The sequence below is a fragment of the Candidatus Schekmanbacteria bacterium genome (assembly GCA_016219965.1).
In the GTDB taxonomy this organism is placed as follows: Bacteria; Schekmanbacteria; GWA2-38-11; order GWA2-38-11; family J061; genus JACRJM01.
The window spans coordinates 57,672-115,342 of the sequence record JACRJM010000007.1; the positions used below are offsets into that span (position 1 = coordinate 57,672).

Here is a 57,671-nt window from a genome sequence, read left to right on the forward strand (position 1 = left end):
CTGCTCTCTCCATTATAAACATCAGAAGGGATGCAATCAAAGTTTGATATAGTTATCGTCCCGGTTATTGGCACATCACCGTAAGATAAAGAAACCGGCATGAAAAAGCTTAAGATGCCCCCAAACACAAAAAAAACAGCCAGGAATAATTTACTAAATAATCTCTTCATATTGTCTCCGAAAAGTAAGCTAATATATTGTTTTTTCAATGCTCTTATTTACCAAAACGTCTGCTTTTGCTTTACTATATTATATTTTATTAACACATATCAACATCAAATCCTTTCTTTCTCTGCACTCTCTGCAAAGGATAGTTAAGGATAGTTTCAGAATGTAAAAAAGCAATAATCTATTTGACATTTATCTCTTTTTTATTTAGTTTCAGAGTTCTGCGGAAAACAGAAAGATGCTGAAATATAAGACCACAATCTGAAAACCGGTTTTTCCCAGGAAAAATTATATAACATTAACCTTTGGCGCTTTGAGGGAGTATGGAAAAGTCTGATAAAATATGGATGGATGGGAAATTAGTTGACTGGGATGATGCTAAAATCCATATCCTCACCAATACATTCAACTATGGACTCGGCGTTTTTGAAGGAATAAGGTGCTATAACACAGCAAAAGGTCCTGCTATATTCCGACTCGAAGAGCATCTCGACAGACTTTACAACTCTGCAAAGATAGCGTCCATAAAGCCCAACTTCTCAAAAGATGAACTAAGAAAAGCGCTTATCAAAACCATAAAAGTCAATAAACTCAAAGAATGCTATATAAAACCAATCATCTATTATGGCTACGGCGAGATCGGTCTATATCCAAAGAACAACCCTGTAAACAGCGCTATATCGGTTTATCCATGGGGCGCATATCTTGGGGCAGAGGGATTGTCAAACGGTATAAGTGTTAAAATCTCATCATTCTCAAGACATTATATCAACGCTGCCATGACAAAGGCAAAGATATGTGGTTTCTATGCCAATTCTCAGCTTGCCAAGATGGAAGCCATTGAAAACGGATATGACGAGGCATTGCTTCTTGACACCGAGGGACGGGTTGCTGAAGGCTCAGGGGAAAACCTTTTTATAATAAAAAACGGAAAGTTAATGACGCCTCCGGTGCTTACCGTACTTGACGGAATCACTCGGGACAGCGCCATCCAGATAGCCCGCTATAAGAAATATGTGGTTGAAGAAGCATCTCTTACAAGGGATATGGTCTATATAGCAGACGAAGCATTCTTTACAGGAACTGCCGCCGAGTTGACACCTATCAGGGAAATAGATAAAAGACCTATAGGGATCGGTAAGACCGGTCCGGTGACAAAACAGCTTCAGGAGGAATTCTTTAAAGCTGCAAAAGGAAAGAATAAGGATTTTCTCCACTGGCTTACATTTATATGAAATAAGAAGGAGGCTTAAGGGTATGCCGATTTACGAATACGAATGCAATGATTGCCAGAATAAATTTGAAGTATTTAAAAACATTACAGACAATAATGGGAGCAAATGCCCAAAATGCTCATCTGAAAAAGTTCAGCGCTTAATATCCCATTCAGGATTCATACTTAAAGGTTCAGGCTGGTATGTAACAGATTATCCCTCAGAATCGCGCAAAAAAGGCATGGCATCAGAAGGAACAACATCAAAAAGCTCTACTATAAAACCCTCGGTCACTTCGACCACGTCAACTTCAACAACATCAACTGCCGATTCAAAACCAAAAACTGCAGCATAGAAGACAAGACTTTAAATTCTGCAATGATATTCTCTTAGGACATCAAAAAATAGATTTGCATTTTTCCGGTTGATGATATTAATTCCTACACATGGAAACTCATTGCGATCTTAAAGTCGGAATGTTCGTAACCCATGACAAATTCGGCAGAGGACGGATATTGAAAATCCACTGCAAGGAAAATGATACTGTCATAGAAGTAAGCTTTGTAAACTATGGGACAAGAAAGTTATCTCTCAATAACACCAAGTTTCTGAAGGTTGAAGAAGAATAAAAATGATTGATGTTGAAGCTCAAAAGCAATTTAGAGACATAGTCGGGAAAGAACGCTTTTCAACTGCAAGAGAAGACCTTGTCTGCTACTCCTATGATGCTGCAAACCTTCCCTATCTGCCCGATGCAGTTATTTTTCCTCTAAGTGAAGCGGAAGTTGTGGAAATTATAAAAACAGCTTTCAGATATAATATCCCTGTTTTTCCGCGCGGAGCAGGCTCAGGATTTACGGGGGGAAGTTTACCTGTCAAAGGCGGCCTCGTTGTCTGTATGGCTAAGATGGACAGGATAATAAACATAGACGAAGATAACCTCACTGTTGAGGTTGAGCCCGGAGTGATAACTGAAAAACTCCAGCAGGCTGTAGAGAAAAAAGGGCTTTTCTATCCTCCTGATCCGGCAAGTTTGAAGTTTTCAACTATTGGCGGAAATATCGCAGAATGTTCCGGAGGCCCGAGAGCGGCGAAATATGGAGTCACAAGGGACTATTTGCTAAGCGTTAATATTGTCACTCCTCCGGGAATAGTAATAAAAAGCGGCGCAAAAACAGCAAAGAGCGTTGTTGGCTTTGATTTGACCCGTCTTATAGCGGGCTCTGAAGGAACATTGGGTATAATCACAAAGGCAACACTTAAACTCATCCCTATGCCTGAGCAAAGGCAGTGCATACTCGCGCTTTTCAAATCGATAAGGGATGCAGCTACGACAGTCTCCGAGCTTACTGCAGCCCGCATAATCCCATCAACGCTTGAGTTCATGGACTACACCTGTATTAAGACTGTTAGCAATTATCTTAACCTTGGCATTCCTGATGAATGCAAGGCACTCCTTCTTATTGAAGTGGATGGCTCTAAAGAAGATGTAGCTTCAAAAAGCAGAAAAGCTGAAGAAATATGCAGGAGAAAAAATCCTGTTGACATAAGGACAGCTTCAACAAATGAAGAAATGGAAAAGCTCTGGACTGTAAGACGTGGAGTTTCCTCTGCCATCGGAAGATTATCAAAAACAAAGATAAACGAGGACATCACGGTGCCCCGCAATAAAATTCCCGATATCCTTGATGAGGTCTATAAAATCGCAGATAAATACAGGCTTTCAATAATCTGCTTTGGACACGCAGGTGACGGGAATATCCATACCAACATCATGACTGACAGGGAAAATAAAGAAGAAATGGGAAGGGTAGAAAAAGCTGTTGAAGAGATATTTGCAGCAACACTGAAGGCAGGGGGAACCATCTCAGGAGAGCATGGGATAGGGATAACAAAATCCCCCTACATTTCAATGGAGCTAAATCAGGAATATCTAAATCTCATGTGGCGTGTAAAGAAATCCTTTGACCCTACTGAGATAATGAACCCGGGAAAGGTATTCCCTCCGGACTTTGTCTATACGCCATTTCTTGTGTGAATTTACCTCAGATGAACATATCTCTTTATGTCGCCATTTTGGCACCTTGAAAAGAGAACATGCTGAAATCAAGGTTGTTTTTGGCGCTATACAACAGCAGTAACGCAAATCCAATTGATTTAATTCCTTGCTTCAGATAATAAAAAGGAATAATCCTGCTATATTATAAAACGCTTAAATAACGAGAAATAACAGGAAAGATGTTGAATACTTTTACAGCTTTCTTTACCGTTGCTTATGATTTTTGGATTCTTTTTTTTCTCACATACTTCCCTATGATTTGGAACTTAATAAATACAAATATAGTAGGAACGTTTTTTGGAGCTTTCTTGGGATTTTTATTTGCTCTTTATCTTGAAAGATTGAGAGAGCATAAGGAATCAAACTCTGAAAAAGTAGAATCACTTCAAAATACTATAAATATGCTCAAGGTAATTGAAAATGAAATAAAGTTTAATTTTGAAAGGAAAAAACAAATTAACGAAGAAGCTTATAAGCCGCTACCCGACGGGAAAGCAATAATCACAATGCCATATTATAATTTAGATGATTCTTCAAAAAAAGCATTATGGAGTGAGGTAGCTAACTCTTTAAAAGATGACCCTGATTTCACAATATTTATCAACGCATTATACAGGCATTTTAACTTAATAAACAGAATGCTTGATATATTGGCAAAAGATTACCAAACAGAAAAATTCGAAGTTCTTAAGGAACCATTTATTAAACTAATTGAACTAAATAAAAGATATGTTGAAAATATTACAGACCTATCAGAAATAAAGGAACTTTATCAAATCCAAGAAAAAATATCCAAATTAGAAGACGAATTAATAAAGTTAAAATTTGAGTAACTAATGGCAGGCAATCATAACGATATTGAAAAAAAGCTCTGGGAGGCAGCAGACCAACTAAGGGCAAATTCAAAACTTAAATCCTCTGAGTATTCGGTTCCTGTTCTTGGTCTTATCTTCCTTCGTTATGCTGACTACAAGTTCACTGCTGTTGAGGAGGAGATAAAGAAGCATCAACCTGCAGGAAGCCGCAGGGCAATTTCAAAGACAGACTTTCAAGAAAAGGGAGTGATGTTTCTTCCTGAAATTTCCCGCTTTTCAACTTTGCTGAAACTCCCGGAAGGCGAAAACATAGGCAAGGCAATAAATGACGCCATGAAAGCGATTGAAGAGCAGAATGAAGAATTAAAGGATGTGCTTCCTAAAACCTACAACCGCCTTGAAAATGATGTCCTCGTTGCTCTGCTTAAACAATTTTCAAGTATAGCGATGGACATGGAAGGCGATGTCTTCGGGAAAATCTATGAATACTTCCTTGGCAAGTTTGCAATGAGCGAAGGGCAGCGTGGTGGAGAGTTCTTTACTCCTATATCTCTTGTTAAACTCATTGTAGATGTCATTGAGCCCTACCACGGAAGAATTTATGACCCTGCCTGCGGTTCAGGTGGCATGTTTGTCCAAAGCGCAAAGTTCGTAGAACGGCACAAAAAGAGACCAAGTTCAGAAATCATGGTCTATGGTCAAGAAAAGACCGCAGAAACTGTTCGGCTATGCAGGATGAACCTTGCCGTGCACGGTCTGTCAGGAGACATCAGACAGGGAAACACATACTACGAAGACCTGCATAACTCCTTCGGGAAGTTCGATTTCGTTATGGCAAATCCTCCTTTCAATGTGAATGGAATTGACAAGGAGAAGATAAGCAAGGACAAAAGATTCTCTTACGGAATACCAAAACCAGACAACGGCAACTATCTCTGGATTGAGATATTCCTGAGCGCCCTGAATGATAACGGCAGGGCAGGTTTCGTAATGGCTAACTCGGCAAGCGATGCAAGGCAGTCTGAGCTTGAGATACGGCAGAATATGATTGAAGGAAATACTGTTGATGTGATGATTTCCATAGGTTCAAACTTCTTTTACACAGTTACGCTGCCCTGCACTCTCTGGTTCTTTGACAAAGGCAAAGTAAAGACAGACCGCAAATATAAAGTTCTTTTTATAGATGCCCGCCACATCTTTAACCAGATAGACCGTGCCCACAGGGATTTCCTGCCAGAGCAGATTGAGTTTATATCTAACATTGTTAGGCTCTATCGGGGAGAAGGTGTTGAAACGGACAACGGAAGCCAAAAGCTTATGAAAGAGAACTTTCCCAAGGGGAAGTATCAGGACATTGCAGGGCTTTGCAAGGTTGTTCCCATTAAAGAAATAAAAGAACATGGCTACTCGCTTAATCCCGGACGGCATGTAGGGTTTACTGAGAAAGAAGCGGATGATTTTGATTTCTATGAGAGGCTTGAGGAGCTAAACGAAGAATTGGAGTTGTTGAATGTTGAGGCGAGAGAGTTAGAGGAAAGGATAGCAAATAACCTACTTGAATTGTTGGAAAAATAACATTGAATAAAATGGAAAAAATACGTTCAACTTTAAGTGATGCATGTTTTCTGGTTACTGATGGCACGCATGATACTCCCAAAACTTTGGAGAGCGGTATTCCATTTATAAAAGCAAAGGAAATAGTTGGTGAAATTATCGACTTTGAAAATTGTGAATATATTAGTTATGAAGACCATTTAAAAGTAATTGCTCGCTCGAAACCAGAGAAAGGAGATACTCTATTTGCTCATATAGGTGCTTCATTAGGTGAAGCTGCCTTTATAAAAACAAACATAGAATTTAGTATAAAAAACATCGCATTATTTAAACCAAACTCTTCTAAAATTGATAACAGATATTTATTCTATTATATTATTAGCCCAAAATTTCAAGGCGAAATAAAAAGCCGCCGAACTGGTTCGGCACAGCCTTTCGTTAGCCTTGAATTCTTAAGGAATCATCCAATTGAGTATCATCATAATGTTAATACCCAACGCAAAATTGCTACTATCCTTTCTGTCTATGATGACCTAATTGAGAACAACCACCGTCGCATCAAGATTCTGGAAAAAATGGCGCAGATGATTTATCGGGAGTGGTTTGTCAACTTCTGCTTCCCAGGGCATGAGAAGGTGAAGATGGTCAAGTCAGAAATGGGAATGATACCCGAGGGGTGGGAGGTTGTTAATTTCAGTGAACTCTATATGACGAGTTCGGGAGGGACACCAAGTAGAAAAGTTGCAGGGTATTACGGAGGAGCTCATCCGTGGATTAAAACTCGCGAGTTAAATGATGGATTCATACTGGAAACAGAAGAAACAATTACAGATTTTGGAATGCAAAAATCATCGGCAAAGCTATTCCCTGAAAACACGGTAATTTTGGCAATCTACGGAGCAACAATTGGCAAGCTCGGAATTCTATCCATGCCGGCTGCCACTAATCAAGCATGCGTTGCCATCTTGCCAAAAGAAGTAGAATTTGGTCGAGCTTTTGCTTTTTTATTTCTGCGAGAAAACCGAGATAAACTGATTGGACTTGGGCAGGGCGCTGCACAACAGAATATCAGCCAAGTGGTATTAAAAAATTTTCCTACACTACGTCCACCGGTAATTTTAATGCAAGAGTTGTCAGTAATGGTAGAACCACTACTTGATAATGTTAGAAACCTGCAACAAAGAAATGCCAACCTCCGTCGCACTCGTGACCTTCTTTTACCTAAACTCATCAGTGGTGAGATTGATGTTGAGGACTTAGATATTAACTCAGGTATCAACAATGGACATACCTAATACTGTAAGAAATAATATCTTCCATGGAGGGAAATTCCCCTTTGTGCCTGAAAGAGATGAACAACTTATTTACAGTTCACTTATTATCATTGACGACTGTATTGAATCCGTATCAAAACTCAAAAAACATTTCTTAGAGACTGCTGAATGACCTATTATAGCGAAGATGAACTTATAGAACAGCCCACCATAGAGTTATTTCAATCACTCGGATATGATTACAAATACTGCTACAATGAGACCTTCGGAGACAACGGAACTCTGGGAAGAGACACGCCATCCGAAGTTGTTATAGTTGAAAGACTCAAAGAAGCACTTGTCAAATTAAATCATTCTGCCACTCCTGAGACTATAGCCCTTGCCATCGAAGAGTTAACCCGTGACAGAAGAGCTATGAATCCAGCCCATGTCAACAGGGAAATTTACAGGATGCTGCGGGACGGGGTTAAGGTCTCAATGCGAAATGCGGATGGAAGCGAAGAAGTGGAAATAATCAAAGTTATAGATTTCAAAAATCATGGCAACAATGATTTCTTACTTACTTCTCAGCTCTGGGTGACAGGAGAAATGTATAAGAGGCGGGCTGACCTTGTGGGGTTCGTAAATGGTCTTCCTCTCATATTCATAGAGTTAAAAGCTGTTCACAAGAAGCTTGAAAATGCTTTCAAAGACAACCTTACGGACTATAAAGACACCATACCACAGCTTTTCTGGTACAACGCTTTTATCATTATTTCAAATGGAGCAGAAAGCAGGATAGGTTCGATTTCGGCTGATTATGAGCACTTCAGTGAATGGAAGAAGATTAACAGCGAAGGAGAGGAAGGTATAGTCTCTCTTGAAACTATAATCAAAGGAACCTGCAATAAAATAAAGTTCATAGACTTATTGGAAAACTTTGTCCTCTATCAGGACACAGGTGGTGCACTCATCAAAGTAATTGCTAAGAACCATCAATACCTCGGCGTAAACAACGCTATCGAGTCCTTCGGGAAAATAAAAGAACAAGAGGGAAGGCTGGGAGTATTTTGGCACACACAGGGAAGTGGGAAGAGCTTTTCCATGATATTCTTCTCCCAGAAGATATTGAGGAAGTTTGAAGGAAATTATACCTTCCTGATTGTCACCGACAGAAAAGAGCTTGACAATCAGATTTACAAGAACTTTGCAAACTGCGGAGCTGTTACTGAGCAGGAAGTTCATGCCGAAAGCGGAAAACACCTTGAACAACTCCTGAAGGAGAACCACCGGAACATCTTCACTCTCATTCATAAGTTCGGCGATATAAATGAGAAAGTATCAGACCGCTCAGACATCATTGTCATCACCGATGAAGCACACAGAAGCCAGTATGACCTTCTCGCCATGAACATGAGGAAAGCCCTGCCCAATGCTGCCTTTATAGCATTTACAGGAACGCCTCTCATGGTAGGCGAGGAGCTTACAAAGAAAACCTTTGGCGACTATATCAGCATTTATAATTTCAAGCAGTCAGTTGATGATAACGCAACAGTCCCACTCTACTACGAAAATCGGATTCCCGAAGTTCAGTTAAAAAATGAAGACCTGAACGATGACCTCCAGAAGATTATCGAGGAGGCAATGCTCGATGACGAGCAAGAAGAAAAGCTTCAGAGGGAATTTGCACGACAATACCACATTATCACAAGAGATGACCGCCTTAATAAGATTGCTGAGGACATAGTCGGGCACTTTGCAAACAGGGGATATCAGGGGAAGGCAATGGTTGTATCCATTGATAAGCCTACGGCAGTCAAAATGTATGACAAGGTGCAGAAATACTGGGGAAAGTATATTGAGGAGCTTAAAACAAAAGCCAATGGGATGAAAAGTGGCAGGGAACTGATTGAAAAGAAAATAAGGTACATGGAAGAGACCGACATGGCTGTCGTGGTAAGCAGCGAGCAGAACGAGATAGAGAAATTTCGAAAGCTCAAGCTGGACATAAAGAAACACCGTGAACGGATGGTTAAAGAAGACCTTGCTGAGAAGTTTAAAGACCCTGATAACCCTTTCAGAATTGTATTTGTTTGCGCCATGTGGATGACAGGTTTTGATGTGCAATCATTGTCCACCATCTACCTTGATAAGCCCATGAAAAATCACACGCTCATGCAAACTATTGCCCGGGCAAACAGAGTGTTTAGAAATAAGACAAATGGTCTAATAGTGGATTACATTGGCATATTCAGGGAACTCCAGAAAGCCCTTGCCATCTATGGTTCAGGAGCTGGTGGAGGAATCAGGACTGGTGATACCCCAATAAAACCTAAAGATGAGCTTATCAAAGAACTTGAGCAGGCGCTTGCTGATACGGAGCAGTTCCTTAAAGAGCGTGGGATAGATAGTGAAAAGATAATCAAGGCAAATAAACTTGAAAAGATAAAACTCTTAGTTGATGCGGTGGATGCAATACTGATAAATGATGAATCAAAAAACAGATATCTCTTTCTTGCTGGTGTAGTGAAAAAGTTTTTCAAGGCAATTCTTCCGGACACGAAAGCCAATAAGTTTTATGAGAGATGTGCTTTGCTTAATGCAATTGCTGAAAAGATACGCTCAATGACAGAAGAAACAGATATCTCAGTCGTTACAGGCAAGATCGAAAAAATTCTGGATGACTCCATAGAAGCTGAAGGGTATGTGATAGAACAACTTTATGAAGATGATGGCGAACCTTACAGAATTGACCTTTCAAAGATTGATTTGGAAGCTCTCAGGAAAAAATTTGCCAAAGAGCATAAGCATATCCAAGTTGAAATATTGAAGTGGAAAATTAATTCCAAACTAACAAAGATGGTGCGGTTAAATAAAACAAGAATTGATTTTCTTGAGAAATTCCAGAGTCTTTTAGATGAATACAATTCAGGTGCTGTAAATATAGAAAGTTTCTTTGATGAACTGCTTGAATTCGCACAGAATCTTAATGAAGAGGATAAGCGTGGTATTGCTGAAAGCCTATCTGAAGAGGAGCTTGCAGTCTTCGACCTCCTTAAAAAGCCTGACATCAATAAAAAGGAAAGCCAACAGGTAAAATCAGCCTGCAAAGAACTCCTTGAAAAACTTAAAGAAGAAAAACTTGTCCTCGACTGGAGAAAGAAACAACAGACTCGCGCCCAGGTGCTTTTTACAATAGAAACTGTTCTTGATAATATGCTTCCTGAAAGCTACTCGAAGGATATATTCGGAAAAATATGCACATCAACATACCAGCATATTTACGATTCCTATTATGGAGCCGGTAAAAGCATCTATGACCTGCACATATAATATTGAATTCCTCCGCTGAAAATTGAGCCACCCTTGTGAAAGATATCTCTTATTTCATCTGTGTATCAATGACTGCTCCTAAATTGTGCGCATCTCAGTTTGACGCCCCCTGATTTGAGCCGCCTTCAGTCGCTTGATGATTTCTTATAAATCAACCCTGCAAATCAAGGATTGACAATGAAATTATAAACCTATTAGAATCATTGCAAATGAATTAAATGTAACTTTCTTCAAGAATATTAAACTCTAAGAACTATCTATATGGAAGACGCTAGGAGATTTTTAAGATATGTACTACCAGGTCTGGTTTTCTTAATAGAGGTCTTTTCCTATCTACTAATATCTGCAAGTACTGAATTTGTTAAATTTCTAAAAGATATCGCAGTAAATATTAGCTTCCCGATATCAATATTTTTAGCTTCTGGTGGTATCGGGTTTATATTAGGAATTTTCTATCGTACTTTATATAAAAGTAGAATGTTTGATTCATTAGTAGTTAATCATCATAGTCAATTAAGTGATTCTATAAGTAGAGGTTGGCTAAAATTACAAAATCGAGAAAATAAGCAAGAATTTAAAATAAATGAACTTTCTCGAAATGGTGCATGGCGTATCCAAGCGGTAATTTGGCACGAAAGAAGAAACTCTAATGAAATAATTAAATCTGCAGATTCACTTACTGATAGATTGGGTGACATATCTCATGGACTAGGGACCGCTTTAATCGGTGCAATTATAGCAGTTCCTGTTTGGATAGTTGCTCATTATGCACTTACTCAAAATTATAATTTTGTTTTTTATATAACACTTGCAATATCTTTCTTAGTTGTTATTTGTAACTTGATAAATTATATAGGGACTGTAAGAGATTTTGAAAGTGTGGTGGATATTATTTCAACTGATTTACTGAAAAATGAGTATATTAAAAATGGGAATCAACCTCTTATTATAGATTGTATTTTACGTGAGTTAAGATAGTTTTTTTAATAATGTTATTTTAAATCAAATTGAAAGTTTCATGGCTGCAATCCCTTCTTTACGGAAATACAGCTATTCAAAAATCTCCCTTATAAAACCACTTGATGATTGAAGCGAAATGTACACACTCCCATGCTGTTATTTTTCTTCCTCTGTACGAAATGTCCTGAACACAAACCTGTCCATCATATAGTTTTTTAATGAGGTTAAAAAACCATTTTAAGATTGCAATAATATAATACGCTTTTTATTGCTATATTTATATTATTTTATATTATAATATTACAATTACAAACTGATATCTTGGATTGGAGAGATTTATGAAAGCACTTATTCCAATAGAAGTAATAGAAAAAAAGATATTATTGATTCGTGGCCAAAAGGTTATACTTGATTGGGATTTAGCAGAGTTATATGACGTAGAAATACGAGTGTTAAACCAAGCTGTTCAGAGAAACATTGTCCGTTTTCCATATGATTTTATGTTTCAGCTCACTAAAGAAGAAAACAGCTTTCTAAGATCACAATTTGTGACCTTAAAAAGAGGACGCGGACAACACAGAAAATATTTGCCCTACGCTTTTACCGAACAGGGCGTCGCGATGCTCTCAAGTGTGTTGAACAGCGAACGGGCGGTACAGGTCAATATCACTATCATGAGGGCTTTTGTAAAACTGCGAGAAATAATCGGTACCCATAAAGAGCTTGCAAAAAAGCTGGATGAAATGGAAAAGAAATATGACGCACAATTCAGGATTGTCTTTGACGCCATACGACAGCTTATAGCGGCACCGGAAATAAGGAAAAGAAAAATCGGGTTCAGAAAAGAATAAAGTCAAATCCGTCTCAACTATTATCGCTGCCTGAATTATTCCTGAACACAAACCTGTCCATTGCCGGCCAATACTGTGTCCAGCGCGGATCATTGGAATCAGGCTTTGAATCAATCCAGTCTTTGAATGACCACAGTTTGGCATCGAGGTTGTCGGCATAATGAAGTGCAAGCGCCTCAATCGTCATAGGTCTCACAGGTGAGCCGAATTCAAGCTCCCCGTGGTGGCTAAGGATTATGTGTTTTAACTGAACAGCAATCTCATAAGGAAAATCAGAAAACTGCTTCAGTTTATCTTCGAGCATGCCTATCCCAATGGTAATATGGCCAAGAAGCCTTCCCTCATCAGTGTAATTAACTGCAAGAGCACTCTTGAGTTCTCTTAGTTTACCTACATCATGGAGCAGTGCACTCGTTAAAAGAATGTCCCTGTCAAGCGGGTATTGTCCGCTGAGATAACTGCATGTCCTGCAGACGGCAAGCGTGTGTTCAGCGAGACCGCCGCTGTATGAATGATGAATGGACCTTGCTGCCGGATGCTTCAGAAATTTTTCTCTGAAATTTGGCTCAGAAAAGAATGAGAAAGCAAGAAGTTTTAGATGCTCATTAGTGACAGATTCGATAATAGTGTCAATCTCAGCAGACAACAGATCACTTCCCACGGAACCAACCTTGATGAAAAGGCTTGGATCTATGTCCTCGTCTTTTACAATCTCAACATTGCTAAGTGTAATCTGAAGTTTATCATTATATTTTCCTACTGTTCCCTTTATCCTGCAAACACCGTCAACCTTTATATGGTCATAGGAAGGCTTGTATTCCCAGGCTATTGCGGGCATCTCTCCTGTTTTGTCGCAGAGCACAACTCTGAGATATGGTTCTCCATTTTTTTTATGAAAAACCTGTTTCCATTTCACTGCAAAGGAACTCTCAACAGAAGTCCCATCTTTAAGCTCTTCGATTGTCATTATTTCAAATCCCCTATTTCCCTATCCATTTGTACAGAAAAATCCCCAGGAAAAAACCTCCAGCAGTTCCGATATTTACTAGAAATTTGAATCCCACCTCAAACTCGAAAAACTTAAGATTAAGCTTTGTTGTCCCTAATGTAACGTTAAACCCGGTTGAAAATATCTTAGACACAACATCACTTGGAATGAGAAGAAAAAGATCAGAAACTATATTCCCCACAAGCATACCAAGAATAATCAGAACCAGAAACAATATAAGATTTGATCCTTGCATTTATATCTCCTGTTATTTTCTTAATAGCCGTTTTCTTGACATTGAATGACTAATAAAATAATAGAGCAACAACAAAAAAACTTTTTATAACTATAGAACGATAATGGATCCTCTTTCAATCAAAATAGAGCTTTATTGCAATGGCGTTAAGCTTGATGAAGGCATAAGCCTGGAAACCAAGAAATGCATCATCCCGACGCGCGTTTACACCAACAAACGTGCTTCCCTTTCTAATGGGAAATGCTTCAAACTTAATATTAACGGCTATAACACCATCGCTAACCTAGCTGTGCGTGAATCATTTGCAAGCAACTCTCCCTATACCTTTTTTGAACGCGATGGGAAAGGATATATTGCAGGGAAAGGATTTGAAATCCAGGCAGAACCGATAAAATCCCCGGAATGGACAGAAATAGAGATATCGGCAGGGAAGAAAGTTGTCCATATCATGCAGCAGCACAGCACGCATATTCTTGGAACAGCACTTTCAAATTTTTGCACTTACAAAATTGAAGGCAAAGGATGTAAGTTTTGTGCCCTTGATGCAGGACATAACTATGTTTTCAAAAAACCTGAAGAAATAAGGGAGGTGCTCACAGCCCTCAAAGAAAAAGGAATACTTGGAAAAGACATTCTGGAGATAAATATTAATTCAGGAGTTATGGAGAATGAAGAAGTATCTGCTGAGAGCTATTTAGAAGCCATAAAAACAATGAAAGAAGTCTCTAACCTTCCTGTATATGCCCAGCTCTGTCCGGTTGACGGGAAGATGATAGAAAGACTTCATGATGCAGGTCTTGATTCTATAAGCTTTAATATAGAGATTTATGATGAAACAATAAGAAAAGAAATATGTCCCGGCAAAGGAGAAATCCCGGTTAGCCGCTATCTTGAATCACTTTCAATGGCATCATCAATATTCGGAAAGAACCAGACCAGCTCATGGCTTATAGTCGGGCTGGAATCTCCTGAAAGCAGTATAAAGGGAATGGAAGAAATAGCAAAGGCAGGCGCAATCCCTCACCTCACAGTATTCAGACCGCTTGAAGGAACAGAGCTTGCCAAAATTGCACCACCGGATCCGCAAAAAATAATCAGAATATATAAAGAGCTTCCCCGCGTGCTTAACCAATACGGGTTAAACCCGCTTGAGACCAGATCAGGATGCACCAAATGTAACGGATGTTCGGCAACTCTTGAAGCTATCATGCAGGACGTTCCGGCGGCGCTTATTAATGAGTGCGCAAACTAATATAAAAAAAGTCCTTATAATATTCCCCGGCTCATTAGGCGACTTCATCGCATTTCTTTTGCCTCTAAAAGCCATCAGGGATAAATTCCAGTCATCACACATTGAGCTTATATGCAATTCAGATTTTTCTGAAATAGCAAAAAAAGGCTCCAGACCTGACCGTGTTTCATCAATCTCGCAAGCGGGAATATCAGGACTTTTTATAAATCTCCCGCAATGTAATCAAAAATTCAAAGATTACCTTAGTGGGTTTGATCTTATAATTTCATATCTCGATGATGAAGAAGGAACCTTTTCAGGCAATCTCAGAAATCTCTCCTCCGGAACTGTAATATCAACAAAGGGCAATATCAGAAAATTAATGAAAAACAATTTATACTCTCACTATTTCTCTCCGCTTCGACCATTAGGAATCAAGCCGTCTTTATCAAATGACCATCTTATATTCGCTGAAAATGAAATTCTAAAGGGAAAATCTTTTCTAAATGATTTAGGCTATTGTGATACGGATAAAATATTTCTTATCCATCCCGGCAGCGGTTCTTCAGTAAAAAACTGGAAGATAGAAAACTATTTACAGCTTGCTGACAAGATAAGAAAGTCCTGTGGATTTAAACCACTCTTCATAATTGGTCCTGCAGAGGAATATTTGATAGAACCGATTGGCTATAAGCACCCGGTTATAGAGAATGTTAATCTTCTCACTCTTTCTTCTGTAATGGCAACGGTTTCAGCTAATGAAGGAGCTTTCATTGGGAATGATTCAGGGATCAGCCACCTTGCGGCAGCAGTTGGATTAAAATGCTACATGATATTTGGACCTACTGATCCGGAGCTATGGGCACCGCCATTTAACAACGTGACAATAATAAGGAACAACACTTCAAGGTGTAATGGCTGTCTTCCAGGAAATATTGTTGACTGTAGAGCTAGAGAATGTTTAGACAGTATTCAACCTGAATATGTTTTAAAAATTATAAAAACATCAGCAATAATATTGAAGGAGCAAGGAAATGAATATCTTACCTAAATTTGATGACTACATGACAAGGACAAAGAAGAAAGCACTTAAGAACTTTACTTCCATGGAGCTGAACCCTCTTGTTCAAACTCAGACATGGAATGTCGCAGATGGGTTCATGGAAGTGAACACTATACGGGGTAAGATTTTCGAGAAAATGGGAATAAGCGACTCACGCTTTGAAACTATTATCCCGCGTTACAATGAAAAAACAACTGTTAGGGTATTTGAAATATGTTCGCATACTTTTAACCCTGAAGTCCCGGTAGGGACATTGAGTCTGAGATTCCTTAAAAGAAAAACCGGAAGACTTATGGGACATACAGACCTTTCGCCATTTCTTGAATCAAAAAAAGAAAGGGAACTTTTCGTTAATGCAATGAAGTCTCTTTGCAGGAAATACAGAAAGGACTATGAAGAGCTTAACAGCAATCTCAAAAATCTTTTTCATTCTGTTTACCGGAACAAGCAGCGGGGAGGCGGGCTTGGGATTGCTTTCGACCTTAATGAAAAAGATTTTCCCCTGTTATGTGAAACAGGCGAAACTTTCATAAAGATATATTCAAAGATCATTGACAGAACAAAGGGATTAAAAATCAACAAGAAAGACCGTGAAGCAGTGCTTGCTGCCCGCGCTCAGTGGGTGGAGTTTAACCTCGTAGAGGATAAAGGTTTTATTGCAGGAATCAAGATCGGAATTCCACCGGAGGCAATGATGGTCCAAACTCTTCCACCTCTTGTGAAGTTTTAAAATCAACCATGGGCCATTAATGCCTGAAAAAACTCTTTGTCCCCTTTGCCTCAATTGCTCCTGCAATCCTGGAAAGTGCGTGGATATATGTTGCTGTCCTGAGGTCTATCTTCTTTAACCCTGAAATTTCCGAGATTTTTCTATATTCTTTTGTGATCATATCCTCAAGGGTTGTATTGACACGCTTTTCAGTCCAGTAAAAACCCGCCCTGTTCTGAACCCATTCAAAGTAGCTTACAGTAGCTCCGCCGGAGTTTGCCAGAATATCGGGAATGACATGGATTCCCATAGTGGATAGGATATCATCTGCCTCAGCTGTCACCGGTCCGTTTGCAACTTCAACTATGGTCCTCGCCCTTACCTTGGAAACATTGGCGCCAACAATCTGGTTTTCCATGGCAGCAGGTATCAGTATGTCAACGTCTAGGGATAAAAGCTCTTCATTGCTTATCTTTTCATGTCTTACTATGTGACATACAGAGCCTTCGCAATATACAAACTCAAGCTTCCGTGTTTCTTCCTTGAATTTCTTTACATCATCAGGCACGAGACCGTCACCTGAGAATATTCCTCCCTTTGAATCGCTAATGGCTACAATTTTATATCCTTCATCATAAAGGAGCTTCGCTACATAGTAGCCCGCATTTCCAAACCCCTGCACTGCAACGGTAGTATCCTCCGGTCTTTTCCCCTCCCTCTTCATCATCTCATTAATTACATAATAAGCTCCCCTCCCCGTCGCTTCTTCCCTTCCTGCACTGCCGCCAAGTTCGAGAGGTTTTCCTGTAATTACACAGGGTGACTGAATACGTCTTATTATATTATACTGGTCAGCCATCCACCCCATTATCATGGCATTAGTGTACATGTCAGGAGCAAGTATATCTTTGTCAGGACCTATGGAATCTGCAATCGCGTCAATATATCCTCTGCTCAGTCTTTCAAGCTCAAATTTGGAAAGTGTTTTAGGGTCAACGATTATCGCTCCCTTTGCACCTCCAAAAGGAAGTCCAAGGGCAGCACATTTAAAGGTCATCCAGAATGCAAGGGCTCTTACCTCATCGAGGCTGGCCCTTGGATGATATCTTACTCCTCCTTTTCCGGGACCTCTTGTGTCATCATAAATCACCCTGAATCCATTAAAGACCTTTAATGACCCGTCATCCATCCGCACAGGGATGGAAACATCAAGAGTTGATTTGGGATATGTAAGTTTCTCTATAACATCATCGCTGACTTCTATGTACTGTAAAGCCTTGGACAATCTCTTACGAGCTTCTTCGAAGATATTCATAGTATGCCCTCTTCATGATAAGATTAATGATTAATAGGCATTAAATATTTCAATTTCTTTAGGAACATTCTTTATTTTAATAAAGCCGACAGGATCATCATCTACAGGAGCCATTTCAACAGACCTTGGAGGAAATGTTTTGAGCGTTTCAAGCCAGTGGTATTTGATTATTACATCATTCCCTTCCGGCAAATCTGAAAGTTTGATATGGTTATATGTAGCTTTTACATTCCCTTTTCCGGAAATAAAAAAGTCAGGCTTTCGGTCAACTTCATAAATATAAAATTTTTCAACCCTGTCCAAAAGGAAAATGTTGTCATTAAACTTGCTGAAATAATCCCGAGAATAAGGTGTAAAACATATTATCCACTTGATGTTGTATTGGTCAATTTTCTTCATTAATTCTTCTTCATTATATTTTTCAAGATACTTCCCACAGAAAAACCCTTCCTGGAAACTCGCATAATGATGTATCATAAAATACTGCGGGATAGGGCCACCGATGAACTCCCGTCCTGTTAACTGCGGAAACATTCCGGGAATATGGCTCCCCCAGTAGGCATGCCGCGATTGCCAGCAGGAATCTTCAAGCATTATCCTTCCTTCATTGGTTGTATTATTTTTGATCCAGTCAATAAGTTCAAAAGCCGCCGGAGGAATGTCATTATGCGGAAGTTCTTCAAATGAATATTCAACACCATTGTTTCCTGCCAGGCTTAATCTGTCATATTTTATTATTCTTTCATTTCTGTGAGATGGCAGAAGAATTTTCATGGCATGTAATGCATTAACAGGGAATAAACATATCAGAAGGAATATGCATGTGATTGAAGATATGATCTTTTGTTTCATCATAATCCCATTGCCAAATATTGAAGTTATATAGACAGAGGCTGGAATCAGAAGAAAAAGATTCATTTCAAACTCGTAACGCCAGGGATTCTGCAAAAAAGTCAAAGAAGAATAGGAACCAAAAAAAACATAGATGAAAAGTATAATAGAATTAATAGCGAGCGGATAAAAAAGCGGAGATTTCTCTTTTTTCCAGACAACAAAACCTCCAACTGCCGCAAAAAGTATAGCAAGCCTTAAATACCTGTGAATCCCGCCTCCTAAAAGATAAGCATCAATAAAAAGGAACGGGTTCTTTTCTCCAAAAAACCATCCAATAGATGAGAGGTTGTTCATTTTGTAAAACCTTATAAAGGGAATAATCCATGGACTGTTGACAAGAAGTATGAATACAAGGCAAGAGAAAAGTCCAAGATGCTGTTTTAAACTCATTTTTTTAAATGACAATCCATAAATGACAACTGCTCCAACTGCGATATTTATAGGCGCAAGGATATGTACACAAAGGGCAATACCGCCGATGAGACCGCAAAGCATTATATATCTGTATGCTCCTGTCCGGACATACCTGTAAAAGAGCGACAGTATGAGCAGGGTAAGATAGGAAACAAATATAAATGCGAACTGTCCTGCGAGGTTGAATCTGAAAGACGGATAAGACCACCAATAGCAAGTCCCAAAAAGAAATCCGGCAACAGCACCCCAGCCTTTCAGGCCGAAATTATAGAGTGACCAGAGGAATATAAGAGGTGCAAGTAAATAGATCGATAGAACATAAATATTATAAACGAGCGCAGAAGATGCAAATGAAAAAATAAGGCACACGATCTCGGCCGCTTTAGCATCTGCATCAAAGACTGTGTTCCTTGGTTCTCCTGAATTAAAATAAGGATCATATCCCCATAAACTGAAGCTGTCCCTGAAAAAAGCTTTTGTTGGCTCCACATGAGCATAATGAATAGTGTAATCATCATTCAGGATTGGGAATCCGGACTTAAGATTAACATGGGAATAAAAACCTGCAACAGACAGGATATGAAAAATATAAATCAGAATTATAGAAAATAGTATTCTTTTTGTACCTGTATTCAACTAAGCCTTTTCCTCAGCTTATACAATTCATGGAAAGCTTTAAAAATCACCCTCGGGTTTGCACCTGTCTGAGTTCCCCATTGCCTTGGATAATGGTTAACTCCGACCTCTTTCATGGTATAACCCTTCTTCTTCGCGCCGATATGGATCTCTGCATTTATAAAGGCTCCGTTCGACTCCATTTTCACGTTATCTATGACTTCTTTTCTGAATATTTTGAAAGCACAGTTTAAATCCCTTATTTTCAATCCAAAAAGTATCCTCACCAGAGTCTTAAAGCTCCACGCATTGAGTCGCCGCATGAAATTGTCCCGCCTTTTGATCCTGTACCCTGCAACTATGTCAAAATCCTTAGTATAAGGGACCAGCTTAGTTAGCTCTGTTATGTCAAACTGGTTGTCACCATCGGTAAAAAAAAGATATTGCTTCCGGCTATTTTCAAAGCCCGTCCTTAAAGCCGCACCATAGCCCTTATTGGTTCCGTGCCGTATAACTCTTACATTAGGAATTTCTTTTGCAAGTTTTTCAGCTATCTCGGCAGTTCTGTCTGCTGAGCCGTCGTCAACAACAATTATCTCATAGTCGGACGATATTGAAGGAAGAAACTGACTTGCATCGCGAACCAGTTTTTCAACATTGCTTTCTTCATTGTAACAGGGGAAAGAAACTGAAATTGATATTTTTTCCATAATAATGTTTATATATCTCTACTTTACAAGTAAACGGTAGAGAAATCCTTTTTTTAAAGAAATAGCACCGTCAGGACAAACTTCGTGACAGCAGTAGCATTTTATACATATATCGTAATTAATATCAGGATACCCATCAGGCATGCTGATAGCTTTTGGAACGCAGGACTCATAACAGGTACCGCATTTAGTACATTTCTTATAATCAACAACAGGTTTTGCAGTAGTTTTTTCCCTGAAAGTATTAATTATAAAATGCATCACAGGTTTACGGGAAACATCCTCCACCAGAACCTCAAAATCTTTAACTTTGAATTTTTCGACTTGTTCGCCAACTATATTTATTTTCTTCGGATCTGCAATCCCCACCCCTTGCTCCTCGCCGTACTTGCATGTGAGCAGTAGATAAGGGTCTTTATCACATATCTGACATGCAACTGAATCAAGAGCTACGGCGTCGGTGCTTGCAATTATTGCACCTATCTGACGAGGATTGCCGCTTCCGGGTCCATTCCCATCCATCCCCACAACAGCATCCATAATGCTCAATGCCGGTCTTACAGCCTGGTATAAATCTACAACCATCTGGGAAAACTCGGGACGATGAGGAACACGCATATGATACTGCCCTTTTAATAATCCCGGCACAGTGCCAAACATATTTTTCACAGCACCAGTTATCAGAGCAAGCCCGTGAGTTTTAAGTTTGCACAGGTTGATTATTGAATCACATTTTTGAAGCTCGCCGGTAACAGTAAACTTTTTAAACACCTTTCCTGCCGGGTTCTCTATTTCAACCCTCGATGCATTGAAATGTACAAGTTCTACATTCAGCTTATTCACTACGTCTAAAATCCCCGTCGCCTCACATACCTTTTTGAACTTTTCAAAATTATTATTACCCTCTACTGCGGGGCTGTCTCCAACAACTGGAACTCCGCCTGCTTCACGGACAAGCTTAACAACAGCAGAAAGCACTGTTGGATGAGTGGTTACCGCATTCTCCGGAAGCTTGCCAGAAAGGAGGTTTGGTTTTATCAATACCCTTGAACATGGTGATACAAAAGATTTAATTCCACCGACAAGATCTACAGCCGTTTTAACCGCATTAAATACTTTTTCTTCATTATATTCATCACAGCTTATTAACGATACCGTGGAAGTCATAAGTTATTTTTTCTTACTCCTTTAATTGATTTTAACTTATTATAATAACAATATTTTTTTAAATTGTATAATAAAACAATATTAATTTATCAATAGAGCACCATATGGATAAAATCTACGAGCTAAAAGACAAAGTATTTCTTCTTGACCCGTCATCCCATATGAATGGCCTTATAGCAGAAAGGCTCAAAGTCATAGTCAGAGAAATTTCCAAGTTATATCCTGACTGTTCCATTCTGCTTGGAGGCAGCATGGCCTACGGAGAAGGGAAAATAAAAATATCAGAAGATGGGACCCATACGGTTGCAAGCGATGCAGATATATTCCTTGTTTTCCCGTCACTGTTTAAGTGCCTTGCGGCAAGAAAAGATGCAAGACTCTTATCAATATCAGGCCTGGAAGGAGCCCTCAAATCAGTCGAATTCGTAGTAGCCTGGGAAGGAGCCTTAAAACTAAATCTTACCACAATTGCTGGAGAGCCTCTCAAGGAAAGCAGCTCAATTGTTAATACACTCAATTCTCTTCATGCACCCGAACCAATAAATAATTTGAAGCGCGCATACAAGTTTCTGATCAAGGCAGTAAGTATGGAAAGCGGAAGTGAAGAATTTTACAGAAAATCTGTAATACAGGCTTTTCAGGCACTCCTGCTAGCAAATGAAAGAAAATTCGGTTACAATGAATGGAAAAACTTTTACAGCCTCAAATACTGCATACAAAAAGCGGAAAATTATTCACATATCCTGGACAAACAGCTTGCAGTTTTTGTTCAAAATGCCATCAGCTGCCAGCTTTCCGGCAGAGAGGTAAATTTCAGCAGTCCTGTTGAACAATACCGGCTCATCAGTGAACTTCTCAGGATAGTGAGGGATAAAGTATCTATCAGTTTCAAACTTAATGACTATCTAAGGTTTATGGCATATCATTTTCAAAGGAAACAGTTCATAAATCCGTTTACCAATTCAACGATACTTTTTTTTGAAACTGCAGATAAAATTTTAGAGCTCTTTGATAAGCAAAATATATCAGAAAATGAAGCTTTAGATTATTTTCTAAAACTTACAGGTGAAAAACTCGACCCTGCAGTTGGTGTTAATAAAATTATAAAAAAAATGGCTGATGTGCTGATGGTTTATGATAAGGCATATTTACATAAAGTATCATAACAACCTTAAAGTTGAGATAAATTTGACACCCCTATTGTTTTAATATAATTTAAAAAATGTTAGTAACTTAAGTTTAATACCGAATATTTGCGCGGTTTTTAATTTTAAATCCTATTATTTATGAGAAAAATAACAGTTGGTAGTGCAATAATCTCTGACAGAGCTAAAGCATTGGTTAATCAGGCCTTAGACTCAAATAGAATATCTAGCGGCAAATTTGTTTCTGAGTTTGAAAAGTTATTTGCAAAGTATCATGGAGTAAGAAATGCGATATCTGTCAGTACAGGCTCTGATGCAGATACATTGGCGTTGGTTGCATGCGGCGGTTATCCCACGAAAAGAGAAAGTGAGATAATAATACCGGCATTGACATTTGTTTCTTGTGCCAATTCTGTCTTGCATGCAGGATTTATTCCAAGATTCGTAGATATAGATCCTCTAACTTATCAGATCGATCCTTCTGAAATTGAAAAAGCCTTATCTTCCGATTCGAGCAAGGTGAAGGGGATAATGCCTGTCCACCTTTTTGGACGTCCGGCTAATATGGATCCAATAAAGGAAATAGCAAAGAAATATAATCTTTTTATTGTAGAAGATGCTGCTGAAGCTCATGGAGCAGAATATAAAGGAGCTAAAGTAGGAACAATAGGGGATGCAGGAGCCTTTAGTTTTTATGTTGCCCATATAATTACTACAGGTGAAGGAGGGGCAGTAATAACTAACAATAATGAATATGCAGGAATCCTTAGGTCTCTCAGAGCTCATGGAAGGGCGTGTAAATGTGAAAAATGCGTTCTGAATATTGATTCATCTTATTGTCCATTAAGATTTGAATATGGAGAGGGAATAGATACGAGATTTTTCTTTGAACGGATAGGTTATTCAAGTAAAATGAATGAGCTTGAAGCTGCGTTAGGAATAGCTGATATTGAGAAACTAGACGAAATAATAAACAAGCGAAGGAGTAATTTGTTCTATTTGAATAAAGAACTTTCAAAATATAAAGACTTTTTCCAATTCTTTGAAGAAATGCCAAACGAAAGAATTAGTCCTCTTGTCTATCCATTAGTAATTCGTCCAGAAGCATCCTTCACCAGAAAAGACATAACTGATTTTCTTGAAAGAAAAGGGATTGAGACCAGGCCAATGTTTGGCTCTATCCCAACGCAACAGCCCGCTTACAAGTTTATTGGACACCGAGAGGGAGACTTTAAGAATTCAGAATTTATAGGTAAGAATGGGTTTTACATAGGTACACATCAGGGGCTAAACCAGGAAGATCTGGATTATATTTTAACGGTGTTTGAAGATTTTATTAAAAAACATTGAGCATATCTAAGGAATACGATTTGCAGGAAAGCGAAGTAAAGAAAACTCTCGTCGTTATTCCCACTTATAACGAAAGAGAAAACATTGCAAAACTTACCGAGCAATTATTAGAAATTTCATCTGATATTTCTATTCTGATCGTTGACGATGACTCTCCTGATGGTACCGGGAAAATTGCAGATGAACTAACTTCAGCTTCCACAAGAATAAAAGCAATTCACAGAAAAGGGAAAGGTGGAAGAGGTTCTGCATGTGTTGAAGGATTTAAATACGCTCTCGCTAATGATTTTGATTATGTATTTGAAATGGATGCTGACTTTTCCCATAACCCGCAGGAAATTCCCCTGTTCTTTGACAAGATAAAGTCCTATGACATGGTAATCGGGTCAAGATATCTTAAAGGGAGCAAGATAGTTGACTGGACTCTTGCCAGAAGAGTCTTTAGCAAAATAGCAAATTTTTACGCCCGAACCATATTAGGAATACCGATTTCTGATTATACAAATGGATATAGGATTTATAAGAAAAAGGTCATAAGTAACCTAGACTTTGAAAAGATAACATCAAAGGGATATATCGTTCTCAGCGAAATGGCATACCAGGTATATAGAAAAGGCTTCAGGATAGGAGAGGTCCCTACTCTATTTGTTAACAGAAAAAGAGGACAATCAAATCTGTCTTTTCAAGAGATTTATACTGCTTTTACAGGTGTTCTGAAAGTCAAGTTTAGATATCTTTCGTCTTAATCCAGATATGTTTCTTTAATGAAAAAAGAAAATCTTAAAACTTTTTTCCAGAATATTACCCTCCTTTTTGCAAGTATAATTTTAATTCTATTAGTAATTGAGATCTTCATAAGAGCAACAGGCTATAGAGATAGATATGAAGCAGATGAAAAAAAAGCTCTCCAGTGGCAGTATGACACCAAGAAGACTCACAATTCTTTAGGATTCCGGGATTATGAATACTCCGTTGAAAAACCCAAAGGTGTTTTTAGAATATTTGTGCTGGGTGATTCGTACTCCTATGGACAGGGTCTCGATATGACGGAAACATATTCAAAGGTTTTGGAAAAAACATTAAATGATAAATATCCTTCAAAACATTTCGAGGTGATAAACTCAAGTTTCCTGGGTTTAGATACGGAAAGAGAATTCCAAAGGTTAAAAAATGAAGGGATAAGGCTTTCGCCTGACATGGTAATACTTGGTTACTGCCTGAATGATCCTTCTCACGATTCAGGAATGACCCAATGGCATGAAGAGGAGAAAAAAGAAAAGCTTAAATTGCTGTTTAACAATAAAAGATTGCTCGATATCTCAGATCTTTATTGGTTTTTGAAAATGAAGGTAGACGAGTTATTAAGCAAGGATATATTCACACGCTCCTTTTTAAAAGTATATGATAAAGATTCCATGGTTTGGAAAGATTTTGAAAACTCATTTAATAATATCTGTAATTTGACCAGAGAAAAAGATATTCCATTGTTAGTAGTTATTTTCCCTTATTTCTATCAGTTAAACGAGAATTATCCTTTTTCCAAGGCACATTCACAGGTAATAAAATTATGTGAGGAAAATGGAGTGAAGGAATTAGATCTGTTTAATTCCTACAAAGGTATTCCTGATAAATCTCTTTGGGTAAAGACTACTGCACCCACAAACACTCATCCCAATGCAAAAGCCCATCAGATAGCCGCATCTGAGATATTTAATGAAATCAGCAAAGATCCTTATTTTAGAATCAATAACTATTTAAAACTTAATTAATGTGAAAAAAAAGTTTATTGTCTTTTTTGGTTTTACATTCCTGCTATCGCGAATACCATTTCTGAATATGGGTTTTGGAAGCGACATTGATTCATGGGTCTATGCTGATACTGGTTTTGCAATATTTAAAACAGGAAAATATTTCGCATCAAGAGGAATTGGATTCCCTATATATGAATTCCTGCTTGCCCTGCTTCAGAAAATAAATGAAACAATAGGAATATCTGATTGGCTTTTTACCAATGGCCTTTCTATGATTACATCTATTGCTTGTCTTATTTTATTCTACAAAATACTTACAAAATGGGAAGTAGAACACAGAGAGCTTCTGCTTATTGCCTTTACTTTCATGCCTGTCGTCTGGAAAAACAGCATCAATACAATGGACTATATGTTGTCCCTCATGTTTATACTTTTCTCGCAATACCTGATACTCCAGGGGAAGTTTCCATTAAGCGCAATAGCACTGGGATTAGCCGTTGGATCACGTCCAACGAATGGAGTTATGCTTTTGCCATTGCTTTATCTTATATGGAAAGAGAATAAAAAAGAGATACCCAGATTTATAATAGTTTTTTTTATTACTTCATTTTTATTTTTTATCCCATTCCTTTATAGCTATAAACTATTCTCTCCCGAGGAGTACAAGAATTACATGTATCCTCCTTCAACATTTACAATGAACCTGTCAAAAATAGGATACAGAATATTTTATGAGTTTATAGGCATTGATGCAGCAATATTTCTTTTAATTCTCATCCCTTTTTCAAAGGAAAAGTTGAAAGTTTATTTTGAAGCTGCGAAAGAAAAAAACAAGGTAGTAGTTTTTTCCACTATTACAATTTTGGTCTTTCTTGCATTATTCATAAAATATCCCTTTCAGCCAGAATATCTGATTCCTTTGCTCCCATCAGCTTTTATCCTTTCAGGAATATTTTTTAAAAAAAGGAATTTAATAATTCTAAGTTTGCTCGTTATTTTGAATGGTTTTCTAATTATTCCTGGAGTTGATTTTATTTTTAATAGCAACGGAGAGGTAAGCATAAAGCCGGTACCTGTTAGCAAGGGAACATTGATAACAGACATTGAAAAGAGAAATAATATTCTAGAGTTCAGAAAGCTTCTTCCTAACCTCGATTTCAAAGAACATTCAATAGTAATCTGGCATGAATATCAACCTGTATATGTCTACTTTAACAGAAATGAAATATTTGAAACTGGGACTTATTTTAATTCAAAGCGGCATTTAATCTGTTTGGATTATGTTTTCGATCCAAAAAAAGATATCTATATGACTCATCTTGTTCCGGACGAGCTGCGTGGTTTATTAACTGACCATAATATATATTATATTCCATGTGCTGTAAGAGTAATCAGAGGCAAGTCAAATATTGAACTATTGAAATATAATCCAATTTTATTAAGCAAACTAAAATCCATGGATTATTAGATTAAAGAAAAGAATTCATTTGTGGCTAAGAATTGTTTTAGCAATTTCATTAGCTATCAGTTTTTCTCCCAAGAGATTGGGGTGAATCAAGTCTTTCCGGGGGTAAGGGTTGTCAAAAAGCTTTTCCCCTTTTTTTCCATTAAAGAGTTTTACAATATCAATTAATGGAACTTGTGACTCGACAGATACGGTTTTCACAATTTCATTGTAAAGGACATGATCCTTTAAAAAATTCTCCAAATAACTATGAATCTGATCTTCAGTTTCTCCTGAGGGTTCATTGAGTATATAAACTTTTATACTGTGGCTTCTTGCAATCTTTATCATAGATTCAAGATTATTTTTGAAATCTGAAGGAGAAACTCTTCGAACTGACTTTACTTCTGAATTATCATTTCTTACCAACATCTTTTTTACGGAAGTAATGGCCTTATTTAAGGCCTGATAAACTCTAAACTTATTAAGCAGGGTATCTATATAATAAAAATAGATGTTTACTTTCTGGTATTTGTCCGGAATCTGATGAGTGGTTCTTATGTCATTCCACCCATAAGATATTATAATAATGTCAGGATTTAACCCTAACACTCTTTTCTCGAGAAGTTGTAATCCCTGGTAAGAACTATAATCAGGAATTCCCGCATTAATAACTTCATATTTTTCTTTAGGGGAAGAACTATTTAAAATCTTCTCGAGTTCATCAGGATAAGATGTCCATTTTATTTCAAAACCAAACGTGCAAGAATTACCCATACAGACAATGCGGGTTTTCATGGGATCTTTTTGTAATGTGAATTCCTTACCCCTGAAACCAAAGGAATTGACTCTGACAGAACCATCTTCGCTAATAAAGTTTGGTTTTAATTTATATAATAAATAAGGATCTCTTTCCCATCTTGGGTTATCATAAGTCCAGCTTGGATAGTAATGAAACCCTGAATACCTTAAAGCAAATTCTGTTACAGAAAAAAGCAAAAAAAAAGGTATTAAAGAAAATACTATTGTTTTTTTTATTCCTAGGGATGGCTTCATTTTCAATATTTAAATGCTATTAGATTACTTTACTTTTTTTCTTTTTGTCCTACCGCAATTATTGTCTGAGTATAAATACCATCAGCACTTCCTGTTTCAATGAGCATATATAATTTTATTATTATCAGAATTATCTTCCAGAGCAAAAATCTAATGAATGATTTGATCCCATGGGGTACCGGCCCCATCGCATAGAAGCTGACATTTTCATACCCAGTTGCCCTTAATACCTGGCTTAAACTACTTTTTGTAAATGCAACGCTGTGGGTAAAATCATAATATCTGAATCTACTTCCAAATGGTGATTCTGCATTAGGGGTTTGAATTATAACTTTTCCTCCAGGCTTTAAAGCGTCAAATACCAAATCTAACAGTTCCATAATACTTTCTTTAGGATAATGTTCTATCAGGTCTTTTATAATTACAACGTCATAGGCATTTTGTTTGCCCTTCAAATAAATTATATTATCACTACATTCTACATCCGTTAGCCCAAGATTTTTTGCAACCTGGATCTGTTCCGGGCTTATGTCTATCCCTGAAGTATTTTCATAACCAAGCTTCTTAAGAAAATAGACAAAACTACCACTGCCGCAACCAATATCAATGATGCTTGCATGTTTATTATCCGGAAGAAGTTTAGAATAATGCTTCCCCCATGAAGGGAACTGTTGTTTCTCTATTTTCTTAATATTTGCTTCACCAAAAATATGGGCAATATTGCTTGAAACATAAGTCGAATACAGCTTATCTCTGTAGCTCATATTGTTCCTTTAATGGTATGGCGTTTTTAGTTTAGTTTTCATGATATGCGATTTGAGTTTGCTTTACAAGACTCCAGCATATAATATAATTTTGTTTAGCTTTAAAAACTTTGATTAAATGAACAACCCCCAAGCAAAGCTTCGAGGAATTTTATTGATTAACAAAACAAATCTTACAATACTGATTTTAGTAATTTGTGTCAGCCTGATCTTTGGGCTCCCCCATTTGTTAATTCCGGCTTTTCTTGGCCAGGAAAGCTCTTCTTATACCCCTTTAGTTGCCGGGTTAGAAAGTGTGTGCGGCATTACTCATGATGAATCTCTTTTTTATGCGGCACAGTTAAAAGAGATTTTTGATGGGAAACCTTTTTTTTCTGATGTTGATTTGTATGAATACAGGAATACGCCAAATCCTTTTTCTACATTTCCTTATTTTCTCCTGGGGAATTTTGCAAAGCTTCTTGGCTCTGTTCAAAGACTTTTTATTTTTGCTGATTTTATCTTTCCACCTTTAATATTCTTATTCAGTTATATTTTCCTCCTGTCTCTGACAGAAGAAGCTTTAGTGTCTATTTTCGGCAGTATGCTCTTAGTCTTCGGGTTGGATATGTTAAGATCTGTTTCAGCGATTGTAAAAGCCTGGTCAGGTTATCAATATGCGTTTTGGAACTTTCCGCCAAACAATCCTCTTTCTCTCTCAAGATTCATAAATCCTGAATTCTCTTTGCCATTTTTCCTTTTAGCCCTGTTTTCCTTTCACCGCTGTATAAAAGAGAAATCTTTGTTTTACTCAATATTATCCGGAATTCTGCTGGGAATGCTCTTCCATTCATATATATATTTCTGGACATTCTTTCTTGCCGGTATTTCTATTCTGTTTTTGTTTTATTTGTTTAAAAAAGATTTTTTGAGAATTAAGCTTATTCTTCTTGTAATTGGCATAGGGGTTTTGATTTCTATTCCTTATTTCATGAGGCAGATTGAATTCAGCAAATTTGTCAACCATGATGATATACTATCAAGGTATGGACTTGTAAAAGGAAGGTTTGTTGAATGGCATTCAACTATAGAATGCCTTATTGCTATCTTTTTGTTGTTTATCTATAAAAAAGTAAAAGATGATGATTTCCTTTTTCTTTTTTCTTTTATGGTTGGGGGAATAATATGCATTAACAGTCAGATTATAACCGGAAGCACAATTCAAAACCATCATTGGTTATTCTTAACAATCCAGCCATTCTTTATTTTTATTTTATCATTTTTGATAAGCCGGTTTGCCAAAAAACAAAAAGAATCACATTTCCGCAGAAAAATGAATTTTAGTTTAATTTTAAAATTTCTGATTGTTTTTTTGCTAGTTTCAGGGTTAGTGAAACAGACTGTTTATGCTTCAAGAACTTACAGCACATACACCTTGACTAATGAAGAAAGTGAACTTTTTACATGGCTTAAGGAGAACAGTAAAAGAGACGATGTTGTGCTGTCTTTAAACAGAAGGATAAACGATTTAATACCTGTATATACTTACAATAAAATATTCTTACCCAATGGAATATTAACCTTTGCTTCAGATGAGGAAATCATTAGAAGACTTATAATCTCTTTTAAATTATATGGGACTGATGAGGCTTATTTAAAAGAAAATCTATCAAAGGATGAATGGGGCTTTCACTTGTTTCATGTAAAATATGCAAAGGTTTTTTATGGGGAAAGAGAAGTCTTTCCTGATAAAGTATTAAACGATATTCTTGTGAAATACAGATCATTATCGTCAAGCAGTATGTATGGCGATTTTAGAAAAAATAGACTTGATTACATATATCTGGGAACTTTTGAAAAAGGGATAAGCGGCAATATTTTTGGAGACAACCTGGCATTGAAGGAAGTTTTCAATAAAAACGGGAATCGCCTCTATAAAGTAATGTTCCCGCAGAAACAATAATAACAATTTTTCAGAGAATATTACATGACAGAAGATAAAATTTATCTATCAGTTGTAGCTCCAGCCTTTAATGAAGAAGAAAGTATAGAAAAAGTCGTAAGGTATTGGAGTAGAATTTTAAATGAAAACAGCATAAAAGGTGAAATTGTTATAACTGATGATGGAAGCAGTGACAGGACTAAGGAAATTCTTCTTAAGCTTAAAGAGGAACTTAAGAACCTTGTGATAGTTCCTCATAAGAATAATCTTGGCTACGGGAAAGCCCTTGCTGATGCTATTGAACATTCAAAAGGAGAGTATGTGGTATCTCTGGATTCTGACGGTCAATTTGACTTAAAAGAATATCCATCCCTTTTAAATGAAATGGAGAGGGGTGCATTTGATATTGTTACAGGGTTCAGATTTAAGAAAAAAGATACCTTCTTACGCACATTTGCAAATGGCGGATTAAATTTTATTGTTAAGGTTTTAATGGGAGTTAAATTTAAGGATGCAAACTGTGCATTCAAGCTTTATAAGGGTAACGTTATCAGAAGTATAAATATTGAGTCAAAGGGATTTCCAACTCCTACAGAAATATTGGTAAAAGCAAAGAATTCCGGATACAGCATTGGTGAAACAGGAATAACCCACCATGAAAGAGAAGGCGGAGAGACAAAACTAAAGGCATTAAAGGCAATCTATCAAATAACTCTTTTTTTATTTTATTTAAAGTTTAAGATTTTTTTGCTCAGAGCAAAGGTAATAAATTCTCTATAGGATCAAATAAGTGTGGGAACCAATCAAAAAATTGTTGGAGTGATTTTAGCTGCCGGCAGGGGAAATAGGATGGGTCCCTTAGGCTTAAACATTCCAAAGCCGCTTTTGCCGGTCGGGAATAAACCGGTAATTCATTACCATGTTCAATATCTGAAGGAATTGGGGATAGATGAGATAATAGTTGTTGTAGGTTATTTAAAGGAAAAGATTATTGAGTCTCTCGGAGACGGAGAGAAATTTGGAGTAAAGATAAGATATATTAATCAGGAAAAGGCTTTAGGAATTGCTCATGCAGTATTGCAACTTGAGGGAATAATCAGTAGCCCCTTTGTTCTTATCCTGGGCGATATATTTTTTATTCCAAAGAATTTTACTGATATAATTAAAAATTTTATAGGTAAAAGAGCCGGCGGCATAATCGCAACTATAAAAGAGGATTCTCCGGAAAAGATAAGAAATAATTTTTCTGTCATGTTAGGTAGTGCCGGAAATGTAATAAGGGTAATTGAAAAACCCATCAAGGTTCAGAACAACTTAAAAGGATGCGGCATCTATTGTTTTGGTCTTTCATTTTTTGACGCCCTTAGGAGGACTCCGCGGACCGCAATGAGAGATGAATATGAGATCACCAGTGCATTGCAAATCTTAATTGATGATCATTATCCTGTTTATTCAATCGATATTCTTAAGTGGGAATCAAACCTCACATATCCGGAAGATATTTTAAAATGCAACCTGGAATGGCTCAGATATTCGGGAATTGCTTCATTGGTTGGTAATGGCTTAAAAATTCATCCTGATGCCAGAATAGTGAATTCTGTTATAGGAGATTATGTAGTGATATCTAAACCGATTAATATAGTAAATTCCATTGTCTTCTCTCATACAGAAATTGATGATGATAAAGATTTAATTAATACTGTTTTAGCTGATAATAAGGTAATACGATGTAACGATGTAAAATGTTGTTAATGTGAAAAAATATAATGTTAAAGGTGAATAGATGAACTGGGATGGACAGGGAGTAATATTAGCTGCAGGGGTCGGCGAGAGGGTTAAATCAACCGGACTGCCTAAGTTGAGACCAATGCTGCCAATCGGGAATAAGCCTATAATGCAGCACCAGATTGAGAGCATGAAAAAACTCGGCATAAATGATATTATCATAGTTGTTGGATATCAGAAGGATCAGATCATTGATTTCTTTAAAGACGGCAGCCAGTTAGGAGTTAAAATAAAATATATAGAGCAGGAAAAACTTTTGGGGATAGCCCATGCAGTCGGGCAGCTTGAGCCTTATATAAAAAAGCCTTTTATATTATTTCTGGGAGATGTCTTTTTCTATCCTAAAAACTGGGAATCTCTAATAGATATTTTTGAAAAGCAGAATGCAACGTCTGTTTTAGCAGTTAAAAAAGACACTAATCCAAAATTCAAAGGTCTCCATTTCGCAGTGCTTCTCCATGATAGCGGGTTAGTAAGAAGGGTTATTGAAAAGCCAAGACACACGGTAAGCCCTTTAAAAGGATGCGGTATATATGTTTTTAGTATGTCAATTTTTGATGCAATAAGAAGAACTCCAAGAACTGCGATGAGAGATGAATATGAAATTACGGATTCGATTCAGATATTGATAGATGATGGTTATCCAATCTACAGCGCCGAAGCAGTAGATTGGTATGTGAATGTATCAAGCCCTTCTGACCTGCTGCTTTGCAATCTGAAATATCTGGCACAAAACAAGGTTCAGAATATAATCGGAGAGGGGACAATGGTCTGCCCTGATTCTATTATAGAAAATTCAGTGATTGGTAATAATGTAGTTATTGAAAAATCTCTTAATATAAGAGAGTCAATAGTTTTTGATGATGTTAAATTAACTGAAATCAAGGAGTATAATAAAGTGATTATTATCCCTAATGGAGAAATCCCCTGTCAGATAGATGAAAGCAGGTTATATGAGTAAGGTCTTGTTAATATCACCACCCTGGTGGGACGTATACGGAAAAGTGAATATAAAAAATGTACCATGGGGGAGTCCTCCTACAGGGCTTGCATGTATTGCAAGCTATTTAGAAAAACATGGAATAAGTGTGCGATTAGTTGACTCCACCTTTTGCCCAAGAGGATGGGAGGAAGTCAAAGATATTATAAAGAAGGAAAATCCAGATTTTGTTGGTATTACTTCTACAACCCCGGAGATTATAAATGCCCAGAAGGTAGCTAAGATTGTAAAAGAGAATAATCCCAATGCAAAAGTTGTCCTAGGTGGGATTCATGCTTCCGCTCTTCCAGAAGAGACTGTATCCAATGAGTATATAGATATAGTCGCTATAGGAGAAGGTGAAGAGACAATGCTGGAGATCACAGAGGGGAAGCGACTCGATGAAATCAGAGGGATATGTTACAAACAAAATGGAAAGATTCTGAAGACTCCTCCGCGACCTTTAATTGAAGATTTAGACAGCCTACCCTTCCCCCGTTACGATAAGCTTCCGGTCGAAAGATACGGGAATATGTTTCTTGGCCGATCCATGGGGATAATGAGCGGCAGGGGATGCCCCTTTCATTGCTCATATTGTTCTGATTATATTGTCCACGGCAGACGTTTTAGGACTCTCAGCGTTAAAAATGTCGTCGACCAGGTTGAGAATTTAAGGGACACTTATAATGTCAGTTCAATATCTTTTTGGGATGATAATTTTACAGTTAGTCCCAAAAGGGTCTATGAAATCTCTGAAGAGATTATAAAAAGAAAACTCAATATAAGATGGTTCTGTATGTCAAGGGTTGATACAGTCTCATATGAGCTGCTTAAAAAGATGAAGGAATCCGGATGTATAATGATTGGCTTGGGAATCGAATCAGGAGATCAAAAGATACTCGATGGTGTTGGAAAAGGTATTACAATTGAAGGAGTAAAAAGAACTGTAGCATGGTGTAATGAGATAGGAATATCCGTGGTAGGATATTTTTTACTTGGACTTCCTTACGATACAGAGGAATCCATGGATAAAACCTTAGCTTTATCCAGAGGATTAAATCTCGATGTTGCAATCTTTTCGCTTCTAATTCCTTTCCCTGGGACAGATGTATGGGAAATGGCAAAGGAAGGGAAAGTTCTTAAATGTTTGGCAAAAGATTGGTCAGAATTTAAGAGATATGGAGACCCGATAATAGAACTTGAACATGTTTCAAAAGAGGTTTTAAAAAAATATCAAAAGAAAGCAATAAAGGGATTCTATCTAAGACCCAAGTATTTCTGGCATATTTTGAAAAAGACCAAAACCAGGGAAGATTTCATCAGAAACTTCAAAATGGCCATTTCTTTACTGGGATTCATCAAGTAACTTATGAGCAACATAATGGGTTATGGCTTAACATCTGATAATTTTTAGCAAACAAAATGGGAAAATATAAAAGAGCATTAGTAACAGGAGGAGCTGGTTTTATAGGCTCTAATATTTCAAAAGCACTACTTGCGCAAGGTCTTAAGGTTACAATAATCGATAACCTGTCAATGGGAAAAGCAGAGAATATCCCAGAGGGAGCAACTTTTATAAAAGGAGATATTCTCGATGAAAGTTTACTAAAAGAGATAATCCCTTCTGTTGATATAATTTTTCACGAGGCAGCCAAGGTCAGTATCAGAGAATCTGTAAAACAGTTTTACGATGATGCAAATAATAATTTAATGGGCACATTGAATTTATTGAAGAGCTGCTGTAACAGTTCGGTCAAGAAGTTTGTCTATGCTTCCTCAATGGCAGTTTATGCTGATAGTGAAACCTGCATTCCAATAAATGAAGATTATATCAAGGAACCTATTTCCCCTTATGGAATTTCAAAACTTGCTTCAGAAAAGTATTGCCTTAATATAGCAAACGAGATCGGTATGGATTGCATCATACTAAGGTACTTCAATACGTACGGGCAAGGCCAGACTTTAACACCCTATGTAGGCGTTATCACCATTTTTATAAATAATATTCTCCATGGCAAACCACCTATAATATTTGGAAGCGGAAACCAGAAGCGAGACTTCATTTATGTTGGAGATGTTGTACAAGCTAATTTGAAAGCAATGGAATGGAGCGGGTCTAAAGGAATATTCAATATAGGCACAGGAGAGCCAAAATCCGTTAATGAAATTGCCGGAATTCTGTGTAAAAAAATGAACCCCGATCTAAAACCAGTTTATGAGCAGGAAAAGCAGGGAGAATTAAAAAATTCCATCGCAGATCTGACAAAGGCAAAGAAAGATCTTGGATATTATCCATCAGAAAAGTTTGAGGAAAAAATAGATGAGGTCATTACCTGGTGGAAAAATAAAAAAACATGAATCTTATAGTCCAGATCCCATGCTTTAATGAAGAAAACCCCTTCCCGTTACACTAAGACATGCAATGTCTGAATTTAATTCTTCTCCATCCCCTAATGAGAGTTTAAATTATTTCTTTTTAAAGCACTCCAAAAAATTTCTAATTCTAATCATTCTCTCAAATTTCATTGTAAAAATGATATATAGCTTGGCTCCACTGCATGTAATCCTCACCCATGTGACTTTTGATGACACATTCTACTTTCTTAAAATTGCAAGAAATATAGCATTAAACCATAAGATTTCCTTTGATGGAATAGAGATGACGAATGGTTTCCAGCCTTTATGGGAGATACTTCTTGTTCCTATTATGTTTTTTGTAAATAATCGTGAAATTGCTCTTTCTTTGTCATTATCTCTTTCCTCGCTTCTTAGCATGGGGACATTACTTTTTTTATATAAAATCGTAAAGACTCTCTACTCCGACACTGCAGCTTTTTTTGCAGTTATTATTTGGGGGACAAATATAGAATTAATAAGGATGGAAACATCTGGTATGGAGTTCAGCCTCAGCTGCGTGATGCTATCATGGATTATATATTTTTATGTAACGCGGTTTAAATTAAACAAGAATCCCAGAGGACGTGATTATTCTCTATTAGGCCTTCTTACAGGATTCGTTATTCTTGCGCGGACAGATGCTATTTTTATTACATTCTCTTTTTTCATATTAATATGTTTTGCAAAGAAAGATCGCATCAAATCTTTATTGAGGTTTTCTGTTTTCACCTCAATCATTTTACTTCCATATTTTGCATGGAACATCATTTATTTCGGAAAATTAATGCCTATAAGTGGAGCTGTGAAGGAGTGGATGTCAAACTTAATCATTACACAAACTTACAATGGTTATTTTAGCTTGAGTTACATTAAGAATTTTATTTTTTATCAGGCTTGGCAAGGGTTTTTAAGTGTCACATGGATTTTCAATAGTTATTTCACACCATTCAGGGAATATCTTCCTTTCCTTGAAAGGAATTTTGAAATAAAAGTCGCATTACTTTTAGTCTTATTCATATTATTTATCATAATCTACTCTATAGTTTCCTACAGAGAAAAGTCTGCGCTTTTAAAGAGCTTAAATTATTTATCCCCAATATTTTTATTCATTTTGTTCCATTATACTTACTATCATTTTTATAGCTTCTGGGAATCCATGAGTACTTACTACGCTGTTGAATATTTGGTCGCCATTATTATTATCTCAATGTCTTTGGATTTCTTTTTCACTGAAATAATTAAAAAAGCAATAAGTAATGAAACCATATTCAAGGGAGTAACGTTTTCTTTAATATTTTTCATGACAATATATTTATATATTCTATTAGGAAATTATGGAGTTAAAAATAAATTAAGAACCGGCGACAGTTTAAAAGCTCCTGCTATAACCTGGCCTGCAGATGAGATGCTTGAAGCAGCAAAGTGGATAAATGCAAATGTTGAAAAAGGTACCAGAGTTGGCTGCTGGGATGCAGGTATTATTGGTTACTTTACTGATTGTCATGTGATTTGCCTAGATGGATTAGTCAATGATTTCGAATTACTTAAGTTCAAAAAAAATGGGAAATTTGATAAATATATAAAAGAGAAGAATATTGCCTATATTGCTCAATTTTTTAATGAAGATGAGTTGAATAATCCAATCCCCTTCAGACGGGCTTATACTGAAATTATGGAGTTTAATAAAATAAGATATTCAGATTATTTCAGCTCATCAATCAGCTTAATCTATCGTAAAGAATCAGGCTTCAGAGATTTCTACGTCTATAAATTGAGATAAAATCTACTGTATATAACCAAGTGCCTTTAACTTTTTAAGCATGTTCTCGTCCGCTGTTGAAGTAACTTTGTTAGATTTTGTGCTTAAAGGTCCTTCATAGGTGTTGATATAATTGAGAGGATTTTTACTAATGAAGCTGGATTTAAAAGCATCTATAATTGTTTTTCCATCCATATCTTTCCCGACAGGCAACCCCATTGAATATAATATAGTTGGGGTTATATCCAATGTAGTTGGAGCGATGCTTTCAAAGTTGAGAATAAAAAAACATTTTTTTACTAATAATGGTGTGTTATCGCCAAAAATTGTTTTTGCTGTTTTTTTCAAAACCCTTGCTATTTTAATATCCAAAGCCGGAAATATAAATTTACTTTTTATATTTTTACCGCTCATCAAAATTATACCTTCATTTGCATGTTCACCTGAAGTATCATCAATGCTTAAAATGTCAGTCAATGGAAATGTTTCACCTGCAATTTTTATATGAGTTTTATAAAATTCTTTTAGTGCTTCATCATTTGAATAAGCAAATAGATCTATTTTTGAGTCCTCCCAGCGTTTTTCTTTCATATCTTTTCCACTGATTACCTTTGAAAAGATATTTTCGCCATTCTCTAAAATTTTTAAATCAGCCAAGGCCTTCATTATTTCGGATTTAATTCTTTCTTCATCTTCACCTGGGTTTACTATACCAGTAGTTTCTCTTCCCTTAAGGTTAAGGCAAACCCCTTTTATCTGGTAATTCTTTTCTATCCCTGCACTGAAGGCTTTTGCTTCTGAGAAATCTATTTCCTGAAAATTATTTTTAAATGACAAAAAACCTGTTATGTCTAAAATTTTATCAACATCAACAGCAACATGGGGGAAAGTCTGCGCCTGAGCACCGTGATCTGATAGAATTATCAACATAGTATTATCATCAATATTTTTTGTTAAATCTCCAATCATCTTATCTACTTCAATATAATGGTACTCAATCACTTCCCCATATTTCTTAACATCGCTGTCATTCATCCCCCATATTTTATAATCATATTTTTGAGGTTCCATATATTTCCAAAAATAGTGCTGAACAGCGTCTGTGCTGTGTGTATATACACCTAAAAAATCTGTCGGGGTTTTCCCTCTCATATAAGATGTTGCTGCGCTCAGCTTTCTTACATCATTCAGTAATTCTTCTTTCACATGAAAAAGATTGTCCTCAGTTTTTTGAGTTATAAATTTTTTATTCATCTCATCTATATCTTTTTGAATTTCTGACGGATAAGTTTTATCCTTTTCATCTGCTGTTAACCGGCTTATGACATAACCATTAACTTTTTCTGGCGGAAAAGTAACATACCAATCAATCAAACCTACGGTTTTTTTATTTTCAGAAAGGATATTCCATATTGCTTTAACCTTCCTGTGGTAACTTTTTACAGGGACAGATTCATAAGTTCCTGGTTCGCGTACAGTGTGATCAAATACGCCATGTTTTTCTGCAACTTTTCCTGTGGCAATAGATGTCCAAACAAGAGGAGAAGTCGCTCTTTCTGCACAGCGTAGTTGTCCCCAGTAGCTCTGGTTAAGTAGCTCCCTAAAAGCAGGAAGTTCTCCTTTTTCAACTAAAGGAATTAGTACATTCCATGTTGCACCATCAAGACCTATTAAAAATACTTTTGTAGTTTTCGGATCGATATTTGAGTCTTTGTGAAAACTCATACCCTGATTTATTAAGATAACGCTGAGAACAAAAACAATGAGGCAGAGCAACATAAGAAATAAGGGGATTTTTTTAATTGCTACAGGCCTAGTCTCTTTTCCCGGATTTGAAAGAGATCTAAAATATTTTGCAAAAATAATATGGATTATAATTCCGCAAAACGTGAATATAAAACAATAGAGAGAGATTATATAAATTGAAATTATTGTTTTGTAATACGGGAGTAGAATAGCATCATAAGCATTGATATATGAAATACTGCCCCTGACCCCAAAAAAAAGCCCGGCTAAGAAAAATAGTAATACAAGTATTAGATTAACCATAAATTATTAATTGATTACTGCCTTTTCAGTCTTTAAATCTCCCCAAAACTCTGTTACGAATATATTTCTCGGCAAAGGTTTGTGGTCATATTTAGTGTTTAAATCATAAAATAAAACATAATTTCCAATTTGCTTTTTAAAATATTTAACACCATCTTTTTTTAACATAGATTCGAAACTATTCAGATATGTTTCTCGAATGCTATAAATATAAAAAGGATTTTTTAAGGACATTACATAATCAAAGTATTGTGGATATTTGTCCCTTCCCCAAAGCGGATAAATTATTATGGATTCGTTAGCTCTAAAAGTTATTTCATAAGCCAACCAGAAACTCGCATACCCTCCTTGTAGATTAATTGATTTCAAATAGTTTATCAAGGGTTCCTTGTCGTCATGGAAATGTTTTACTGATAGATTTCTGTTAATAAGCTTAAATTCTTTATAATAGAAATTATATTTTTCAATACCTAAACTCAATAAAATAATTGATAAAGTTACAATAGCAATCCATTTGTATTTTTTCTTTAGCTCAAAATAAAATATGCTTATAATAACTGGCAGAGAAGTATATATTGGTAGTAAAAGTCTTGTCCTTAGCTGTATGTCTGGATTGACTGGAGTAAGTATAAAAATAATTGGGACAAAGATGAATTGAAGGATAATTATAAACTCTTTTGAAACAGTGTTGTCGCTACCGACAAACAGGGACTTAAAATCTTTCCTGAAAAAATAAAAGCAAAAGGCAATTGATACAAAAATAAGAAACAGATAAATATTCTCAAGAGATTGAATAAAGAAACTCTGTTTTTCCAGATACCCTGTCATGTAGGTAAAAAGCTTAAAAAACACAGGAATCTTTAAGGCAATCTGCCCTAAAGAAACATTCAAAGTTGAAGCTGTAATCGTATAGCTATTGTCAAATAACCTATAATAAAAAACTGGAGAAGCGCCAATCAGGAAGCCAAAGAAATAAAAAAGATAAGATGTTTTTAAATTTGATAAAAAATATTTTACATTATTAAATTTATATCTGCTGATAAGATATATGAACATTGGAATGATGTAGTAAAAGATCATTTCATCTGTCCAATAGCAAAACCCCGTATAGATACCTAATAGAGTTATGTAATATTTCTTATTTTCTTCATTAGCTTCTGTGTATTTTAGGCAAAGAAAGAAAAATAGAGTTCCTAAAAAAAGATTGCCAATATGACTTCCTGCCTTTGAACTCCACATATTTAAGGCTGATGGTGCGCTTGCTGACAACAAAGCTGATAAGAAAGCTGTCTTTTTATCAAAAAGCATCTTTACAAGAAAATATTGGGATATAATAAAAAGAATGAAAAGAAGAAGAGGTGCAAGTTTTAAGGCAAATGGGTTGACTCCAAGTATGAGAAAAAAGAAAGATGCTATAAAAGCCTCAAAACTTCCCCAATATGCTTGTCCATAAAAGTATATCGGGAAAGAACCTTGAAGGATATGCTTTGCCATAAGCCCCACAATCCCTTCATCTCCTGAGAAGGACCATGTAGGGTTTAGCAGGATAGGAATTTTAAGTATTAAAGCTATAATAAGGATAACAGTAATAGACGAGAGATCAGATAATTTGGAATAAGCGGATCTCAATAAGTTACTCCGGCAGATAACGGGATAAGTTCAAATCTTTGTGTTTTTTCATTCTTACGATACAAATAATAACTCATGGAAGGAAAGTCATTCATCAATTCTATGTTTTTCCTGCCAAGATCCCTTGCGTATATAACATCAGTATCTAATTCCGGTGAGTTATACTGGAATCCTATACTGTAATTAGTCGCCGATGTATCAATAAAAACCACTGCATTATGAATTTTAAGTTTTTCTACTGATTCATACAATTTTTTATCTACTCCAAAATAGTCAGAATATTCATTAAGAAGTTTTGGCAAAGAAAAGCTAATCATAAAAATAATGCTAATTGAGATTATTAACATTATGGCAATTTCACAAGATTCTTTGCATATATAACTTTTTTCAGCCATTTTCTCAGGGATGCATAAAACTCCTCTTGCTGTCAGCAATACAAGAAAGGGCATAGAAGAATATAAGAATCTCGGACCGAAGGTCATATAGGGGAAATAATAAAAAAAATAGAATATTAAAAGAGAGATTGAACTTAAAATAAAAAGTTTATCCCAGTGATTTCTTTTATTTTTCAAAAAGAAAAATATAAATATAAATGTTAAGGATGGGATAGGCCATTCAAAGAGATATTTATTTATGGCATAAAGGTTATTGAGAGTATTAAAAAATCCCTTGAGCGGAGTATGCTTTAAACCCTCAGAAGGGATTTCAACAAATCCAAAGAGATTGCTTTTATTTTCATAGACATTGTAGCCAAACAGCAGAGGGTTTCCGTTAGTTAAATAATTATAAGTCAAAAGAACAAAAAACATCAGTGAAAATCCCAGAGCAATTGATATGAAGGCTTTCCAAAAGTTTTTATCTCTCAGAAAAATGTACAATAAATACACCATAAAGGGAAATCCTATAGCAACAACTTCCAGCGGTCTGATATTCAGGGCAATTCCCAGAGCGAGTCCCGAAATAAATGCAGGGATAGGAGAAGAAGTTTTTATCATCTTAATAAAATACAGTACAAAAAGCAGGATAAAAAACATGGTTGATGCATGGTTCATATACTCTGAGGACATGAAGATTAGAAAGGGAGAAGCAGTGAAAAGAAGAAGGCTTAAGTTTGATGTTTTCAAATCATAAACTTCTTTGCCTATTTTATAAAGAACAATTGCTGAAATAGCCCCGAAAATTGGATTAATTAACCATGGAGCATTGAACAAAAGTCCAAGCATCAAGAAAAAGGAATGGGCCGGTGGATACTGCGAATACCATTTATTATTATCTATTATATAAAGGAAACGGAAAAAATCCTTATGAACTGGAGGTGATGTATATAAGTTGCCGGATAAAAATATTTTAGCCTGAAACAATTGGCAAATACTATCCTGAATATGGGGAATATGCTCAAAAATCAATAAAGAGATTAGGTTACTGGAAAGGAAAATAATGACTATTGACACAAGTATGATGTAACGAGATTGAAAATATTCTTTTAGAATCTTTGAAAGAAATAATGGATATTTATCTTTTGGGAACTTTGAAAGTACTATAAATAATAAAACAAGAGCAGTAGAGCCAAGAACAAATTGCTTAGGAGTTCTTTCCATCCATGAGTAAAGGTAGCTTTTATCCTTTGATAGGAAAATGCTGAATGGAAAAATAGATATAATAAAAATACAAAACGAAATCCCTTTTGTAATCATTTTTTAAATATTAGGCTTAGGTTGGCTGAGATTTATAAAATCTTACTAATAAGATTGAAATAACGTATGTAACTGCACCAAAGATTAACGCTAAAGAAAAGCCATAAATAATTGCAACTGTCGTTGATAAAATGGTTGCAAGAACTGAAGTAGCTCCGTTAATCCCCCATACCCACGGTATGATTTCAGGAGAATCATTTTCTAATAGTTTTATCCCTAAAGGGAATGGCATTCCCATAAAAAATCCTAAGGGAGCTAATAATCCAACAGTTATGATTATTTTATAGAGTATATCTATCCCCAGGAAATATCCCATTATTTTAGGAAGTATGAATATGTAAAGCAATACTATCAGCACTACTGACATCAGAATTATTTGTAGTTTATTTTTGATGGCTATTTTATTAAAATATTCTGTTGAGAAGCTTCCCAAACTGCTAAAAAGAAGAAGGGAAAAAAGAAAAACTGAAAAAGAGTATAAAGGGTGTCCGAGAAAGAGTATAAACTGCTGAATCAGGGAGATTTCAATCATCATGAATCCCAAACCTAAACAGGCAAAATACAAGAGTAGCCTTACCTTCCCTTTGAATTTTTTTATTTCATTCTTCTTAAAAAGCAGAAGCGGTCCAAATATAAATATTATGGATAGAATAGTAATAATGATTAACAGTGTCCCAAGAACCGTAACAGCTCTCAAATGAATTGACATCATCCCCTGAGATAAATTTAACTTATAAAAGTTTTTGATTTTTAGCATATGGAAGAAAAATGGCCTGTCATCTGTTGGCGGAGATATGTCAATGGGAAATGAGTCAAAAAAACTATTCAAATTCTTAGCATAAATAAGATTTTTAAAACTTTCTTCATTGCAAGTTCTCGGCGTATAGACTATTTCAAATCCTAATTTACTACAAAGGTCTTCAATTACATTTATTTCTTCATCTCCAAATGCTGATTTTTTCATTATAAATGTGGCTACACCATCAGGGACTCCTTCGAAGTTCATAAAATGGGATTTTTTAACAACCATTATATGTTTTGATGGATCTTTAACACCTGCATCCTCTAAAGTTTTCAGTCCTAAGGAAACTAACCTAAGAGTTTCTCCCGGTAGTCCGGTGAAAAACCACCTTGACATGGTTAAAACACCATTTTCTGCAAGATGGTCATAATAAGAAGCAAAAGCCTCTTTGGTGTAAAGATTATTTTCAGTTAATATAAAGGCGCCTGCAGAGATTGCAGCCCATGAATCCACAAGGGACAATTGTATTAAATCGTAATTGTCCTGGCTTCTTGAAATATAACTTCTCCCTTCATCTTTTATTATTTCTACTTCTTTTCTGTTATAAAGATTACCAGTAAACTCCTTATATCTGTTTTTTACGACATCAATAATATTAGGATTAATTTCAACACCTGTTATTTTCTTTGATCCAAAAGAGAAAGCAGTTAAGACGTCTCTTCCCCCACCTGGTCCTATTATTAAAACCTTTGGATTTTGTTTTAAGTAATACGCTAAAGCCGTTATATCATAAGAAAGGAATTTAATTTTTTCAATGTCTCCATCAAACTCAACAATTGGAGTCCCCGCAGAGGCATCCTGTTCTATCCACATCTCTTTTGGTTTAAAACCTTTAAACGTATTGCTCAGTCCCCAGCCAAAAGGCTTGTTAGTTTCTCCTTCAAAAGGAAAAGATGAGTACACAGTTATCCTTGCAAGTGGATTCCACTTCTCATAGATGTAACCATATTCTTTATAGGCTTTTGTATATTTAATCTTGAGAGGGTTTTCAATAATACCATAGATTAAAAAACTGATAGAAAAAACAGTTAGTCCTATGGATAACAAAAATAACCTTTTATTATCTGATGCAGAGCAGAAAAACACAGAAGCAATAGATCCCAAGAGGGCTACAAAAATAATCGCGTTGGGAGCACTAATGTATGAAAGAATTGGTATTAATGATATGCATCCTAGGCTTGCCCCTAAAAGGTCAGAGAAATAAAGCTTGCTTATATGCTTGAAGTTGGAGGCAAAAGTCAAAGATACAATTAAACCGCTTATGAAAAAGGGAATGGAAATTATAAAGTAGATTATTAAAAACATAAAAAAAGTCTTTGTGTCGAATTTCAAAGAAAAAGGCAAGTTGATATAAACTATGAAGGATATTAAAAGCGATACAGGAAACATAAGGGATGATAAAGCTAAAAATTCTGGTGTTCTCTCATTGATTAAACGGTCTTTTAAGATATATATAATAATTCCACTGCAACTCATTCCAAAGAGTGCCAAGGATATAGCCATGAAGGCAAAATGATACCACATTGTAACGGAGAAGATTCTGCTTAAAGTTACTTCTAAGAAAAGAGTTGAAAAACAGATAAGGAAAATCCCGAAAAGTATTTTTTTAAGGGGCTTTTCAGTATTCATTTATTCTGGTATTTCTTTTCAAATTGTAAGTTACCTTCTTTTATGTTAGATTTTTAACATAAATGGACGTTCGTTTATTCATAATGAATTTTTCTACTTTAATTTTGTTATCCTTTTATCTGTTGCCTATATATTTATTCATTTTCATACACGGAGAACGCAATTAGATTTTATCATAAAGAAATTATAAATCATAGAAATAATCCAAATGTCCTTGTATTTATCTTACCAAAAACATTTTTTTTCCTGTTAGCTATCATCTACGATATATCTGGTTTTTTAAGAGTCCTAACAAATTGAATCACTTTATTAATTTGACAAAAACCAAGAGGATTTTTAGAAAAATAATAATTGATGAACAGACCAAAGAAGGTCTAAAAACCCTTGCTTATATCCAGTAAAAATATTTATCATACAATTGGTTCTTATAATGAATACCTATAAAAAATATCTCTTAATTTTATGCTGCCAAATTATTATTCTGTTTGTTTTCATATATAAAACGGATTTATATGAAAATGCAGGCTTCCCTCTTGATGACGCATGGATTCATCAAAGCATTGCAAAAAATTTAGGAGAGCACTTTGAACTTTCATTTAACCGGGGGGAATTAACAACCGGTTCAACCAGTTTACTGTGGACAGTTATCCTTGCTCTAAACTTTGCATTTTTTAAAGTAAATCCTGTGTATTATACATTAGCAATTAACATCCTACTATATTTCCTCACAGGGTTTTTTCTATATAAATTACTTAAAGAAGAAACAGATGAGTTAACTACATGTATCATTGTAATTCTATTTTCAATTACCGGTAATGTACTTTTTTTTATGCTCTCCGGAATGGAAGTATTTTTATTTTATTTTCTTTCAATTGCTTCAATTTATTTTTTTTCAGAGAAAAAATATATTATCACCGGTTTATTTTGTGGGTTCTTAGCATTAACCAGACCTGAAGGATTAGGTCTCTTTCTCATCTTAACAATAATAGGAATATACAACCTAATTAATAAAAAAGAAGAGAAAGGAATAATATTTTTAATTATACTCCCTGCAATTTTTTTTGGCATATCTGCGTCTATAAATTATTATATAAGCGGCAGTTTTCTCCAGAGTACATTTATTGGGAGGAGATGGCTCTATGAATTGCATGATAAATCTTTTTATTTGGATTTAAACAGGGCATGGGAATTTATATGTGCATGGTATTTCAGGATAAAGCAATATACCTTTGGAATCAATGAATCAGGAAGTTTGCTGAAAAACTTATTTATAAATGGAGAAAATTATCTTCTTTTTTTCTTCCTTCTGATCGGATTTTCAGGAATTATAAAAGACGGATTATTCAGCAAAGGGTCTAAAAAAAAAGGAAGTATCTTTCTTCTATTCATATGGTCTTTAGGATTAAACTTATTATATATTATTTTTCTTCCTGCTTTGGGGCATGCAGGCAGATACCAGCCCCTAAATTACCTTCTCCTGTCCCTATCTATGATTTTGGGAGCCAAATTTACAATTGAATGGCTTATTAAGAAGCGGAAAATTCATACAGCAGCAATGTCATTTGTATCCTTAATATTAACGTTTATTTTTTTGAATAACTCTTTATTCTGGTCAGACGTAACAAAGGTTAGCATATTCCATATCAACAATACTCACAGGGAAATGGCATTATATTTAAAAAAATATATTCCCGCAGATGAAAAGGTTGCAGCCTTTGATATAGGTGCCATTAAATATTTTTCGAATCATAATATCGTTGACCTCGGAGGATTGATAGATAGATGCTTTATACCCTATCTATTATCAGGAAATCCAGCTCCATATCTGAAGAGCAAGGGTGTTAAATATATTGTACTGCCCTACCTGTATAACGAGAAAACAGAAATAGGTTGGAGATTAGGCCTTTTCAAAGAAAGTAGTAAAATTAAATTAATAAAAATGAAAGAGTTTGGAACAACAAAGGAGATCTGGGAATCAGGAATAGATGCTCTATATCATGCTGATCCAAAACAAGTGTTATTAAAAATAGAATATTCTAATTAGCTCTCAAAATATTTTTACTGAACAACAACATTCCTGCCATTCCCAAAAGATAAATTATAGCCGCTATGTAAAAAACTGCATTGAATCCAAGGTTCATTGCTATAAAAGGCGCAAGAATTGCACCGATTACTGATGCACTTGCATTGATTCCCCAAGCCCAGGGAACAAAGTCATCATATTTTTTGCCAACTATTTTTAGACCTGTTGGGAATGGGATTCCCATTAAAAACCCCGAAGGGAACAGAACCAAAGCTGTTATTAAAGAGCGCACTAAAAATGAATAACTAAGGAAGGTATTAAATATTTTCCCAAGAAAAAGTATATAACCTAAAATAAATATAGAAAGCAAAACTATAGGAATTATTATTAACGACTTGCAAATCTCAAATTTTTTAGAATACAGGCTCCCTACGCCTGAGGCTATAAGAAGGATAAGAAGTGTAATAGCAATAGAAAAAGATGGATGACCTAAAAACAAAATAGCTTTTTGCAGAAAAGCAATTTCTATAAACATATATCCTGCGCCTAATCCCAGAAAATAGATAATTATAGAGATATTGTCTTTAATTTGGAGCCCATCCTTTTTTAAAATATATAAAGGGAGAAGGATAAAGAGCAATGTAAGCATAGTTAAGACCGCCAGCATTCTTAAGAAAGTGTTAAAGATTGGGGTATGAGAACCCCATTTGTCTTGAACAAAGAAAAAGGGAGATGTATCTGAAACCGGCGAAATATTTTTTGGATAAGATTTAATAAATTCTTCTGATTTTCCTACAGACCAATCTTTATAATAGCGGAGATAATCATTTTCTATAGTCGAGTGTGGTTTATATAGAACTTTATTTTCACTAAAAAAAGATTTAGGATATTCTCCACCCCAAAGCTTATAAAATAAAGGGAAATATATCCCATACATCTCCTTCGTGAAATGGCTTTCCACCATATCAATTTCATCATTTGTGAATGGAGTATTTTTAATCATTATATTGACAAATCCACAGCTTTCAGAAACGATTAGATGTCCTTCCGGATTATTGATTCCTAAGTCTTTTAATACATCGAATGCCATAACGAACAGGCGGATTCCTGCACCCCAATTAGGGTATGTGATAGAAATAACTCCATTATCTTTTAGATGGGCGAAATAATTTCTTAAAGCTTCTGTAGTATACAAGTAACTTTCAGATAGGTTCTGAGTCCCGCCAAAAGAAGCAATATATGTATCAACTCCGGTTAATTGAATTATGTCATATTTTTCTCTGGAAAGTTTTGTAAAATGTCTTCCTTCAGCATGAAATATATTAACGTTATTTCTTTCATAAGGACGTCCTGCAAAATCCTTAAAATTGTTTTTGACAATTTCTATCATCCGTTTGTTAATCTCAACTCCCGTTATTTTCTTTGATTTAAAATGTAACGCAGTTGCAACATCAGGACCTCCTCCTATGCCAATAATTAAAACTTCCGGTTCATTTTTTATCCAGTAAGGAATCCCAAGTATGGTCTGATCTGTGAAATCTGCTTTATCAAAATCTTTATTAAAGTTAAGGATAATTGAAGGGGCATCGCCATCTTGAAAAACCATCTTATACGCTATTTTTTCAGGTAAATAGATATAGTCATCTTTCAAATATGCAACGTCAACTCGAGCTATTGGATCCCATTTCTGATATTCATGTTTTCTCTCAGGATGAAATCTATTCATCTGTTTTAGTTCTTTTGTTACAATAGGAACAATTTTATCGTAGAAAATTGAATTTTGCATAGTGAGGGCCACTACTATCGTGTAAATAGCAATGAGCAGAGAATATTTTTTGGAAAGCTTAAATGAAAATATCAGTGCGACAAGGCTTGCAGTTATAGAGACAATGAATAAATTAGTTTCTCCGCTAAAATCCGTCAAAGTTTTTAAAATTACAACGCTTCCAATTCCTGAGCCAACAAGGTTTACAAAGTAAAGCTTATTAATTTCTTTTACCCATAGTGACAGTATCAGGGATACACAAAGCCCGGCAAAAAAGAATGGAAGTCCGAGGATAACTGAAAGAAAAGTAAGCAATCCAAAACTTTCATGACTGCTTACCTGGTTAAAAATAGGGATAGCAGCAAAAAACAAAAGTATACTCAAAGAAAATCCAATCGAGCTACCTACAAGACTTTCGAACACTCTTTTTCTAAAAAAAGAATGAAATACAGAAATACACGCCCCGCTTGCACCAAAACCAAGCAACGCCAGGCTTATAACAAAATAGACAGATAACGGCCATAGAAGTATTGAAGCAATTCTTGTCTGTAATATTTCTAATGTTAAAGTAGCTACTGAGAGAAGAAAGAGTCCTAAATACAGGGATATATCTGCCTTGAATTGTCTGTCCTTAATATTTTCCATAGTTTCCATATATTTTAAAGTTTTATTTTTTTCAGCACCCCGCTTTCACACGCCACCACCTATTCATAAGTGGTTTAGGCTGATTAATTAGAATTATAATAGTCCAAACATCAACTATTTTAACAAAGATCGTTTTTCAATTCTTTCTCTTCTTCTAACCCCAAGAAGTTACAAAGTAATTGTAAAAGTCTAGAGAATTTGTCCTGCAAGTAGTTGTTTACTCATTTAAAAAAAGCCTTCCAAATATCACTGCGATAGTATATCAATATTAATAATAAATAATATCTTTTTTATCCATATGAAGAAAAAAATATTACTTCCGGCCTATTTGGGACTTATAATCTCATTTGGCATTGCAATTATACTTTTGCTTGTTCGTTTCATGCAAGGTAATTTGGGTAAACCTTTTAATCTCTTATCAAACTACCACTCTGTTCTCCCCAAATCTTTAATAACCGGATTCAGAGTTTATCTTGGTTATAATGGTCAATTGTTAGAAAGAATATTCCCTTCAAATGGGATATTTCAATATTTCCTATTTGTCATTTCAACTTTATCAGCTTTTACATTAATTGGGTTTCTTGTGGGAATTATACTTGGATTAGTTTATTCCATTATTTGCATTTTAACAGGGATACGCGGGAAACAAAAGTTATCTTCAATGAACTTTGAGTGTAAGAGTTTTTGGCTAATCCTTGTTTTGCTTTTTTCTATTAACTTATCTACAGGCTTCTTACAATCAAGGAATGAGGGATTAAACATCATACTCATTTCCATTGATACACTTAGAGATGACCACTTAGGATGTTACGGATATTCAAGGAATACTACTCCGAATATAGATCGGTTAGCTGGAAAAAGTATTATTTTTAAAAATGTGTTTGCTGCTGCTCCCTGGACACTTCCATCACACGTATCAATTATGACCTCCCTTTATCCCAGCCTGCACAGGGTATCAGGAGCCAAAGACAGAATCGATGATACACGGGTTACAATTGCTGAAGCACTCATAAGAAATCAATATACGACAGCAGGAGTAATAAGTGTGTCATGGCTTAAATCTTTCTTCGGATTTAATCGAGGATTTCAGGAATACATAGAAGATTATGAAAGTAAAGCTACTCCGAATCCAACAGCAGAATCGATAACTAAAAAAGCTATTTTACTTCTTGAAGAACTTAAACAAAGCGAAAAGTTCTTTTTATTTATCCATTATTTTGACGTTCATGCAACATATGATCCTCCGTCCCCATATGACAAAATATTCAGCCCTGAATTCAGTTCAAAAAAAACTGATATTTCAAGAGATGATTTAATACAAGAATCTTTGAGACTCAGATCCCCAAAGGAGACGATTTCCAGGGAAGACCTGGAACGTATAATAGCACTATACGATGGAGAAATAGGATATGTTGACTCTCAAATCGGAGTTCTCCTGAACACTTTGGATTCTATGGGTTTGCTCAATAAAACTGCGATAATCTTAACTTCCGATCATGGAGAAGAATTTAAAGAACATGGTTCAATGAGCCATGGGGCTTCTCTATATGACGAAGTTCTAAAAGTCCCTCTCATTTTATACAATCCTAAAAATACAAAAGGAATTAAGGTCCAGGAACCTGTGAGTACAATTGATATCGCTCCAACTATTTTATCAATTTCAGGATCACCAATTGAAAAAGAATTCCAAGGGATTGATCTAATGAATATCGTTAAGAATAACATGAATAATCAACCACATGAAGATAGGGCTCTGTATAGCGAAGTTAATATTGTCGAGAATGAAAAAGTAGCAATCAAGGCTATTCGAAAAAAAAATAACAAGCTGATTAAATCCTATTTAAAAGCAGATGAAATTCAAGATGCAATCAGGAAGACTGGAAATAAAGGAGAATTCTTTCCACGGCCTCTTATTGGTGAAGAGTTTTATGATTTAAATGCTGACAAAAGTGAACAAAAGAATTTGGTCAATTTAAAAGAATATATGGGTGATTATTTAGAAATGAAAAGTCAGCTTACTGATTGGACAAAAAACATGGATATGGCAGCCTCTTTATTGCCTTGGTCTGCAAAAAAAGAAACCGTCAAACTGGATAAAAAGGGTTTAAATGAATTACGGTCCTTAGGCTATATAAAATAGTTAAGACGGTCTGTGTTGTTTCTTTAATAGATAAAAAAGTTTTCTAATCAGTTTTTCTCGCAATGCAAAGCAACGATATTCCGAAAGGAAAATTGAATTTTCTTAGATAATAAGATTCGAATTTAAGGATATAATAGAGGATATTGTTTAATAAGTTATTAGTAGGTTTTATATCAGACTCCTTTTCCGATTTTGAAATTCTTTGAATCAATCTAATAACCAAAGCCGGGAAAAACAAAAAGAAATCAAGATATGATATTTTTTCTATTTCAAACCCTGCCCTTGTCAAAATATCTTTCAATTCATTTTTCCTATATCTTCGTATCCCATGTACTACAAGGTCATGCTTACCAAACAGGATTTTAAAAGCAGGAACCCTTATCAAAACTCTTCCGTTCTTTTTGCAAGCAGCATAAAATTGTTTTATCGCTCTTTCATCATCTTTAACCCCGCTGTGATATAGAACTTCAAAAGATGTTACAAGATCAAAGCTTGCGTTTTTAAACGGGAGAAATTCAATTGAAGAATTGCATATCCTTTTATGGTTTCTTTCCTTTGAATACTTCAAGGCTTCTTCTGAAAAATCTACGCCAAAAGTTTTCCCGAATTTGCTCAGTTTTGTAAGGTTAATTCCGGTCCCGCATCCCGCATCCAGGATATTCAAGTTATTATCCTTGTAATATTGATCCAGAAGAGATTCTGTAATTACCCACATTCCTTTATACCACCAGTGATTTTCTTCCTGCTGGTAGATCAATCTGTAATGGTCTTTTTCCATTTGTTTATTTAAAGAATTTTTTTATGGAAGTGCAGATATATTCTATTTCTTTATCTCTTAATTCCGGGAAAAGAGGCAGGGAAAGAATCTCTTTTGAAAATTGTTCGCAGGTTCTGAAATCGCCTTTTTTATATCTGAGATCAGAATATCCTCTCTGTAAGTGCGCTGGGATAGGATAATGGATAGCTGTTCCTATACCTTTTGCGTACAGGTAATCTTTTAACTTATCTCTTCTCTCTGTCCTAACAACATATAGATGATATACATGCCTGCTATCTTTATCTTCTTTTGGTGTTAATATAAAGTCTTTAAGCTGCTCGCTATATGATTTTGCAATCTTTCTTCTTCCATTATTCCACCTGTCTAAATGCTTCAGTTTAATCCTTAATATGGCAGCTTGTATTTCATCTAACCTGCTATTGTACCCTTTAATAATGTGGGTAAATCTAGCGGTTTCCCCATAATTTCTAAGTAATTTAAGTTTCTGAAATAATTTTTCATTATTAGTAACTATCATACCACCATCTCCATAAGCGCCTAAATTCTTGGTGGGATAAAAGCTAAAACATCCAATATCTCCGAATGGAACTTTTACTCCTTTATATTCTGTTCCGTGAGACTGGGCACAATCTTCGATTACCTGAAGATTATACTTTTTAGCAATATTAATGATATGAGGCATCTGACAAGACTGGCCATAAAGGTGAACAGGAATAATAGCCCGAGTTTTATCAGAAATTTTTTTTTCAATCTTTGATGTATCTATTGTATAGAATTCATTTATATCAACAAATACAGGAACTGCTCCTGCTGCAGAAATAGCCGCAATCGTAGGTATAGCGGTGTTCGGAACTGTAATAACCTCATCTCCTCTTTTAATACCACTGGCAAGTAAGGCAAGAAATAAAGCATCAGTTCCAGATGCAACCCCTATCCCGTATTTTTTCCCGATATAATCTGCAAACTCTTTTTCAAAGGCTTCAACATTTTGTCCTAAAATAAACCAGCCGCTTTTGAAGACATTTCTTAGGACTTTGCTAAGTTTGGGTTCTATTGATTCATATTGTCTTTCAAGATTATTGAAGGGAATTTTCATGTTATTACCAGTAATGCTTCTTGTATTTCCTGTAATATTCAATTGTTCTGCTTAATCCTTCTTCAAGAGATATTTTAGGTTTCCAGGAAAGGGTTTTAGTAATCTTGCTAAAATCAGCGTAATAATCACCTATCTCTATTGCCTTTATTTCTTTAGGATATGGGATACACTTTACCCGTCCTGTCCCGGCAATTTTGACTATCATCTCAGCTATCTCTTTGACTGATACCGGGATCCCGCTCCCTAAATTAAAAATCTCTCCATCAGCCTTGTCTGAAGCAGCAGCAAGTAACATTGCTTCAACTACATCATCAACATAATTAAAATCTCTTTTCTGAGCGCCCGGCTCATATATGGTTATGTCCTGATTATCGATTGCAAGCCTGATAAACCAGTTCAGGAACCCTTGTTTACTGTGTTTCATCATATGTCTTTGACCATACGTATTGGTTAGGCGGAGGGACACCGCTCTTAATCCGTAAATTTTATGGTAAAGGATGTGATAAGCTTCGCCTGCTGTATTATTTATCCCGTTCACATCAGTAGGTATTAATGGATGATTTTCATCTACCGGCAGGTAGAGCGCTTTACCATATTGACCCCTTGTACCGGCAAAAAGGATTTTGACATCAAGATTGTTTTTTAAGCATGCATCGAGAATCGATAACTGGCTAACACAATTTACCTGAAGGTCTGTGAAAGGGTCTCTCATGCTGTCTATATGGCTCAAGGTTCCAGCTAAATTGAAAATTATGTCTTGCTCTCTAACGAGATAATTCATCCCGTAGCTGTCCCGGATATCAGCTATGTTTACCTTTACCCTGTCTTCAATACCATTGATGTTGAATATATTCCCGCCATAGTCCGGGATTAGGGAATCTACAAGAAGGACATCGGACCCGAATTCCACAAGGCGGTGGGCAAGAGTACTTCCTATGAAACCCAATCCTCCCGTAATCATTATTTTTTTTCGAGCGTAAAATTCTTTGAGATTATCTTCCACTTGTGCTCCCCTTTAGAACAACCAGTTTCCACCATAACTGCAATACGTTAATACCAACATTAAATATTCTTCTGAAATTAAAAAATTGGGATTTACCATAAGCTCTGAAATAGTGATTTACAGGTACTTCGGCAAATTGAAAACCAGCATCCTGTATCTTCTTAACCATTTCAAGGCATATGACCCCGCTGTCATAAGTAAGCTTTATTTTATCGAATACATTCCTTCTTATAAGCCGGAAATCGCAGTCCACATCACGTATTTTCAATCCAAACATCACTTTCATCATGTAATGATATAATCTGCCAATAATCTTTCTGTGAAGGGGATCTGACCTCTCTATTTTGTAACCATTTACAACATCAATTCCGTTTTTCATTGCATTATATAATAGTTCGAGTTCAGTTACATCATACTGGAAGTCCCCGTCTGTATAAAATATCATATCTTTAGATGCAGCTGTAAATCCTGAACGAAGCGCTCCTCCATATCCTCTGTTCTTTTCATGCAGAATTACTTTCAATTTGCTGTATTTCAGTTTTAATTCATCAAGTATATTCCGGCTATGATCCGAGCTCCCATCATCTACAACTATAATCTCATAATCGTCAGTGAGTTTCCTGCAGGTCTCATCCATAAGAATAACCATGCTTCCAATAGTTCCACCATCATTGTAGCATGGACAAAAAGCAGTAATACTAAGATTCTTCATTTAGATTCCCCTAAAATCTATTTTAAGGATTTTAGCATTTCTTCTCATGATATAAGAAATTTCTTTTCTCGATATCTGTATCTGATTTATCTTTCGGGAAATAACCTTTTTTAACAATTATGATTTTTTGAATATAAAAATCTTCGGGTGATCAAAAACCTTAAATAATAATTCTGCCTGAGCCTCATCAATAACCTTTCCAAGAAGATTTGGATTTGAATCAAATGTCTTTATTAATCTGTAGCCAAGAGCTTCTGAAAATAAATCCTTGTAGAGGTTGTATTGGGCTGGTGCCAGTTTGGATGCAAGTCTGTTAGTATAGTTTTTATAATACCATTCACTTACTATTATATAATCAGCACCCAATAATCTGTCCTTGATATGATTTTTTATATATTCCTGGTCCCTATTATCCGTGTATTCCCATAGTATTTTCTCATTATATATAGGTTTTTTTGACTTCTCAACACCTACTAATCCTCTATTAGAACCAAGTGGTACAGTGTAATGATACTGGTTTTCTAAAACAATTACTGAATTAGGCTTAACATTTTCATATATCCAGTCAGATGCCTGAATCCTCGTATCAGGCGCTGAATAAATATTAGCATAAGACAAAGAGTAAAAAGAAACAGATAAACTAACAAGAATTATAGTTAAGGCAGAAAAGTATTTTATGGTTTTATTCCTTGCTCCTGAATTTATATCTACTAGAAACCGTGCCCCAAGGATGATAACAAACGGGATTAGCGGAAGAATATATCGCATTGTCGTCACTTTCCAGCTTCCAACAATCAGGAAGAAAGGAATTACGAATGCCAATAAAAACTTATCACTCTTTTCTCTTTTTTTTATGGAGTAAATTATCCCGATACCAGAAACAAGTTCTAATGCAAAGCCCATCCCAAAGAATAAAACATTGTTAATATCGTACCAGTATGGGACATTCCCATTATATGAAAACCTCCAATCATTCCAGTCATAGGCTTTATTTTGATAAAAAGAAAAAAAGTTGCCAAGAACTGTTACTGATTCATCCAATCCCCAGTAGTTTTTGAAATCTAAAACAGAATACGGATTTAAAAAAAGGTATACTGAAACTGTAATTATACTTAAACCGATAAATTCTTTAGAAAATATTTTTCCTAAATTGCTTCTGCACGAGAATTTCCTTTCTGCCAGCAAATGAGCTATAAACAACGGCAAAAAAAGTATCATTCCGGTCAGTTTCACGGAGAGAGCCAAACCTAAAGAAACACCTGCCAATATATAATATTTGAAATATTTTTTCTGGAAAATATCAGTAGCCCACATCATGGTAAGAAGCATAAAGAAAATCAGCATTGTATCAACAGTGAAAAAATGAGATGCCTGGATGAACCCTACTGTTAAAGCAAAAAACAGAGCTGATAGAATCCCGACTCTAAAGTTGTAAAGTTTTTTACCCAAAACGAATGTTAGATAAATTGAAATGCTTCCAAAGAATGCAGAAATAGTTCTGCCGATAATAAAAAGCTCCGGCATATATATTTTCCCAGAAGTCTCCTCATAGCTATAAAAAGCTTTCAGATAATCTGCAAATTCACTGTAGTGAAATGTTGTCGTTTGCGCAATGTTCCCGTGAAAAAGGTAAGTGATTTTAAAGTAAATCCATTTCACAAAAAGAAAAATATAAAGAGTTACTGTCCCATAGGAAGAAAATTCCGGGTTTATCGAATTATTAGAGAATATATTATATTCCAGCCTCAGGGCCTGCCTTATTACAAACAAATGCTCATCCGCATGA

At 35.8% G+C, this 57,671-nt stretch carries 47 protein-coding genes (1 of these 47 only partly in view); 28 read left to right on the forward strand and 19 right to left on the reverse strand.

Annotated features, from left to right (window positions below; genetic code table 11):
• A protein-coding gene (locus HZA77_08760) for a right-handed parallel beta-helix repeat-containing protein (protein ID MBI5375512.1) crosses the window boundary here: on the reverse strand, window positions 1-170 show its beginning. Its footprint begins 2,302 nt before the window's first position; the window shows 170 of its 2,472 coding nt (coding positions 1-170); it begins with the start codon at window positions 168-170; the stop codon falls past the left edge of the window.
• 321 nt (window positions 171-491) lie between these two features.
• On the opposite strand from HZA77_08760, the gene HZA77_08765 reads away from it, so the two are divergent.
• From HZA77_08765 to HZA77_08815, 11 genes are all read left to right on the forward strand, one after another.
• The gene (locus HZA77_08765; protein ID MBI5375513.1) at window positions 492-1,403 is read left to right on the forward strand and encodes a branched-chain amino acid transaminase; all 912 of its coding nucleotides are present in this window, start codon (window positions 492-494) and stop codon (window positions 1,401-1,403) included.
• Between the two features lie 22 nt (window positions 1,404-1,425).
• A complete protein-coding gene (locus tag HZA77_08770) occupies window positions 1,426-1,737 on the forward strand; it encodes a zinc ribbon domain-containing protein (protein ID MBI5375514.1) in 312 nt (103 codons plus the stop codon).
• A gap of 91 nt (window positions 1,738-1,828) precedes the next feature.
• Window positions 1,829-2,011: a hypothetical protein gene (locus HZA77_08775; protein MBI5375515.1), complete on the forward strand. Its 183-nt coding sequence runs from the start codon at window positions 1,829-1,831 to the stop codon at window positions 2,009-2,011.
• A 2-nt stretch (window positions 2,012-2,013) separates the two neighbouring features.
• Window positions 2,014-3,420 (forward strand): FAD-binding protein, encoded by a 1,407-nt coding sequence (locus HZA77_08780; protein MBI5375516.1) that lies wholly within the window; start codon window positions 2,014-2,016, stop codon window positions 3,418-3,420.
• 200 nt (window positions 3,421-3,620) lie between these two features.
• The gene (locus tag HZA77_08785) at window positions 3,621-4,274 is read left to right on the forward strand and encodes a hypothetical protein (GenBank protein ID MBI5375517.1); all 654 of its coding nucleotides are present in this window, start codon (window positions 3,621-3,623) and stop codon (window positions 4,272-4,274) included.
• Between the two features lie 3 nt (window positions 4,275-4,277).
• Window positions 4,278-5,831: an SAM-dependent DNA methyltransferase gene (locus tag HZA77_08790; GenBank protein MBI5375518.1), complete on the forward strand. Its 1,554-nt coding sequence runs from the start codon at window positions 4,278-4,280 to the stop codon at window positions 5,829-5,831.
• A gap of 2 nt (window positions 5,832-5,833) precedes the next feature.
• On the forward strand, window positions 5,834-7,105 hold the full coding sequence (locus HZA77_08795) for a restriction endonuclease subunit S (protein ID MBI5375519.1): 1,272 nt from the start codon (window positions 5,834-5,836) through the stop codon (window positions 7,103-7,105).
• Window positions 7,092-7,256 carry a hypothetical protein gene (locus HZA77_08800; protein MBI5375520.1) on the forward strand — a complete coding sequence of 55 codons (165 nt, stop codon included), beginning with the start codon at window positions 7,092-7,094 and terminating at the stop codon, window positions 7,254-7,256. Before HZA77_08795 ends, HZA77_08800 begins: the two co-directional genes overlap by 14 nt.
• On the forward strand, window positions 7,253-10,396 hold the full coding sequence (locus tag HZA77_08805) for a type I restriction endonuclease subunit R (GenBank protein ID MBI5375521.1): 3,144 nt from the start codon (window positions 7,253-7,255) through the stop codon (window positions 10,394-10,396). The genes HZA77_08800 and HZA77_08805 overlap by 4 nt, the downstream gene beginning before the upstream one ends.
• Before the next feature lie 261 nt (window positions 10,397-10,657).
• Window positions 10,658-11,374 carry a hypothetical protein gene (locus HZA77_08810; GenBank protein ID MBI5375522.1) on the forward strand — a complete coding sequence of 239 codons (717 nt, stop codon included), beginning with the start codon at window positions 10,658-10,660 and terminating at the stop codon, window positions 11,372-11,374.
• A 320-nt stretch (window positions 11,375-11,694) separates the two neighbouring features.
• Window positions 11,695-12,207 carry an ORF6N domain-containing protein gene (locus HZA77_08815; GenBank protein MBI5375523.1) on the forward strand — a complete coding sequence of 171 codons (513 nt, stop codon included), beginning with the start codon at window positions 11,695-11,697 and terminating at the stop codon, window positions 12,205-12,207.
• 13 nt (window positions 12,208-12,220) lie between these two features.
• On the opposite strand, the gene HZA77_08820 is transcribed toward HZA77_08815, so the two are convergent.
• Both HZA77_08820 and HZA77_08825 read right to left on the reverse strand, forming a co-directional pair.
• Window positions 12,221-13,174, reverse strand: a complete 954-nt coding sequence (locus HZA77_08820) for an HD domain-containing protein (GenBank protein ID MBI5375524.1) — start codon at window positions 13,172-13,174, stop codon at window positions 12,221-12,223.
• Between the two features lie 13 nt (window positions 13,175-13,187).
• Window positions 13,188-13,451: a DUF4321 domain-containing protein gene (locus HZA77_08825; GenBank protein ID MBI5375525.1), complete on the reverse strand. Its 264-nt coding sequence runs from the start codon at window positions 13,449-13,451 to the stop codon at window positions 13,188-13,190.
• Window positions 13,452-13,554: 103 nt separating this feature from the next.
• Here HZA77_08825 and HZA77_08830 point away from each other — a divergent pair, with 103 nt between their 5' ends.
• Genes HZA77_08830 through HZA77_08840 form a run of 3 tightly spaced genes read left to right on the forward strand, consistent with a single transcriptional unit; the run spans window position 13,555 to window position 16,475 of the window.
• Complete coding sequence (locus HZA77_08830; protein ID MBI5375526.1) at window positions 13,555-14,703, forward strand: hypothetical protein; 1,149 nt, start codon at window positions 13,555-13,557, stop codon at window positions 14,701-14,703.
• Window positions 14,687-15,733 (forward strand): glycosyltransferase family 9 protein, encoded by a 1,047-nt coding sequence (locus HZA77_08835; protein MBI5375527.1) that lies wholly within the window; start codon window positions 14,687-14,689, stop codon window positions 15,731-15,733. The genes HZA77_08830 and HZA77_08835 overlap by 17 nt, the downstream gene beginning before the upstream one ends.
• Window positions 15,717-16,475, forward strand: a complete 759-nt coding sequence (locus HZA77_08840) for a coproporphyrinogen III oxidase (GenBank protein MBI5375528.1) — start codon at window positions 15,717-15,719, stop codon at window positions 16,473-16,475. Before HZA77_08835 ends, HZA77_08840 begins: the two co-directional genes overlap by 17 nt.
• A 16-nt stretch (window positions 16,476-16,491) precedes the next feature.
• On the opposite strand, the gene HZA77_08845 is transcribed toward HZA77_08840, so the two are convergent.
• From HZA77_08845 to HZA77_08860, 4 genes are read right to left on the reverse strand one after another with little or no spacing between them, the layout of a single operon-like run.
• Window positions 16,492-17,769 carry a Glu/Leu/Phe/Val dehydrogenase gene (locus HZA77_08845; GenBank protein ID MBI5375529.1) on the reverse strand — a complete coding sequence of 426 codons (1,278 nt, stop codon included), beginning with the start codon at window positions 17,767-17,769 and terminating at the stop codon, window positions 16,492-16,494.
• A gap of 30 nt (window positions 17,770-17,799) precedes the next feature.
• Window positions 17,800-19,713: a hypothetical protein gene (locus tag HZA77_08850; protein MBI5375530.1), complete on the reverse strand. Its 1,914-nt coding sequence runs from the start codon at window positions 19,711-19,713 to the stop codon at window positions 17,800-17,802.
• On the reverse strand, window positions 19,710-20,402 hold the full coding sequence (locus HZA77_08855) for a glycosyltransferase family 2 protein (protein MBI5375531.1): 693 nt from the start codon (window positions 20,400-20,402) through the stop codon (window positions 19,710-19,712). Before HZA77_08855 ends, HZA77_08850 begins: the two co-directional genes overlap by 4 nt.
• A gap of 18 nt (window positions 20,403-20,420) precedes the next feature.
• A complete protein-coding gene (locus HZA77_08860; GenBank protein MBI5375532.1) occupies window positions 20,421-21,569 on the reverse strand; it encodes a DUF362 domain-containing protein in 1,149 nt (382 codons plus the stop codon).
• A 104-nt stretch (window positions 21,570-21,673) separates the two neighbouring features.
• On the opposite strand from HZA77_08860, the gene HZA77_08865 reads away from it, so the two are divergent.
• From HZA77_08865 to HZA77_08885, 5 genes are all read left to right on the forward strand, one after another.
• Window positions 21,674-22,735: a hypothetical protein gene (locus HZA77_08865; protein ID MBI5375533.1), complete on the forward strand. Its 1,062-nt coding sequence runs from the start codon at window positions 21,674-21,676 to the stop codon at window positions 22,733-22,735.
• A gap of 120 nt (window positions 22,736-22,855) precedes the next feature.
• Entirely contained in the window at window positions 22,856-24,064 is a 1,209-nt protein-coding gene (locus HZA77_08870; protein ID MBI5375534.1) for a DegT/DnrJ/EryC1/StrS family aminotransferase, read from the forward strand.
• A complete protein-coding gene (locus HZA77_08875; protein ID MBI5375535.1) occupies window positions 24,061-24,810 on the forward strand; it encodes a polyprenol monophosphomannose synthase in 750 nt (249 codons plus the stop codon). Before HZA77_08870 ends, HZA77_08875 begins: the two co-directional genes overlap by 4 nt.
• A gap of 18 nt (window positions 24,811-24,828) precedes the next feature.
• Entirely contained in the window at window positions 24,829-25,833 is a 1,005-nt protein-coding gene (locus tag HZA77_08880; GenBank protein MBI5375536.1) for an SGNH/GDSL hydrolase family protein, read from the forward strand.
• Between the two features lies 1 nt (window position 25,834).
• Window positions 25,835-27,283 carry a DUF2029 domain-containing protein gene (locus HZA77_08885; protein ID MBI5375537.1) on the forward strand — a complete coding sequence of 483 codons (1,449 nt, stop codon included), beginning with the start codon at window positions 25,835-25,837 and terminating at the stop codon, window positions 27,281-27,283.
• Between the two features lie 15 nt (window positions 27,284-27,298).
• Here HZA77_08885 and HZA77_08890 read toward each other — a convergent pair whose 3' ends face one another.
• Both HZA77_08890 and HZA77_08895 read right to left on the reverse strand, forming a co-directional pair.
• On the reverse strand, window positions 27,299-28,321 hold the full coding sequence (locus HZA77_08890; GenBank protein MBI5375538.1) for an SGNH/GDSL hydrolase family protein: 1,023 nt from the start codon (window positions 28,319-28,321) through the stop codon (window positions 27,299-27,301).
• Between the two features lie 23 nt (window positions 28,322-28,344).
• Entirely contained in the window at window positions 28,345-29,079 is a 735-nt protein-coding gene (locus tag HZA77_08895; protein ID MBI5375539.1) for a class I SAM-dependent methyltransferase, read from the reverse strand.
• A gap of 154 nt (window positions 29,080-29,233) precedes the next feature.
• On the opposite strand from HZA77_08895, the gene HZA77_08900 reads away from it, so the two are divergent.
• From HZA77_08900 to HZA77_08930, 7 genes are all read left to right on the forward strand, one after another.
• Window positions 29,234-31,021 carry a hypothetical protein gene (locus HZA77_08900; protein MBI5375540.1) on the forward strand — a complete coding sequence of 596 codons (1,788 nt, stop codon included), beginning with the start codon at window positions 29,234-29,236 and terminating at the stop codon, window positions 31,019-31,021.
• 24 nt (window positions 31,022-31,045) lie between these two features.
• A complete protein-coding gene (locus HZA77_08905; protein MBI5375541.1) occupies window positions 31,046-31,780 on the forward strand; it encodes a glycosyltransferase family 2 protein in 735 nt (244 codons plus the stop codon).
• Window positions 31,781-31,792: 12 nt separating this feature from the next.
• The gene (locus HZA77_08910; protein ID MBI5375542.1) at window positions 31,793-32,752 is read left to right on the forward strand and encodes an NTP transferase domain-containing protein; all 960 of its coding nucleotides are present in this window, start codon (window positions 31,793-31,795) and stop codon (window positions 32,750-32,752) included.
• Between the two features lie 31 nt (window positions 32,753-32,783).
• Window positions 32,784-33,746, forward strand: coding sequence for an NTP transferase domain-containing protein (locus HZA77_08915; GenBank protein ID MBI5375543.1), 963 nt, complete (start codon window positions 32,784-32,786; stop codon window positions 33,744-33,746).
• Entirely contained in the window at window positions 33,739-35,130 is a 1,392-nt protein-coding gene (locus HZA77_08920) for a cobalamin B12-binding domain-containing protein (protein ID MBI5375544.1), read from the forward strand. The genes HZA77_08915 and HZA77_08920 overlap by 8 nt, the downstream gene beginning before the upstream one ends.
• Window positions 35,131-35,186: 56 nt before the next feature.
• A complete protein-coding gene (locus HZA77_08925) occupies window positions 35,187-36,122 on the forward strand; it encodes an NAD-dependent epimerase/dehydratase family protein (protein ID MBI5375545.1) in 936 nt (311 codons plus the stop codon).
• Window positions 36,123-36,309: 187 nt separating this feature from the next.
• Entirely contained in the window at window positions 36,310-37,941 is a 1,632-nt protein-coding gene (locus tag HZA77_08930; protein MBI5375546.1) for a glycosyltransferase family 39 protein, read from the forward strand.
• Between the two features lie 3 nt (window positions 37,942-37,944).
• Here the strand turns inward: HZA77_08930 and HZA77_08935 are convergent, their stop codons facing one another.
• The 4 genes from HZA77_08935 to HZA77_08950 all read right to left on the reverse strand — a co-directional run bounded on the left by HZA77_08935 (window position 37,945) and on the right by HZA77_08950 (window position 45,723).
• Entirely contained in the window at window positions 37,945-39,969 is a 2,025-nt protein-coding gene (locus HZA77_08935; GenBank protein ID MBI5375547.1) for an alkaline phosphatase family protein, read from the reverse strand.
• Window positions 39,970-39,975: 6 nt separating this feature from the next.
• Entirely contained in the window at window positions 39,976-41,598 is a 1,623-nt protein-coding gene (locus HZA77_08940; GenBank protein MBI5375548.1) for a glycosyltransferase family 39 protein, read from the reverse strand.
• Window positions 41,595-42,959: a glycosyltransferase family 39 protein gene (locus HZA77_08945; protein ID MBI5375549.1), complete on the reverse strand. Its 1,365-nt coding sequence runs from the start codon at window positions 42,957-42,959 to the stop codon at window positions 41,595-41,597. Before HZA77_08945 ends, HZA77_08940 begins: the two co-directional genes overlap by 4 nt.
• A 349-nt stretch (window positions 42,960-43,308) precedes the next feature.
• Window positions 43,309-45,723 carry a hypothetical protein gene (locus HZA77_08950; protein ID MBI5375550.1) on the reverse strand — a complete coding sequence of 805 codons (2,415 nt, stop codon included), beginning with the start codon at window positions 45,721-45,723 and terminating at the stop codon, window positions 43,309-43,311.
• Window positions 45,724-46,153: 430 nt separating this feature from the next.
• Here HZA77_08950 and HZA77_08955 point away from each other — a divergent pair, with 430 nt between their 5' ends.
• Window positions 46,154-47,767, forward strand: a complete 1,614-nt coding sequence (locus HZA77_08955; protein ID MBI5375551.1) for a hypothetical protein — start codon at window positions 46,154-46,156, stop codon at window positions 47,765-47,767.
• Here HZA77_08955 and HZA77_08960 read toward each other — a convergent pair.
• Window positions 47,760-50,156 (reverse strand): hypothetical protein, encoded by a 2,397-nt coding sequence (locus HZA77_08960; protein MBI5375552.1) that lies wholly within the window; start codon window positions 50,154-50,156, stop codon window positions 47,760-47,762. The two genes, HZA77_08955 and HZA77_08960, sit on opposite strands and share 8 nt — an antisense overlap.
• 298 nt (window positions 50,157-50,454) lie before the next feature.
• On the opposite strand from HZA77_08960, the gene HZA77_08965 reads away from it, so the two are divergent.
• Window positions 50,455-52,296, forward strand: coding sequence for a sulfatase (locus HZA77_08965; GenBank protein MBI5375553.1), 1,842 nt, complete (start codon window positions 50,455-50,457; stop codon window positions 52,294-52,296).
• Window positions 52,297-52,339: 43 nt separating this feature from the next.
• On the opposite strand, the gene HZA77_08970 is transcribed toward HZA77_08965, so the two are convergent.
• From HZA77_08970 to HZA77_08990, 5 genes are all read right to left on the reverse strand, one after another.
• Window positions 52,340-53,074, reverse strand: coding sequence for a class I SAM-dependent methyltransferase (locus tag HZA77_08970; protein ID MBI5375554.1), 735 nt, complete (start codon window positions 53,072-53,074; stop codon window positions 52,340-52,342).
• Between the two features lie 4 nt (window positions 53,075-53,078).
• The gene (locus HZA77_08975) at window positions 53,079-54,170 is read right to left on the reverse strand and encodes a DegT/DnrJ/EryC1/StrS family aminotransferase (GenBank protein ID MBI5375555.1); all 1,092 of its coding nucleotides are present in this window, start codon (window positions 54,168-54,170) and stop codon (window positions 53,079-53,081) included.
• A 4-nt stretch (window positions 54,171-54,174) separates the two neighbouring features.
• On the reverse strand, window positions 54,175-55,131 hold the full coding sequence (locus HZA77_08980) for a GDP-mannose 4,6-dehydratase (protein ID MBI5375556.1): 957 nt from the start codon (window positions 55,129-55,131) through the stop codon (window positions 54,175-54,177).
• Window positions 55,132-55,162: 31 nt separating this feature from the next.
• Window positions 55,163-55,885: a glycosyltransferase family 2 protein gene (locus HZA77_08985; GenBank protein ID MBI5375557.1), complete on the reverse strand. Its 723-nt coding sequence runs from the start codon at window positions 55,883-55,885 to the stop codon at window positions 55,163-55,165.
• Window positions 55,886-56,002: 117 nt separating this feature from the next.
• Window positions 56,003-57,409, reverse strand: coding sequence for a phospholipid carrier-dependent glycosyltransferase (locus HZA77_08990; GenBank protein ID MBI5375558.1), 1,407 nt, complete (start codon window positions 57,407-57,409; stop codon window positions 56,003-56,005).
• Window positions 57,410-57,671: the final 262 nt, after the last annotated feature.

Coding starts and splice junctions, on each gene's coding strand:
- HZA77_08800 (MBI5375520.1), top strand. CDS start 7,092: ATGGACATACCTAATACTGTAAGAAATAATATCTTCCATGGAGGGAAA.
- HZA77_08985 (MBI5375557.1), bottom strand. CDS start 55,885: ATGAAGAATCTTAGTATTACTGCTTTTTGTCCATGCTACAATGATGGT.
- HZA77_08920 (MBI5375544.1), top strand. CDS start 33,739: ATGAGTAAGGTCTTGTTAATATCACCACCCTGGTGGGACGTATACGGA.
- HZA77_08935 (MBI5375547.1), bottom strand. CDS start 39,969: ATGGTTAATCTAATACTTGTATTACTATTTTTCTTAGCCGGGCTTTTT.
- HZA77_08830 (MBI5375526.1), top strand. CDS start 13,555: ATGGATCCTCTTTCAATCAAAATAGAGCTTTATTGCAATGGCGTTAAG.
- HZA77_08825 (MBI5375525.1), bottom strand. CDS start 13,451: ATGCAAGGATCAAATCTTATATTGTTTCTGGTTCTGATTATTCTTGGT.
- HZA77_08865 (MBI5375533.1), top strand. CDS start 21,674: ATGGATAAAATCTACGAGCTAAAAGACAAAGTATTTCTTCTTGACCCG.
- HZA77_08970 (MBI5375554.1), bottom strand. CDS start 53,074: ATGGAAAAAGACCATTACAGATTGATCTACCAGCAGGAAGAAAATCAC.
- HZA77_08975 (MBI5375555.1), bottom strand. CDS start 54,170: ATGAAAATTCCCTTCAATAATCTTGAAAGACAATATGAATCAATAGAA.
- HZA77_08810 (MBI5375522.1), top strand. CDS start 10,658: ATGGAAGACGCTAGGAGATTTTTAAGATATGTACTACCAGGTCTGGTT.
- HZA77_08955 (MBI5375551.1), top strand. CDS start 46,154: ATGAATACCTATAAAAAATATCTCTTAATTTTATGCTGCCAAATTATT.
- HZA77_08790 (MBI5375518.1), top strand. CDS start 4,278: ATGGCAGGCAATCATAACGATATTGAAAAAAAGCTCTGGGAGGCAGCA.
- HZA77_08950 (MBI5375550.1), bottom strand. CDS start 45,723: ATGAATACTGAAAAGCCCCTTAAAAAAATACTTTTCGGGATTTTCCTT.
- HZA77_08765 (MBI5375513.1), top strand. CDS start 492: ATGGAAAAGTCTGATAAAATATGGATGGATGGGAAATTAGTTGACTGG.
- HZA77_08915 (MBI5375543.1), top strand. CDS start 32,784: ATGAACTGGGATGGACAGGGAGTAATATTAGCTGCAGGGGTCGGCGAG.
- HZA77_08965 (MBI5375553.1), top strand. CDS start 50,455: ATGAAGAAAAAAATATTACTTCCGGCCTATTTGGGACTTATAATCTCA.
- HZA77_08840 (MBI5375528.1), top strand. CDS start 15,717: ATGAATATCTTACCTAAATTTGATGACTACATGACAAGGACAAAGAAG.
- HZA77_08860 (MBI5375532.1), bottom strand. CDS start 21,569: ATGACTTCCACGGTATCGTTAATAAGCTGTGATGAATATAATGAAGAA.
- HZA77_08870 (MBI5375534.1), top strand. CDS start 22,856: ATGAGAAAAATAACAGTTGGTAGTGCAATAATCTCTGACAGAGCTAAA.
- HZA77_08845 (MBI5375529.1), bottom strand. CDS start 17,769: ATGAATATCTTCGAAGAAGCTCGTAAGAGATTGTCCAAGGCTTTACAG.
- HZA77_08820 (MBI5375524.1), bottom strand. CDS start 13,174: ATGACAATCGAAGAGCTTAAAGATGGGACTTCTGTTGAGAGTTCCTTT.
- HZA77_08905 (MBI5375541.1), top strand. CDS start 31,046: ATGACAGAAGATAAAATTTATCTATCAGTTGTAGCTCCAGCCTTTAAT.
- HZA77_08785 (MBI5375517.1), top strand. CDS start 3,621: ATGTTGAATACTTTTACAGCTTTCTTTACCGTTGCTTATGATTTTTGG.
- HZA77_08805 (MBI5375521.1), top strand. CDS start 7,253: ATGACCTATTATAGCGAAGATGAACTTATAGAACAGCCCACCATAGAG.
- HZA77_08980 (MBI5375556.1), bottom strand. CDS start 55,131: ATGATTACGGGAGGATTGGGTTTCATAGGAAGTACTCTTGCCCACCGC.
- HZA77_08880 (MBI5375536.1), top strand. CDS start 24,829: ATGAAAAAAGAAAATCTTAAAACTTTTTTCCAGAATATTACCCTCCTT.
- HZA77_08835 (MBI5375527.1), top strand. CDS start 14,687: ATGAGTGCGCAAACTAATATAAAAAAAGTCCTTATAATATTCCCCGGC.
- HZA77_08925 (MBI5375545.1), top strand. CDS start 35,187: ATGGGAAAATATAAAAGAGCATTAGTAACAGGAGGAGCTGGTTTTATA.
- HZA77_08775 (MBI5375515.1), top strand. CDS start 1,829: ATGGAAACTCATTGCGATCTTAAAGTCGGAATGTTCGTAACCCATGAC.
- HZA77_08895 (MBI5375539.1), bottom strand. CDS start 29,079: ATGAGCTACAGAGATAAGCTGTATTCGACTTATGTTTCAAGCAATATT.
- HZA77_08780 (MBI5375516.1), top strand. CDS start 2,014: ATGATTGATGTTGAAGCTCAAAAGCAATTTAGAGACATAGTCGGGAAA.
- HZA77_08770 (MBI5375514.1), top strand. CDS start 1,426: ATGCCGATTTACGAATACGAATGCAATGATTGCCAGAATAAATTTGAA.
- HZA77_08855 (MBI5375531.1), bottom strand. CDS start 20,402: ATGGAAAAAATATCAATTTCAGTTTCTTTCCCCTGTTACAATGAAGAA.
- HZA77_08960 (MBI5375552.1), bottom strand. CDS start 50,156: ATGGAAAATATTAAGGACAGACAATTCAAGGCAGATATATCCCTGTAT.
- HZA77_08990 (MBI5375558.1), bottom strand. CDS start 57,409: ATGCCGGAGCTTTTTATTATCGGCAGAACTATTTCTGCATTCTTTGGA.
- HZA77_08815 (MBI5375523.1), top strand. CDS start 11,695: ATGAAAGCACTTATTCCAATAGAAGTAATAGAAAAAAAGATATTATTG.